Source organism: Nocardioides baekrokdamisoli (assembly GCF_003945325.1).
Classification (GTDB): Bacteria; Actinomycetota; Actinomycetes; order Propionibacteriales; family Nocardioidaceae; genus Nocardioides; species Nocardioides baekrokdamisoli.
Map to the genome: position 1 here is coordinate 173015 of NZ_AP019307.1, position 55977 is coordinate 228991.

At 67.1% G+C, this 55977-nt stretch carries 57 protein-coding genes and 1 pseudogene (2 of these 58 only partly in view); 35 read left to right on the forward strand and 23 right to left on the reverse strand.

Annotated features, from left to right (window positions below; translation table 11 throughout):
• From uvrA to KCTC_RS00755, 11 genes are all read left to right on the forward strand, one after another.
• Positions 1 to 262, forward strand: partial view of an excinuclease ABC subunit UvrA gene (gene uvrA, locus KCTC_RS00705; RefSeq protein ID WP_125565823.1) — the final stretch only. The gene continues 2582 nt to the left of window position 1, outside the view; only the last 262 of its 2844 coding nucleotides appear in the window; its start codon lies beyond the left edge, outside the window; the stop codon is at positions 260 to 262.
• A 63-nt stretch (positions 263 to 325) separates the two neighbouring features.
• Positions 326 to 781, forward strand: coding sequence for a Rieske (2Fe-2S) protein (locus KCTC_RS00710; RefSeq protein WP_125565825.1), 456 nt, complete (start codon positions 326 to 328; stop codon positions 779 to 781).
• A 57-nt stretch (positions 782 to 838) separates the two neighbouring features.
• Positions 839 to 2791, forward strand: coding sequence for an excinuclease ABC subunit UvrC (gene uvrC, locus KCTC_RS00715; RefSeq protein ID WP_125565827.1), 1953 nt, complete (start codon positions 839 to 841; stop codon positions 2789 to 2791).
• Positions 2791 to 3675: an RNase adapter RapZ gene (gene rapZ, locus KCTC_RS00720; RefSeq protein ID WP_125565829.1), complete on the forward strand. Its 885-nt coding sequence runs from the start codon at positions 2791 to 2793 to the stop codon at positions 3673 to 3675. Before uvrC ends, rapZ begins: the two co-directional genes overlap by 1 nt.
• A 4-nt stretch (positions 3676 to 3679) precedes the next feature.
• Positions 3680 to 4660 (forward strand): gluconeogenesis factor YvcK family protein, encoded by a 981-nt coding sequence (locus KCTC_RS00725; protein ID WP_125565832.1) that lies wholly within the window; start codon positions 3680 to 3682, stop codon positions 4658 to 4660.
• A 32-nt stretch (positions 4661 to 4692) separates the two neighbouring features.
• The gene (gene whiA / locus KCTC_RS00730; protein WP_125565834.1) at positions 4693 to 5676 is read left to right on the forward strand and encodes a DNA-binding protein WhiA; all 984 of its coding nucleotides are present in this window, start codon (positions 4693 to 4695) and stop codon (positions 5674 to 5676) included.
• A 135-nt stretch (positions 5677 to 5811) separates the two neighbouring features.
• On the forward strand, positions 5812 to 6810 hold the full coding sequence (gene gap, locus KCTC_RS00735) for a type I glyceraldehyde-3-phosphate dehydrogenase (protein WP_125565837.1): 999 nt from the start codon (positions 5812 to 5814) through the stop codon (positions 6808 to 6810).
• A 3-nt stretch (positions 6811 to 6813) separates the two neighbouring features.
• Positions 6814 to 8019 carry a phosphoglycerate kinase gene (locus KCTC_RS00740; protein ID WP_125565839.1) on the forward strand — a complete coding sequence of 402 codons (1206 nt, stop codon included), beginning with the start codon at positions 6814 to 6816 and terminating at the stop codon, positions 8017 to 8019.
• Between the two features lie 2 nt (positions 8020 to 8021).
• Positions 8022 to 8831, forward strand: coding sequence for a triose-phosphate isomerase (gene tpiA, locus KCTC_RS00745; protein WP_125565841.1), 810 nt, complete (start codon positions 8022 to 8024; stop codon positions 8829 to 8831).
• Positions 8832 to 8869: 38 nt separating this feature from the next.
• Complete coding sequence (gene secG, locus KCTC_RS00750; RefSeq protein ID WP_125565843.1) at positions 8870 to 9103, forward strand: preprotein translocase subunit SecG; 234 nt, start codon at positions 8870 to 8872, stop codon at positions 9101 to 9103.
• Between the two features lie 87 nt (positions 9104 to 9190).
• A complete protein-coding gene (locus KCTC_RS00755; RefSeq protein ID WP_125565845.1) occupies positions 9191 to 9550 on the forward strand; it encodes an RNA polymerase-binding protein RbpA in 360 nt (119 codons plus the stop codon).
• A 63-nt stretch (positions 9551 to 9613) separates the two neighbouring features.
• Here the strand turns inward: KCTC_RS00755 and KCTC_RS00760 are convergent, their stop codons facing one another.
• Both KCTC_RS00760 and KCTC_RS00765 read right to left on the reverse strand, forming a co-directional pair.
• The gene (locus tag KCTC_RS00760) at positions 9614 to 13372 is read right to left on the reverse strand and encodes a DUF11 domain-containing protein (protein ID WP_125565847.1); all 3759 of its coding nucleotides are present in this window, start codon (positions 13370 to 13372) and stop codon (positions 9614 to 9616) included.
• A gap of 11 nt (positions 13373 to 13383) precedes the next feature.
• On the reverse strand, positions 13384 to 14130 hold the full coding sequence (locus tag KCTC_RS00765; protein ID WP_125565849.1) for a sortase: 747 nt from the start codon (positions 14128 to 14130) through the stop codon (positions 13384 to 13386).
• A gap of 179 nt (positions 14131 to 14309) precedes the next feature.
• Here KCTC_RS00765 and KCTC_RS00770 point away from each other — a divergent pair, with 179 nt between their 5' ends.
• Positions 14310 to 14657 (forward strand): hypothetical protein, encoded by a 348-nt coding sequence (locus tag KCTC_RS00770; RefSeq protein WP_164512420.1) that lies wholly within the window; start codon positions 14310 to 14312, stop codon positions 14655 to 14657.
• On the opposite strand, the gene pgl is transcribed toward KCTC_RS00770, so the two are convergent.
• The 4 genes from pgl to tkt are packed head-to-tail and all read right to left on the reverse strand — an operon-like array spanning position 14654 to position 20139.
• Complete coding sequence (pgl, locus tag KCTC_RS00775) at positions 14654 to 15361, reverse strand: 6-phosphogluconolactonase (RefSeq protein ID WP_125565853.1); 708 nt, start codon at positions 15359 to 15361, stop codon at positions 14654 to 14656. The genes KCTC_RS00770 and pgl overlap by 4 nt on opposite strands.
• A gap of 5 nt (positions 15362 to 15366) precedes the next feature.
• A complete protein-coding gene (locus tag KCTC_RS00780; RefSeq protein WP_125565855.1) occupies positions 15367 to 16989 on the reverse strand; it encodes a glucose-6-phosphate isomerase in 1623 nt (540 codons plus the stop codon).
• Complete coding sequence (gene tal, locus KCTC_RS00785; RefSeq protein WP_125565862.1) at positions 16986 to 18083, reverse strand: transaldolase; 1098 nt, start codon at positions 18081 to 18083, stop codon at positions 16986 to 16988. The genes KCTC_RS00780 and tal overlap by 4 nt, the downstream gene beginning before the upstream one ends.
• A gap of 28 nt (positions 18084 to 18111) precedes the next feature.
• On the reverse strand, positions 18112 to 20139 hold the full coding sequence (gene tkt, locus KCTC_RS00790; RefSeq protein ID WP_408636121.1) for a transketolase: 2028 nt from the start codon (positions 20137 to 20139) through the stop codon (positions 18112 to 18114).
• A 232-nt stretch (positions 20140 to 20371) separates the two neighbouring features.
• Between tkt and KCTC_RS00795 the strand changes: the two genes are divergently transcribed.
• Positions 20372 to 21310 (forward strand): heme o synthase, encoded by a 939-nt coding sequence (locus KCTC_RS00795; protein ID WP_125565867.1) that lies wholly within the window; start codon positions 20372 to 20374, stop codon positions 21308 to 21310.
• An 86-nt stretch (positions 21311 to 21396) separates the two neighbouring features.
• Here the strand turns inward: KCTC_RS00795 and KCTC_RS00800 are convergent, their stop codons facing one another.
• From KCTC_RS00800 to KCTC_RS00820, 6 genes are all read right to left on the reverse strand, one after another.
• On the reverse strand, positions 21397 to 22074 hold the full coding sequence (locus tag KCTC_RS00800; protein ID WP_125565869.1) for a hypothetical protein: 678 nt from the start codon (positions 22072 to 22074) through the stop codon (positions 21397 to 21399).
• Positions 22062 to 22223, reverse strand: coding sequence for a hypothetical protein (locus KCTC_RS14590; protein ID WP_164512421.1), 162 nt, complete (start codon positions 22221 to 22223; stop codon positions 22062 to 22064). The genes KCTC_RS00800 and KCTC_RS14590 overlap by 13 nt, the downstream gene beginning before the upstream one ends.
• Before the next feature lie 145 nt (positions 22224 to 22368).
• On the reverse strand, positions 22369 to 23271 hold the full coding sequence (locus KCTC_RS00805) for an EamA family transporter (protein ID WP_125565872.1): 903 nt from the start codon (positions 23269 to 23271) through the stop codon (positions 22369 to 22371).
• Positions 23272 to 23298: 27 nt separating this feature from the next.
• Positions 23299 to 24129 (reverse strand): COX15/CtaA family protein, encoded by an 831-nt coding sequence (locus KCTC_RS00810; RefSeq protein WP_125565874.1) that lies wholly within the window; start codon positions 24127 to 24129, stop codon positions 23299 to 23301.
• The gene (locus KCTC_RS00815) at positions 24120 to 24899 is read right to left on the reverse strand and encodes an ABC transporter permease (RefSeq protein WP_125565876.1); all 780 of its coding nucleotides are present in this window, start codon (positions 24897 to 24899) and stop codon (positions 24120 to 24122) included. Before KCTC_RS00815 ends, KCTC_RS00810 begins: the two co-directional genes overlap by 10 nt.
• Positions 24892 to 25737 carry an ABC transporter ATP-binding protein gene (locus KCTC_RS00820; protein WP_231998774.1) on the reverse strand — a complete coding sequence of 282 codons (846 nt, stop codon included), beginning with the start codon at positions 25735 to 25737 and terminating at the stop codon, positions 24892 to 24894. The genes KCTC_RS00815 and KCTC_RS00820 overlap by 8 nt, the downstream gene beginning before the upstream one ends.
• 100 nt (positions 25738 to 25837) lie before the next feature.
• Here KCTC_RS00820 and KCTC_RS00825 point away from each other — a divergent pair, with 100 nt between their 5' ends.
• From KCTC_RS00825 to KCTC_RS00860, 8 genes are read left to right on the forward strand one after another with little or no spacing between them, the layout of a single operon-like run.
• The gene (locus tag KCTC_RS00825) at positions 25838 to 26575 is read left to right on the forward strand and encodes a helix-turn-helix transcriptional regulator (protein ID WP_231998775.1); all 738 of its coding nucleotides are present in this window, start codon (positions 25838 to 25840) and stop codon (positions 26573 to 26575) included.
• On the forward strand, positions 26572 to 28020 hold the full coding sequence (sufB, locus tag KCTC_RS00830) for a Fe-S cluster assembly protein SufB (RefSeq protein ID WP_125565878.1): 1449 nt from the start codon (positions 26572 to 26574) through the stop codon (positions 28018 to 28020). Before KCTC_RS00825 ends, sufB begins: the two co-directional genes overlap by 4 nt.
• The gene (gene sufD, locus KCTC_RS00835) at positions 28020 to 29192 is read left to right on the forward strand and encodes a Fe-S cluster assembly protein SufD (RefSeq protein ID WP_125565880.1); all 1173 of its coding nucleotides are present in this window, start codon (positions 28020 to 28022) and stop codon (positions 29190 to 29192) included. The genes sufB and sufD overlap by 1 nt, the downstream gene beginning before the upstream one ends.
• Complete coding sequence (locus KCTC_RS00840) at positions 29189 to 29539, forward strand: non-heme iron oxygenase ferredoxin subunit (RefSeq protein WP_125565882.1); 351 nt, start codon at positions 29189 to 29191, stop codon at positions 29537 to 29539. The genes sufD and KCTC_RS00840 overlap by 4 nt, the downstream gene beginning before the upstream one ends.
• Positions 29536 to 30294, forward strand: coding sequence for a Fe-S cluster assembly ATPase SufC (gene sufC / locus KCTC_RS00845; protein ID WP_125565884.1), 759 nt, complete (start codon positions 29536 to 29538; stop codon positions 30292 to 30294). Before KCTC_RS00840 ends, sufC begins: the two co-directional genes overlap by 4 nt.
• 2 nt (positions 30295 to 30296) lie before the next feature.
• A complete protein-coding gene (locus KCTC_RS00850; protein WP_125565886.1) occupies positions 30297 to 31571 on the forward strand; it encodes a cysteine desulfurase in 1275 nt (424 codons plus the stop codon).
• Complete coding sequence (sufU, locus tag KCTC_RS00855) at positions 31571 to 32071, forward strand: Fe-S cluster assembly sulfur transfer protein SufU (protein WP_125565888.1); 501 nt, start codon at positions 31571 to 31573, stop codon at positions 32069 to 32071. The genes KCTC_RS00850 and sufU overlap by 1 nt, the downstream gene beginning before the upstream one ends.
• Positions 32068 to 32376, forward strand: a complete 309-nt coding sequence (locus tag KCTC_RS00860) for a metal-sulfur cluster assembly factor (RefSeq protein ID WP_125565890.1) — start codon at positions 32068 to 32070, stop codon at positions 32374 to 32376. The genes sufU and KCTC_RS00860 overlap by 4 nt, the downstream gene beginning before the upstream one ends.
• Before the next feature lie 15 nt (positions 32377 to 32391).
• Here the strand turns inward: KCTC_RS00860 and KCTC_RS00865 are convergent, their stop codons facing one another.
• The 4 genes from KCTC_RS00865 to KCTC_RS00880 form a co-directional block, all read right to left on the reverse strand.
• Complete coding sequence (locus KCTC_RS00865; protein ID WP_125565892.1) at positions 32392 to 33126, reverse strand: G1 family glutamic endopeptidase; 735 nt, start codon at positions 33124 to 33126, stop codon at positions 32392 to 32394.
• A 59-nt stretch (positions 33127 to 33185) separates the two neighbouring features.
• On the reverse strand, positions 33186 to 33548 hold the full coding sequence (locus tag KCTC_RS00870) for a hypothetical protein (protein WP_125565894.1): 363 nt from the start codon (positions 33546 to 33548) through the stop codon (positions 33186 to 33188).
• Position 33549: 1 nt separating this feature from the next.
• On the reverse strand, positions 33550 to 35040 hold the full coding sequence (locus KCTC_RS00875) for a DEAD/DEAH box helicase (RefSeq protein WP_125565896.1): 1491 nt from the start codon (positions 35038 to 35040) through the stop codon (positions 33550 to 33552).
• A gap of 183 nt (positions 35041 to 35223) precedes the next feature.
• Positions 35224 to 36093: an alpha/beta fold hydrolase gene (locus KCTC_RS00880; protein WP_125565898.1), complete on the reverse strand. Its 870-nt coding sequence runs from the start codon at positions 36091 to 36093 to the stop codon at positions 35224 to 35226.
• A 40-nt stretch (positions 36094 to 36133) separates the two neighbouring features.
• Here KCTC_RS00880 and KCTC_RS00885 point away from each other — a divergent pair.
• The 8 genes and pseudogenes from KCTC_RS00885 to KCTC_RS00920 form a co-directional block, all read left to right on the forward strand.
• Positions 36134 to 36823 (forward strand): annotated as a pseudogene (locus tag KCTC_RS00885) (ABC transporter ATP-binding protein); the annotation flags it as partial.
• A gap of 26 nt (positions 36824 to 36849) precedes the next feature.
• Entirely contained in the window at positions 36850 to 38406 is a 1557-nt protein-coding gene (locus tag KCTC_RS00890) for an ABC transporter permease (RefSeq protein WP_125565902.1), read from the forward strand.
• 10 nt (positions 38407 to 38416) lie between these two features.
• Positions 38417 to 39319 carry a phosphotransferase family protein gene (locus KCTC_RS00895; RefSeq protein ID WP_125565904.1) on the forward strand — a complete coding sequence of 301 codons (903 nt, stop codon included), beginning with the start codon at positions 38417 to 38419 and terminating at the stop codon, positions 39317 to 39319.
• 32 nt (positions 39320 to 39351) lie between these two features.
• Positions 39352 to 40950, forward strand: a complete 1599-nt coding sequence (locus KCTC_RS00900; RefSeq protein ID WP_125565907.1) for an ABC-F family ATP-binding cassette domain-containing protein — start codon at positions 39352 to 39354, stop codon at positions 40948 to 40950.
• A 19-nt stretch (positions 40951 to 40969) separates the two neighbouring features.
• On the forward strand, positions 40970 to 42835 hold the full coding sequence (locus KCTC_RS00905) for an ABC transporter ATP-binding protein (RefSeq protein WP_125569934.1): 1866 nt from the start codon (positions 40970 to 40972) through the stop codon (positions 42833 to 42835).
• Positions 42836 to 42887: 52 nt separating this feature from the next.
• A complete protein-coding gene (locus KCTC_RS00910; RefSeq protein ID WP_125565910.1) occupies positions 42888 to 43811 on the forward strand; it encodes a hypothetical protein in 924 nt (307 codons plus the stop codon).
• 85 nt (positions 43812 to 43896) lie between these two features.
• Positions 43897 to 45054 (forward strand): M15 family metallopeptidase, encoded by a 1158-nt coding sequence (locus KCTC_RS15115; protein WP_125565912.1) that lies wholly within the window; start codon positions 43897 to 43899, stop codon positions 45052 to 45054.
• Between the two features lie 18 nt (positions 45055 to 45072).
• Entirely contained in the window at positions 45073 to 45537 is a 465-nt protein-coding gene (locus KCTC_RS00920; protein WP_125565914.1) for a hypothetical protein, read from the forward strand.
• Positions 45538 to 45553: 16 nt separating this feature from the next.
• On the opposite strand, the gene KCTC_RS00925 is transcribed toward KCTC_RS00920, so the two are convergent.
• Positions 45554 to 46459, reverse strand: a complete 906-nt coding sequence (locus tag KCTC_RS00925) for an SURF1 family cytochrome oxidase biogenesis protein (RefSeq protein WP_125565916.1) — start codon at positions 46457 to 46459, stop codon at positions 45554 to 45556.
• 60 nt (positions 46460 to 46519) lie between these two features.
• Here KCTC_RS00925 and moaA point away from each other — a divergent pair, with 60 nt between their 5' ends.
• Positions 46520 to 47512 (forward strand): GTP 3',8-cyclase MoaA, encoded by a 993-nt coding sequence (gene moaA, locus KCTC_RS00930; protein ID WP_125565918.1) that lies wholly within the window; start codon positions 46520 to 46522, stop codon positions 47510 to 47512.
• Positions 47513 to 47519: 7 nt separating this feature from the next.
• Here moaA and KCTC_RS00935 read toward each other — a convergent pair whose 3' ends face one another.
• Positions 47520 to 47825: a DUF3099 domain-containing protein gene (locus KCTC_RS00935; RefSeq protein WP_231998776.1), complete on the reverse strand. Its 306-nt coding sequence runs from the start codon at positions 47823 to 47825 to the stop codon at positions 47520 to 47522.
• Between the two features lie 55 nt (positions 47826 to 47880).
• Between KCTC_RS00935 and KCTC_RS00940 the strand changes: the two genes are divergently transcribed.
• Together KCTC_RS00940 and KCTC_RS00945 are read left to right on the forward strand one after the other, a co-directional pair.
• The gene (locus KCTC_RS00940) at positions 47881 to 48093 is read left to right on the forward strand and encodes a dodecin (RefSeq protein WP_125565922.1); all 213 of its coding nucleotides are present in this window, start codon (positions 47881 to 47883) and stop codon (positions 48091 to 48093) included.
• Positions 48090 to 48602 (forward strand): SixA phosphatase family protein, encoded by a 513-nt coding sequence (locus KCTC_RS00945; protein ID WP_125565924.1) that lies wholly within the window; start codon positions 48090 to 48092, stop codon positions 48600 to 48602. Before KCTC_RS00940 ends, KCTC_RS00945 begins: the two co-directional genes overlap by 4 nt.
• A gap of 112 nt (positions 48603 to 48714) precedes the next feature.
• Here KCTC_RS00945 and KCTC_RS00950 read toward each other — a convergent pair whose 3' ends face one another.
• Entirely contained in the window at positions 48715 to 49128 is a 414-nt protein-coding gene (locus tag KCTC_RS00950; protein WP_125565926.1) for a nuclear transport factor 2 family protein, read from the reverse strand.
• A gap of 64 nt (positions 49129 to 49192) precedes the next feature.
• Between KCTC_RS00950 and KCTC_RS00955 the strand changes: the two genes are divergently transcribed.
• Positions 49193 to 50236: an acyltransferase family protein gene (locus tag KCTC_RS00955; RefSeq protein WP_164512422.1), complete on the forward strand. Its 1044-nt coding sequence runs from the start codon at positions 49193 to 49195 to the stop codon at positions 50234 to 50236.
• A gap of 14 nt (positions 50237 to 50250) precedes the next feature.
• Here KCTC_RS00955 and serB read toward each other — a convergent pair whose 3' ends face one another.
• Positions 50251 to 51462: a phosphoserine phosphatase SerB gene (serB, locus tag KCTC_RS00960; protein ID WP_125565930.1), complete on the reverse strand. Its 1212-nt coding sequence runs from the start codon at positions 51460 to 51462 to the stop codon at positions 50251 to 50253.
• A gap of 76 nt (positions 51463 to 51538) precedes the next feature.
• Here serB and KCTC_RS00965 point away from each other — a divergent pair, with 76 nt between their 5' ends.
• Both KCTC_RS00965 and KCTC_RS00970 read left to right on the forward strand, forming a co-directional pair.
• Positions 51539 to 52336, forward strand: coding sequence for an ABC transporter ATP-binding protein (locus KCTC_RS00965; RefSeq protein WP_125565932.1), 798 nt, complete (start codon positions 51539 to 51541; stop codon positions 52334 to 52336).
• A gap of 80 nt (positions 52337 to 52416) precedes the next feature.
• Complete coding sequence (locus tag KCTC_RS00970; protein WP_197715219.1) at positions 52417 to 53364, forward strand: SPFH domain-containing protein; 948 nt, start codon at positions 52417 to 52419, stop codon at positions 53362 to 53364.
• Here the strand turns inward: KCTC_RS00970 and KCTC_RS00975 are convergent.
• The 3 genes from KCTC_RS00975 to KCTC_RS00985 all read right to left on the reverse strand — a co-directional run.
• Positions 53361 to 54302: an alpha/beta hydrolase gene (locus KCTC_RS00975; protein WP_125565934.1), complete on the reverse strand. Its 942-nt coding sequence runs from the start codon at positions 54300 to 54302 to the stop codon at positions 53361 to 53363. The genes KCTC_RS00970 and KCTC_RS00975 overlap by 4 nt on opposite strands.
• A gap of 12 nt (positions 54303 to 54314) precedes the next feature.
• A complete protein-coding gene (locus KCTC_RS00980; protein ID WP_231998912.1) occupies positions 54315 to 55076 on the reverse strand; it encodes a glycerophosphodiester phosphodiesterase in 762 nt (253 codons plus the stop codon).
• 78 nt (positions 55077 to 55154) lie between these two features.
• Positions 55155 to 55977 carry the 3' portion of a glycosyltransferase family 2 protein gene (locus KCTC_RS00985; RefSeq protein ID WP_125565938.1) on the reverse strand. It continues 146 nt past the right edge of the window, so only the last 823 of its 969 coding nucleotides appear in the window; its start codon lies off the right edge, out of view — the gene reads right to left on this strand; the stop codon is at positions 55155 to 55157.

Sequence of the window (55977 nt, forward strand, 5' to 3'; positions counted from 1 at the left end):
CGACGAGCCGACCACCGGCCTGCATTTCGAGGACATCCGCAAGCTGCTGCTGGTGCTCGGCAAGCTCGTGGACCAGGGCAACAGCGTGCTCGTGATCGAGCACAACCTCGACGTGATCAAGACCGCGGACTGGTTGATCGACATGGGTCCGGAGGGTGGCTCCGGCGGAGGCATTGTGGTGGCCGAGGGGACCCCGGAGCAGGTGGCGAAACATCCGGACAGCCACACGGGACGCTTCCTGCAGCCTTTGCTCGGGGCCTGATTCAGGGCGGATTCACAGCGGGTGACAGAGGGTGGCTCGAGTCGACGCCCGTAGGGTGACCGCATGGATGCGAACACTCCGATCAGCCGCCGGATCGTCTTCACGGGACTGGGATCCCTGGGGATCGCCGCAGCTCTCGCCGGATGCGGCACGACGCCGACGTCGGGGACCCAGCCGAGCACGCCCGCCACCAGCGGGTCACCAAGCGGTGGTTCGAGCAGCGGCGCCGCGCCGACGCCGCTGGCGACCACGTCCGAGATCCCAGTCGGGGGCGGAATCATCCTGAGCGACCAGCGCCTGGTCATCACGCAACCCACGGCGGGCACATTCGACGCCTTCAGCGCGGTCTGCACCCACCAGGGTTTCAACGTGACATCGGTCGCTGACGGAACGATCAGTTGTGCTCACCATGGATCGACCTACAGTGCTTCCACCGGTCAGGTCACCGGTGGCCCGGCGCCGAGCGCGCTCACCCCGGTCGCGATCAAGGTCAAGGGCGGCAGCATCTTCGCCGCCTGAGCGAGGCCGTCGGCCGGGCCCGACGGGAATGTCGGCGCCGGCCCATAGGCTTGTCGAATGGCCCACCCGCAGTCGTACCGTCCCGCGCCGGGAGAGATCCCGACGCAGCCGGGGGTCTATCGATTCCGGGACTCGACGGGCCGGGTGATCTATGTCGGCAAGGCGAAGTCCCTGCGACCGCGCCTCTCGTCATACTTCCAGGACATCGGCAACCTGCACCCGCGTACGGCCACGATGGTGACGACGGCGGCGAGCGTCGACTGGACCGTCGTCGGCACCGAGGTCGAGGCGCTCGCGCTGGAGTACTCGTGGATCAAGGAGTACGAACCGCGCTTCAACGTGAAGTATCGGGACGACAAGTCGTACCCGTGGCTCGCGGTCACCCTGAGTGATGAGTACCCGCGGGTGATGGTCGGGCGGGGCGCGAAGCGCAAGGGCACCCGCTATTTCGGCCCGTACGGCCACGCCTGGGCTATCCGCGAGACCGTTGACGTGCTCCTGCGGGTCTTCCCGATGCGGTCGTGCTCGAACGGTGTGTTCAAGCGTGCCGAGCAGATCGACCGACCCTGCCTGCTGGGCTACATCGGCAAGTGCAGCGCGCCGTGCGTCGGCCGGGTGACGCCGGAGGAGCACCGCGCGATTGTGGACGATTTCTGTTCGTTCATGGCCGGACAGACGCAGGGCTTCGTCCGCCGCATCGAGAAGGACATGTACGCCGCCTCGGACAGCCTGGACTTCGAGCGTGCAGCCCGTCTGCGAGATGACCTCGGAGCGCTCAACCGAGCGCTGGAGAAGCAGTCGATCGTGCTCGGTGACGGAGCCGACGTCGACGTGATCGGCCTGGTTGAGGATCCACTCGAGGTTGCGGTGCAGGTTTTCCACGTGCGCGGTGGGCGCGTGAAGGGTCAGCGAGGCTGGGTGGCTGATCGGGTCGATGACTCGACGACCGGTGACCTCGTCTCGAATTTCCTGGTGCAGTTGTACGGATCGGAGGAGCCGGACGCGATCCCGAAGGAGATCCTCGTCCCGGCGAAGCCTGCCGAGGCGATCATCGTGGAGGAACTGCTGAGTGAGCTCCGCGGATCGAAGGTGTCGGTACGGGTCCCGCAGCGCGGTGACAAGAAGACGTTGCAGGAGACGGTCACTCGCAACGCCGAGCAGACCCTCGTGATCCACAAGACCAAGCGCGCCTCCGATCTCACAACTCGCAATCAGGCCCTTGAGGAGCTCCGGGACGCTCTGGAGCTTGCCGAGGCCCCGTTGCGGATCGAGTGCTACGACGTCTCTCACCTGCAGGGCACCGAGATCGTCGCCAGCATGGTGGTGTTCGAGGATGGCCTGGCGCGCAAGAGTGCGTACCGGCGCTTCATCATTCGCGATCAGGACGGCTCCGACGACCTGGCCGCGATGCGCGAGGTGATCGGCCGACGGTTCAAGCGTCTCATTGATGAGACCCGCGATGCGGGGGAGGACGGGCCGCTGCTGATCGACCCGGACACCGGGCGACCGCGCGGATTCGCGTACGCCCCGGGGCTGGTCGTGGTTGACGGGGGACAGCCGCAGGTGATCGCTGCGACCGAGGTTCTCGCCGAGCTGGGTCTGTCCGACATTCCGGTAGTGGGGCTGGCCAAGCGACTCGAGGAGGTGTGGCTGCCCGACCAGGAGGATCCGGTGATCCTGCCGAGGTCCTCCGAGGGGCTGTACCTGCTCCAACGTGTCCGGGACGAAGCCCATCGGTTCGCCATCACCCATCACCGCAACCGGCGCTCCAAGTCGATGGTCGAGTCGGTCCTGGACGGCGTGCCCGGACTCGGTGAGATCCGACGCAAGGCCCTCATGGTTCGGTTCGGATCGGTGCGAAAGCTCCGGGCGGCCACGGTCGAGGAGATCGCGCAGGTGCCGGGCATCGGGATGCGTACCGCTGAAGCGATCAGGAATGCGGTCGCGGACGGAACGGGATCTCCTAGGGTGGCGGTCAACACGGCGACAGGTGAGGTGGAGGAAGTCTGATGGCGCAACGTTTGGCCGCGAATGGTGATCTCGGCGAGGTCGTGATCGTCACCGGCATGACCGGCGCCGGTCGCAGCACTGCCGCCAAGGAACTCGAGGACCTCGGCTTCTACGTGGTGGACAACCTCCCGCCCGACCTCCTGGTGAGTGTCATCGAGCTCGTCAACGCGAATGCCGGCCCCGCCCAGAGGATCGCGGTCGTGGTCGACGTACGCAGCGGGTCGTTCTTCGGCAGCCTGCGTGAGCGGTTGGCCGACGGCATCGGTCGGCCGTACACGCTGCTCTTCCTCGACGCCAACGACGAGGTCCTCGTACGCCGCCAGGAGGCGGCGCGTCGTCCGCACCCGCTGCAGGGCATCGATCGCCTGTTGGACGGGCTGGAGCGTGAGCGCGCCGTCCTCGCCGACCTCCGTGCCGAAGCTGATCTGGTCATCGACACGACCAGCCTCAACGTGCATCAACTCACCGAGCGGATCGCGAGCGCCTTCGGTACGCCGGACACCACTCGGCTCAAGGTGAGTGTGATCAGCTTCGGTTTCAAATACGGGCTGCCGGTCGATGCCGACTTCGTAGCCGACATGCGCTTCCTGCCGAACCCGCACTGGATCCCCGAACTCCGCCCCGGCAACGGCCGTGACAATCCCGAGGTCGCCGAGTACGTGAAGAGTCGGCCGGGGGCAGCGGAATTCCTGGGTGGCTATGTTCCGGTCCTCGAAGTCGTCGCCAACGGCTACCTCCGGGAGGGCAAGCGATTCATGCGGATCGCCATCGGCTGCACCGGCGGCAAGCATCGCAGTGTCGCGATGGCCGAGGAGATCGCACAGCGGATGAGCAACGACGGTTTCGACGCCCGGGCGATCCACCGCGATCTGGGCAAGGAGTGATCCGGTGACGACCAGGAACCCCAAGGTCGTCGCGTTCGGTGGTGGACACGGCCTGCACGCATCCCTGTCAGCACTCCGCCTTCTCGAGGAGAGCAAGGAAGTCGCCGACATCACTGCGGTCGTGACGGTCGCCGACAACGGGGGATCGTCCGGCCGGCTCCGCAAGGAGTTCGACGTGCTCCCGCCAGGCGACCTACGGATGGCGCTGGCGGCTCTCTGCGGGCGCAGCAACTGGGGTGAGACCTGGGCGAGCGTGCTCCAGCACCGCTTCGCCGGCAGCGGGGAGTTGAACGGTCACAATCTCGGCAACCTGCTCATCGTCGGGCTCTGGGAGCAATTGGGCGACCACGTCCAGGCACTCGACTGGGTCGGCCGCCTACTCGGCGCTCGCGGCCGGGTGCTCCCGATGGCGCTGGTCCCGATGGACCTCGTCGCGGACGTGCACGGTCTGGCAGAAGATCCCAAGGCCACGACTGAGGTCCGTGGCCAGGTGGCCATTGCCACAACGAGCGGCGTGATCGACTCCATCCGCCTCGTGCCTGAGGACCCGCCTGCAGCCCCTGAAGCGGTTCAGGCGATCGCGGACGCCGATTGGATCGTGCTCGGTCCCGGCTCCTGGTACACCTCGGTGCTGCCCAACTTGATGGTGCCCGCACTGCGTGAGGCGCTCGCGACGACATCGGCCAAGGTCGTCGTCGTGATGAACCTGGACGAGCAGGCGGGGGAGACGCAGGGGCTGGGCCCCGCCGAACACCTCGCGGTGCTGGTCCAGCACGCTCCGGAGATCCCGATTCACACCGTCCTCGTCGATCCGGAGATGGATGGGCTGAGCGACCTGCGGCAGACGGCAGCGGCGTGTGATGCGCGGCTGCTGGAGCATGTGGTCGCGGTGCCGGGAACCGCCCGGCACGACCCCGAGACCTTGTCGAAAGCATTCGCCGCGATCTTCGCCGAGACCGGCGCTCAGCAGGCGGCCCGGGCCTGACGGGTGTTTGACGTACGTGGGAGACTCCGGGCATGGCGATGACGGCACAGGTGAAGGCTGAACTCGCGAACACACCGATCACCAAGATCTGTTGTCGGCGAGCAGAAGTGTCCACGACGTTGAGGTTCGCGGGTGGGCTCCACCTCGCCAACGGACGTGTGGTGGTGGAGGCAGAACTCGACACCGGAGCGGCTGCACGCCGACTCCGCAAGGACATCGCGGAGCTGTACGGCCACCAGGCCGAGGTTGCGGTCGTGCAGGCCAACGGGTTGCGCAAGGGGGCTCGCTACATCGTGCGGGTAGCCCGCGACGGCGAGGCGCTGGCGCGCCAGACTGGCCTCCTCGACGCAGCTGGGCGGCCCGTACGCGGTCTGCCGCCGGCGGTCGTGTCCGGCGGAGTCTGTGACTCGGTCGCGGCGTGGCGTGGCGCGTTCCTGGCTCACGGTTCGCTGACAGAGCCCGGCCGCTCGTCCTCGATGGAAGTGACTGCCCCCGGATCCGAGGCAGCACTTGCGCTGGTCGGTGTCGCGCGGCGTCTGGGCATCCAGGCGAAGGCCCGCGAGGTACGCGGTGTCGACCGGGTGGTGATCCGTGACGGTGACGCCATCGGGCAACTCCTGGCTCGTCTCGGGGCGCACGAGTCGCTGATGGCCTGGGAGGAGCGGCGCATGCGCCGTGAAGTACGCGCCACCGCGAACCGTCTGGCCAACTTCGACGACGCGAACCTCCGCCGGTCGGCCCGCGCAGCGGTTGCTGCTGGCGCGCGTGTCGAGCGCGCTGTCGAGATCCTCGGTGCAGACATCCCGGATCATCTCCAGCTTGCCGGGAAGTTGCGCCTGGAGCACAAGCAGGCTTCCTTGGAGGAGCTCGGTCAGCTGCACGAACCCCCGCTGACGAAGGACGCGATCGCCGGCAGGATCCGACGGTTGCTGGCGATGGCCGACAAGCGCGCCGAGGAGCTCGGCATCCCCGGAACCGAGGCCTCGCTCACGCCGGACATGCTGGTCGACGACTGAGGGTCCGGACGCTCGAACACGCTGCTCCGGATGGGTATGCGCGCAGCGCGCTGATAGTTAGAGTTTCGACTCGGGTCGTCGTTGGGCCCAAACCCAGGCAGGGTCAATGAAGACCCTCACCCCACAGGAGTCGTCATGACTGTCCGCGTAGGTATCAATGGATTCGGCCGGATCGGTCGCAACTTCTTCCGGGCGGTACGCGCCTCGGGTCTGGACATTCAGATCGTCGGCGTCAACGATCTCTCGGACGTCAGGGTGTTGGCTCACCTGCTCAAGTACGACACCATCCTCGGCATCCTCGACGCCGAGGTCACCGCCGCTGAGGGCGAGATCACCATCGGCGACCAGGTCGTCAAGGTGTTCTCCGAGCGGGACCCGGCGAACTTGAAGTGGTCCGAGCTCGATGTCGACATCGTCGTCGAGTCGACCGGCTTCTTCACCGACGCGACCAGGGCACGCGCCCACGTCGACAACGGCGGCGCCAAGAAGGTGATCATCTCCGCCCCGGCGACCAACGAGGACGCGACGATCGTCATGGGCGTCAACGAGGGCACGTACGACCCGGAGCACCATGTCGTGGTCTCGAACGCCTCCTGCACGACGAACTGCCTTGCCCCGGTGGCGAAAGCGCTGCACGAGGGCATCGGCATCGAGAAGGGGCTGATGACGACGATCCACGCGTACACGGCCGACCAGAACCTGCAGGACAACATCCACAGCGACCTCCGCCGTGCCCGCGCCGCGGCCGTCAACATCGTGCCTACTGGCACCGGAGCCGCGAAGGCGATCGGTCTGGTCCTGCCCGACCTGAAGGGCAAGCTCGACGGCTACGCGCTGCGGGTGCCCACGCCGACGGGTTCGCTGACCGACCTGTCGTTCGAGGCGTCCCGGGAGACGACCGTCGAAGAGATCAACGAGATCGTCCGCAAGGCCGCCGACGGCAGGATCCTCGTGTACTCGACGGCCCCGATCGTCTCATCGGATATCGTCACCAACCCGGCGTCGTCGATCTTCGACGCCCCGCTGACCAAGGTCATCGGCAATCAAGTCAAGATCGCGTCCTGGTACGACAACGAGTGGGGCTACTCCAACCGACTCGCGGACCTCGTCGCCTACATCGGAAAGACTCTTTGATTCATGGGCTCTCACGCCGCTCTCGCCCCCGAGTTCCTGGACAGCGTCGCTGGCAAGCGCGTCCTCGTACGCTCCGACCTCAATGTCCCGCTCAAGGACGGTCAGATCACGGACGACGGTCGGATCCGTGCCTCGGTACCCACCATTCAGGCGTTGGCTGCCGCGGGTGCCCGCGTGGTGGTGACCGCGCACCTCGGCCGACCCGACGGCGCTCCGGACCCCGCCTACTCGCTGGCTCCGGTCGCGAAGCGGCTCGGCGAGTTGCTCGGTGCCGATGTCGCATTCGCCACGGACACTGTCGGACCTTCGGCTCAGGCAGTCGTTGCAGGCCTTGCCGACGGCCAGGTTGCCGTCGTCGAGAACGTCCGCTTCAACGCTGGCGAGACGTCCAAGGACGACGCCGTCCGCGGCGCCTTCGCGGCGGAACTCGCCCGGCTGGCCGACGCGTACGTCTCCGACGGCTTCGGCGTCGTACACCGGAAGCAGGCCTCGGTGTACGACATCGCCACGATCCTTCCGCACGCGATGGGCTCGCTCGTCGCTACCGAGGTCGATGTACTCAAGCGGCTCACCGAGAACCCGGCGCGGCCTTACGTCGTGGCGCTTGGCGGCTCGAAGGTCTCGGACAAGTTGGGAGTCATCGACAACCTCCTGGAGAAGGCCGACAAGCTGATCATCGGCGGCGGCATGCTCTTCACCTTCCTCAAGGCGCAGGGGTACGAGATCGGCGCGTCATTGCTCGAGGAGGACCAGATCCCGACCGTGCTCGACTACCTCGACCGTGCGAAGGCGTCGGGCGTCGAGATCCTGTTGCCGACCGACATCGTGGTCGCCGACTCGTTCGGTGACGCCGCCTCGGCGCGTGTCGTGCCTGCGACCGAAATCCCGGCAGGCACGCTCGGTCTCGACATCGGCCCGGAGTCGGGCAAGGCGTTCGCGGCAGCCCTCGCCGATGCGAAGACCGTCTTCTGGAACGGCCCGATGGGTGTGTTCGAGATCGCCGCCTTCGCGGAGGGCACGCGAGCGGTGGCCGAAGCTCTCACCAAGGTCGACGGCTTGTCGGTCGTCGGCGGCGGCGACTCGGCGGCGGCGGTGCGTACGCTCGGCTTCTCCGACGACCAGTTCGGTCACATCTCGACCGGCGGCGGCGCCTCGCTGGAGTACCTCGAGGGCAAGACCCTCCCCGGCATCACGGTCCTGGAGGCCTGATCATGGCCCAGCGCACATCAACGACTCGTACGCCCCTCATGGCCGGCAACTGGAAGATGAACCTCAACCATGCTGAGGCCGTCTCGCTGGTCAACAAGCTTGCGACCGTCCTGCACGACAAGAAGCACGACTTCGCCAAGGCGGAGGTCGTCGTGGTGCCGCCGTTCACCGATCTGCGTTCGGTGCAGACCTTGGTCGACGGCGACCACCTCTCGATCAAGTACGGCGCTCAGGACGTGTCCATCCACCCGAATGGCGCCTACACAGGCGAGATCTCGGCAGCGATGCTGAGCAAGCTGGGATGCGCGTACGTGGTCGTCGGGCACTCCGAGCGTCGTGAGTACCACGGTGAGACAGACGCGCTGGTCGCTGAGAAGGCGGCAGTGGCGTTGGCCGCGGGGATGACGCCCATCGTGTGTGTCGGCGAGGGCATCGAGATCCGTCGCGAGGGTACGCACGTTCCTCATGTGACCGCGCAGGTCGTCGGATCCCTGGCCGGCCTCAGCGCCGATCAGGTCTCAGCGAGCGTCATCGCGTACGAACCGGTGTGGGCGATCGGAACCGGTGAGGTGGCGACGCCTGCCGATGCGCAGGAGGTCTGCAGGGCCATTCGGGCGCAGTTGGCGGAGTCGTACGGGGATGAGGTCGCTGCCAAGACCCGCGTTCTCTATGGCGGTTCGGTCAAGGCAAGCAACGTTGCGGCGTTGATGGCTGAGACGGACGTGGACGGTGCGCTGGTCGGCGGTGCGAGCCTCGTGGCCGAGGAGTTCGCGGGCATCGCGCGCTTCTACGACTTGCCGGTGCTGTCCTGATGCCAACTGGCGTCGCTGCCTGACATAGGATCCCCACCGTGGAAATCTTCCTCACCTCGATCCTCGTCCTGACGAGCCTGTTCCTCATCGTCCTGGTGCTCTTGCACAAGGGACGCGGTGGTGGCCTGTCCGACATGTTCGGTGGCGGTGTGTCCAGTTCGCTGGGTGGCTCGTCGGTCGCTGAGCGCAACCTCGACCGTCTCACTGTCGGCATCGGCATCATCTGGTTCGCAACCGTGATCGGGCTGGGTATGTACCTGGCCTACCGCTGACGCGAAGCACCATCGCCGCTCATTGGGCGGCACTTGACCTGCGCCGCAGTGGCGGCATCAATCCTGACTACGTAGAAGAGGACACGCATGGCTGGCGGAGGAAACGCGATCCGTGGAAGCCGAGTCGGCGCTGGGCCGATGGGCGAAGCGGAACGGGGCGAAGCCGCTCCGCGGAAGGCAGTTGTCTACTTCTGCGCCCACGAGCACCGCTCGGTGATCACGTTCGCGGTCGAGGCCACGGCGCCCGACTCGTGGGACTGCCCGAAGTGCGGCCTGCCGGCCGGTCTCGACGCGGAGAATGCTCCGCCGGCACCGAAGATCGAGCCGTACAAGACGCACCTTGCGTACGTGAAGGAGCGTCGCTCGGACGCTGAGGCTGCCGAGATCCTCGATGAGGCAGTGCAGTTGCTTCGGTCCCGCCGCAAGTCGGGCGAAGTCATCTTCTGAGCCTCTGGGTTCATTCACAGTGGGGCGGGTACCGGGATTCCGGCCCGCCCCACTGTGTTTCTGCTATCCGCGGTGGCTGCCCCGGCTGTCCCGGCTGTCCCGGCTGGCTCGAGTACGTCGACCGGTGACGCGAAGTCCGATCGCACCCACCGCACTAGCACCGCCGAGAAGGCCCACCCAGCCGCTCGGGCCACCCGTGTCGGGTAGTCGCTCGGGACTCGGGGGAGTCGGCCGCGGGTTCCCGTCCCGGGGCGGTCCCAGGACCGTCTGCACCTCGTCGCACTGATCGGTGTCGGCGTCCAGCGCTGCATCCACGGTCGGGCCGTCGTTGGCCTGACAGATCGGACCGCCGTCGACCGGCGCCGGCGGGGTGACGTCAGGCGAGTCGACGCTTGCCACGTTGACGATCCGGGTCCCCGGCGCGGCCCTGACTCGGCCTCGGAAGCTCACCGACGCAACAACCCCGGCGCCCAGGTCACCGACGGTCCACGTGTTCCTGGCCAGATCGAAGGTTCCCTGGGTCGGCGGATGGGTCACACGCAGCGTGGAGCGATCCAGGCCGGCCGGATAGGTGTCCTCGACCCGGACGTCTCGTGCTCCGACGGTGCCGTCGACGCGTACGTGGATCGTCCATGTCACCGTTCCGTCCGCGGTTACCCCGTCCGCGTGTTTGTCTATGCGGAGCCGCGGAGACGACACCTCGGCGACGTCGCACTGGTCAGTGTCGGCGCCCACGTCCTGATTGTTGCGCTGACAGTGGGCGCTCGATGTCGGTTGGTAGGGATTGCTCGGGTTCTCGACGTACGCGAGGTTCTGGAACGGCTTGGTGCGGTCGGCACCGACGGTGATCGTGGTTGTCAGGGATGACGTGACGGTCCGGCCGGGGGCGAGATCCCCGATCACCCACGTGCGGGTGCCGGGGTCGAAGGCGCCGGCGGACATGTTGGCGAATCGGACCGATGCCGGATCATTCCCCGGACCACCGAGATCATGGACCCGCACGCCCCGCGCCGTGCTCGCCGACGGGTTTCGCACAGTCACCGTGTAGTGCAGCGTGTCCCCGTCCATCCAGCCGTCAGCGGACTCGAACTTCTTGGCGATCTGGAGCGAAGAGCCGTCAGTGACAGTGCTGGCTGCCGCTGCCTTGATCATCTGCAGACGGGTGTGAGTCGCCTTGGCGTACGCGATGTTCTCGAAGCGATCTCCTCTGCGGCCGCCGACCGGGTGCCACGTGATGGTGTTCGACCTGGTCGCTCCGACCGGCAGCACGCCACCCACGATCCGGATGGCGGTCGCCGAGGAGGGATCCGTCGGAGGGGTGGAGGACCACATCGGCGATGGCGACGCGAAGGATCCGTTGGCTCCCGCGTTCGGATCGGTGCTGATGCTCGCGGGCGCTGCGGTGGCGTAGTAGACCCGGTCGCCCGGAGACGCCGTGACCGAGTCGATCTCGTAGGTCCCGTGGAAGGCCGTTCCGCGGGCGTCACCGTTCCATGGAAGGACGTCGATGGTGTCTGTCTGGGCCTGATCGACCGTGTCAAGGTTCGCGAGGTCGAGCCGCCAGGTGTCCGTACCGCCTGCTGCGAACGTTGGGGAACCAGCGGACTTCGTCAGCAGCGTACGTCCGTCACCGGCATAGGCGACGTCCGCGCTGTCCTCGGCGGTCTCGACCCCGGCGTTGCCGGTTGCCGGCCCGCTCGCGACCGTGGCAATGACCGTGTTGCGGCGTACGCCTTCGGTGAACGAGATCCGGCCACGGTAGCTGATCTCGGTGTCGACGTTGACCGGGCCGCTCTGGGTCCACACCAGTCGGGTGGAGCCGTCTGCGTTGTGTACGACCGAGTCGGGAGCGCGTGAGGCGCTCCCGTCCACGTAGTCGACGCCGGCCGGCATCTCGTCGGTCAGGGTCCAGGTGGCCGATCCTGCGCCGAGGTTGGCGTCGGCCCCGGTGTGGAGCGAATAGGTGACGACGTCGCCGGCGCGTACGTCGGGCTGCGAGACGGTCTTGTGGACGTACGGCCGTGCGCCGAGGATCCGCATGACGTCGCGCAGCGAGTCCGTACCCGGGTAGGAGAGTCCGGGCGTGCGCGTGTTGAGTGTCGTCAGGTCGCTCGACCGCTTCCACACACCGGTCCGATCGGTGGCGGACCCAATCGTCCACACCGCGTCGCTCGGGGTCGCGGTCTGCGCGATCTTCGCGGCAGCGTGCATCCCGACGCGCGTCGGCGTCGTCGAGAGTGGCGAGGCCGCGGCGAGCTTGGCCGGATCGACTGTCAGCTTGATCGCAGTGATCGAGGCAGGGTCGCTCACCGACAGGTGTTGCTCCTCGGTGCAGCGGCAGTCGTCACCCGCGTGATTGAGCACGACGTACGAGACCGGCGTGAAGTTGACGCTGCCGCAGTCGAATGCTGCGCGGGAACCGGCCGCCGGTAGCGGTCCGGTGTACACGGACCAGCTGTACGTGCCAGCCGGCAGCGCGGCGATGTCCGTCGCGCTGGTCGGCTGGAGGTTCGGGATCACGTCGCCGGTGAAACTGGCCGGACCGTCCAGGACCTCGCACGTCGACCACTCCGCGCGTGCCGGGATGGCGGATGCCGGTTGGCCGCCCCAGATCCCGTTCGTCGAGTTGGTGATGAGCTGATCCCCGGGCGTTGCGTAGTAGGACGCAGCCCATGGACCCCCGCCTCCGACGACCCGGGAATCCATCGGTGGGGCGAACCCGTCCGGGTGGGCCCAGTTGTGGGCGTATCCGCCGGGAACCGTGATGGCCACGGCCTCGGTGTTGTTGCTGAGGTCGCTCTCGGTGACGGCTGTGCCGGAGGTCGTGGTGGCGACCGTGCGCTTGACGCTCAGTTCGAAGGACGAGGTGGCGGGGAGCACTCCGTTCGAGCTGGTCATCGGAAGCCCGAAGGCGGCGAAGACGTGACGGTCCGGGGGAAGGTTCGAGCCATCGGCTGCGGTTGTCGGCGGGTTCAGGGCCGCTCCTGAGCGGTATCCGGTCAACTGAACGTGGAAGACACCGGGGGCAGTCTGGCTGATCGTGCACGCGTCCGGCATCGGGGCCTGCGACGAGGTGTACGGCATGGAACTGGGCGCGGTGCTTGACGCAAGGGGTACGCAGGGGCCCTGGGTCGGCGTGATCGCCGCGGGGGCATTCGTCGAGGTCTTGTTGGCCACAACCACGTCGAAGGAGATCGGCCCACGCAGATCAGCGGCACCGGCGGGCAGCGCGATGGCCACCGGGAACGTCGAGTGCCACGCCGTGTTGGCCTGGATCCGCTGCGCCTCATTGAAGACGACATCGATGCCCGGCGCCGCGGTGACGGGAACGGGCGGAAGCGAGGTGCTGGTCGTCCCGTCGGTCACCTCGACGCGTACGGCGCCACCGTCCGCTGCATGCGCAGTGACCGTGAAGTCGACTTCGATGGCCGTGCCGAATCGAACCGGTCCGAGATTGCATCGCACCGAGGAACCCCCGGCGGTGACCGCGGATGCCGGATCGCCGTCTGTACGACAAGCGGACGGAAGGCGGGTGAAAACGCCGTCAGCGGCGGTGAAGGTGACCACATGGTTGCTGGCCGCGCCCTCCTCGCCGAGATGGTCGTTCAGGTTCACGTGAGCGACACCGCGAACCGGCTCCCCGTTGCCGACGGATGCCGGCGCGCCGGTCCAGCTGAGGTCGAGCTCGCTGACGGGGAGAGCTGAGGCCGAGCCGCCGAAGACGGCGAAACCTGCCGAGCCGACAGCTGTCGCGGTGAGTGCGGCGGCGACCCTGGAGCGCCAGGGTCGGGCCGGCCTGCGGTGCGGAAGATGGTTGGACATGTGTGCCCCTTCTAGGCCTCGGGATGCGGATGGACGCGGAGATAGGTCCGGACCAGTTCGCCGAAGATGACGAAGCGGTCCGACGTGTGGAAGAGCTCGGCGCAGGTCAGCAGGGTGATCAGACGCGTGCTGTGGGGCGGGCTGATGCCACCTCGGTCAGGGTTGCGCGGAGACGGCGCCAAAACCCAGGACGCGCTGTCGGCGACGCGGAGGCTGCCACCACTGCCGCTCGTGACCCGATAGATGTAGCCGGACGTGAGCGTTTCGATGACGATCTCGTCGCCGATCTGCAGGCGCTGCAGGTCACGGAACGGCTCCCCATGGGTGACCCTGTGGCCCGCCAGGACCACGTTCCCGACCTCTCCCGGGTGGGCGCTTCCGACGACATGGCCCACTCCCAGGGCAAGGCTCGATGAGCCGGTACCCTCGACGAGGGGCACGGCGTACGCCGACCCGAACCGGGGGATTCGGACCAGTCCGTCCACTGCGACCCCGCGACTGATCGCGCTGGGCGCCTGTCTGTGCCACGCGGAGAACAACGCTGCGACGGCCTGGTGCTGGCGCTGGCTGGCCACGAGATTCGTACCGACGAACTGCCAGGCCAGGTGGCCGGCGCAGACGAGCGTGACGCCAGCGAAGGCACTACCCAGGAGCCGGCGCGAGCGGCGTGCCCGTCGGCGTTGAGCGATCCGGCGACCCCGAGGCCGGCGGAGGCGACGGGGTCGGCGGGGCGCGCGGCGGCGCGGTGCGTACGGCATGGGGAGATCCTCAGGCAGCGTCTCGACGCGTCACTGCGCATGCTTGATGCCCTGTGGAGGAACGCCGCGGTGTGCCTGCCTGTGGAGAAGGCGTGGCCGACCTACGATGTCGGCAGGGCTACTCGGGGCCTGTGTCGTCGCTCGGCAGTCGTCGTGGCGACGCCTTCGCTTCCCCGAGCATGAACGGCCTCATCATCGCGACCCAGCACCGCCCCACGCCTCCACGGAAACAGTCACCCTCGGCTGTGCGGCGTACGCCGGCGTCCTCGGGGAGGGCGGCACACGTGCGCAGGCCGACGGTGCCACAGAAGTCGCCGGTGCGTATGCGAAGGCCGGCTCCGCCCTACCGCCCGAACTACTGGTTGGTCGGGGCTCTGGCGATGGCGTTCGTCCTGCTTGCGGTGGCCTTTCTGGTCACCATCGCGATCCTCTGGAGCCTCGTCGGACCGCCCACGACCGCGGTCATGGTGCTGGTCTACGTGACGACGATGTACGGGCTGTGGCGGGTGGGCGTCAGCCGGCTCTAGAGCCCACTCGCGGCGGCGCGGTCGAGGAACCAGACCGTCTCCGCGAGGCCACGCACCCGCCTGGCCGGCAGATCCGCGCTGGTCGTGGCGTCAGCGACCGCAGCTGCCTTGTCGGGTCCGGTGACCAACAGCCATACGGACTCGGAGTTGTTCAGCGCCGGGACGGTCAAGCTGATGCGCTGGGGCGGTGGCTTGGGGGAGCCTGTGACCGCGATCGCGGTTGCTTCGTCGGCGCCGAGCCCAGGTGCGCCCGGGAACAGGGATGCGACGTGACCGTCCGGTCCCATCCCGAGCATCGTCACGAGGAAGGGCTCCTGCCGCCGGGCGAGTTCGGCAGCGTAGGCTCGCGCGCCCTCCTCGACCGAGCACGCGGAGCCCGTGCTCGGCATGGCATGGATGCGCCCCGCCGGCACGCCCAGGACGTCCAGGAAGGCCGTGTGGGCGTGCAGCGCGTTGCGATCGGGCGACGTTGTTTCGACGTACCGTTCGTCGCCCCACCAGAAGTCCACGGCCGTCCAGTCGACTGCCGAGTCGGCGCCGACCCGTGCCACCTCGCGGTGTACGAGGTCCGCGACAGTCCCGCCGGTCAGGCAGACAGCAGGCACCAAGCCCGCTGCCTGGGCCCGCGCCAACGCATCCACCAGCGCCAGAGCAGCCGCTGCCGCGAGCTCCTGGGGAGTCTCGTAGACGCGGATGGAGACCATCGTTGCTACGCGTCCAGCAGTTTGATCAGGTCGTCGATCGCCGCCGGCGCGGCGAGGTGCAGGCGAAGGATCGGACGACCGTGAGCTGCCAACACCGATCCGTCACCGACCGCTTGCGAGATGTGGAACTGCTGGAAGGTGAACGGGCGACCGGGAATCTGCAGATCCGCAGCAGGCTCCGAGGTGACCTGCAGGTAGACCCCGTTGGCCGGGCCGCCCTTGTGGTACTGCCCGGTCGAGTGCAGGAAGCGTGGGCCCCAACCGAACGTGATCGGTCGTCCGGTGCGCTCAGCCAAGGTGTCGCGTACGCCCTCGAGCGCGACGTCCCGCGAGCGATCCAGGTACGCCTGGACGGCAAGGTAACCGTGCCCGCCGTCGATCATCCCGACCAACGCCGCCACTGCGTCCGCGGCGGTCGTGAAGGAGCCCGGAATGTTGTGCGCGAAGACGTCGTACACACCGTCGGTGAACGCCGGAGCCGGAGTGCCCGCGCCGCCGTCCAGAAGGTCGCGAGCGGCAGCCTTCGCCGCCTCGACATCGGGTTGGTCGAAGGGGTTGATGCCGATGATGCGCCCGGCAATGGCAGTCGCGTACTCCCAGAGCAGCATCTGGCCGCCGAGCGTGCCGTCGACGTGCACCGCCCAACCCGACACCGGCGTCATGGGGACGTCGGTGGGACCGAAGGTCGCGAGGACCTCGTCGGCGCTGGAGGGTACGAAGTCCGGCGCCGTCGTGGACCCGACGACGACCGGCAGGATGCCCTTGCCGTCCTTGCCGGTCGATTCGGCGATCAGCTGTTCGGCCCAGTCGCCGAACCCGGCGTAGGAGGCCCCGGCGTCGGCCAGGACGAGTTTGTCGACGCCGGCGTTCGCAGCAACGCCCATCAGCGCCCCGAGTTGCAGCGCCGGGTTGTCCGGCGAGTCCGATTCGAGGGCTTCTCGTACGGCCTCAGCCTCGTCGAGCAAGGCGTGCGGGTCGACGCCTGCCAAGGCGGTCGGGACCAGACCGAAGGCTGTGAGGGCCGAGTAGCGGCCCCCGACGTCCGGGTTGGCGACGAACGTCCGGTAGCCGGCGTCTCGCGCAATCTGCTCGAGCGATGAGCCGGGGTCGGTGACCACGACGATCCGCTCGACAGGATCGATGCCGGCAGCGATGAAGGCTGCCTCGAAAGCGCGTCGCTGACTGTCGGTCTCGACGGTGCCGCCGGACTTCGACGAGACCACCAGGATCGCCCGCTCAAGGCTGCCGGAGAGCGCGGACCGGACGAAGTCGGGGTTGCTGGAGTCAAGGACGACCAGCGGTACGCCGGCTGCCTCGGCGATGACCTCGGGGGCCAACGACGATCCGCCCATGCCGGCGAGGATGACGTGGTCGAGCCCCCGGGATGCAAGGTCAGCGGCGAGAGCCGAGACCTCATCGGCCAATGATCGAGAGGTCCGGGAGAGGTGCGCCCACGCAAGGCGCTTGGCGGCCTCCGACTCAGCCGCAGGGCCCCACAGAGTGGCGTCGCCGGCGCCGATCGCGCTGGCAACACCGGCCTCGACCAATGCCGTCAGCGCGGAGGCGTACGCCGTCTCGTCAGCGACTGTGACGCGAACACTCGCGCCGTACCCGAGGTCCGCCGTCATGCCGACATCTGGCCCTTCACGGTCTCTTGCAGTTCCGCCCAGGACTTCTCGAACTTGTCGACGCCATCGGTCTCGAGATGCGTGAACACCTCGGCAAGATCGATCCCTAGAGCCCGGAGCCGGTCGAAGACCTCGCGGGCCTCAGCCGCCTTCCCGGTGACCTCGTCACCGGTGACCTCGCCGTGATCGGCGAACGCCTGCATGGTCTTCTCCGGCATGGTGTTCACGGTGCCAGCGACGACCAGGTCGGCCACGTACAGGGTGTCCGCGTACGCGGGATTCTTCACACCGGTCGAGGCCCAGAGTGGACGCTGGGCGTTCGCGCCGGCGGCCGCGAGGGTACGCCAGCGGTCGCTGATCAGGACCTGCTCGAAGGCGGCGTACGCGAGCCTCGCGTTGGCCACCGCGGCCTTGCCGCACAGTCCGAGCGCCTCCGGCGAGCCGATCGCCTCCAGGCGGGCATCGATCTCTGTGTCGACGCGGGACACGAAGAACGACGCAACGCTGCGGATGCTCGACAGGTCGTGCCCGTTCTCCCGAGCCTGCTCCAGGCCGGTGATGTAGGCGTCCATCACCTCCATGTAGCGCAGCGGAGAGAAGATCAGCGTGACGTTGACCGAGATCCCGGCTGCGGTCACGGCGGTGATCGCCGGCAGGCCGGCAGGCGTCGCCGGGATCTTGATCAGAACGTTGTCGCGGTCCACGGCAGCCCACAGGGCCTTCGCGGAGGCGATCGTGCCGGCGGTGTCGTTCGCCAGAGTCGGTTCGACCTCGATCGAGACTCGGCCGTCGTCGTGGGTTGAGGCGGCGACTGGCGTGAGGATGTCGCAGGCGTTGCGGACGTCGGTGGTGGTGAGGTCGAAAATGACGGCGTCGACCTCGGCGCCACCAGCGACGAGCTCGCGCACCTGGGCGTCGTACCGGCTGCCGTTGCTGATCGCGCCGGCGAAGATCGTCGGGTTCGTCGTCACACCGACGACGTGCGACGTCGCCACGAGGTCGGCGAGGTTGCCGGACTCGATCCGGTCGCGTGACAGATCATCGAGCCAGATGGAGACTCCGGCGTCGCTGAGTTCCTTCAGTCGGTCAGTCATCTCGCGATCCTTTCCCGTCGGTCCGGTGTCAGCCGCGCGCAGCGGCGATGGATTCCCTGGCGGCAGCGGTGACCGCCTCAGGAGTGAAGCCGAAGTTGCGGAACAGTGTCGCGGCGTCAGCCGAGGCGCCGTAGTGCTCGATGCTGATGATCCGCCCGGCGTCCCCGACGTACTCACGCCAGCCCTGCTTGATCCCGGCCTCGACGGACACACGTGCCTTGATGGCGGGCGGGATGACGGAGTCGCGGTACGCCTGGTCCTGTGCCTCGAACCACTCCACGCACGGCAGCGAGACCACCCGAGCCCGGATGCCCTCCCCGGCGAGTGCCTCGCGGGCTGCCACCGCGTACTGGACCTCGGAGCCAGTCGCGATCAGGACGACATCCGGGGTGCCGTCGGTGTCGAGGAGTACGTACCCGCCGCGCGCGACGTCTTCGGTGGTTGCGTAGCCGCCCTCTCCGCGAGGGAACGTGGGCACGTTCTGGCGGGTGAGGATCAGTGCCGACGGGCGGTCGGTGTGCTTGAGGATCTGCAGCCAGACGGCCGCGGTCTCGTTCGCGTCCGCGGGGCGGATCACGTCGAGCCCCGGGATCGCACGCAGCGCCGCAACGTGCTCGATCGGCTGGTGGGTGGGTCCGTCCTCCCCGAGACCGACGGAGTCATGCGTCCAGACATGGATGACCGGGGCGCCCATGAGCGCGCCGACGCGTACGGCCCCGCGCATGTAGTCGGAGAACTGCAGGAAGGTACCGCCGAACGGGCGCGTGGGGCTGTGCAGCGCGATGCCGTTCATGATCGCGCCCATGGCGTGTTCACGGATGCCGAAGTGCAGGATCCGGCCGTTGTTCGGGTCGCCGGTCCACTCGTGGTTGCTGCGGTTGGCCGGGACGAACGAGGACGCGCCCTCGATGGTGGTGTTGTTGGAACCGGCGAGGTCGGAGGAACCACCCCACAACTCCGGGAGCACCTTGGCGAGCGCATTGATCGTCTTGCCGGACGCGGAGCGCGTTGCGACCCCCTTGGCATCAGCCGGGAACGAGGGTAGGACCGACTCGAGGTCGGCAGGCAACGCGCGGGACTTCATCCGGTGCAGCTGTGCCGCCAACTCCGGGTGGGCGGCCGACCATCCGGCGTACTGCTCATCCCACTCCTTGCCCCAGATCGCGCCGCGATCGAGCAATCCGCGGGTGTGGTTGAGGACTTCCGGGTCCACATCGAAGGATTTGTCCGGGTCGAAGCCGAGGACCTTCTTGGTGGCGGCGACCTCATCGGCGCCGAGAGCCGAGCCGTGGGCAGCCTCGGTGTTCTGCGCGTTCGGAGCTGGCCAGGCAATGATCGTGTCGAGCACGATCAGGCTCGGCTTGTCCGTGACCGCCTCAGCGGCCCGGATCGCGTCGTAGAGCGCCGGGACGTCCTCGGCGTACGAACTGCCGCCGTTGGTCCAGTCGACGACCTGGGTGTGCCAGCCGTACGCGGCGTAGCGCGCAGCAACGTCCTCGGTGAAGGCGATGTCGGTGTGACCCTCGATCGAGATCTTGTTGCGGTCGTAGATGACGGTGAGGTTGCCGAGCTCCTGCGTACCGGCGATGGAACTCGCCTCGCCGGAGACGCCTTCCTGGAGGTCTCCGTCGGAGCAGATGACGTACACGTGGTGGTCGAACGGGCTCGTGCCCGGCGCCGCGGTGGCGTCGAACATCCCGCGCAGTTTGCGCTGGGCCATCGCCATGCCGACCGCGTTCGCCACGCCCTGCCCGAGCGGCCCAGTGGTGACCTCGACGCCCTTGGTGTGGCCGTACTCGGGGTGGCCCGGCGTGAGGCTGCCCCACGTACGCAATGCCTCGATGTCGGCGAGTTCAAGTCCGAAGCCGCCGAGGAAGAGCTGGGTGTAGAGCGTGATGCTCGAGTGGCCGCAGGACAGGACGAACCGGTCGCGGTTGATCCAGTCGGTGTCCGCCGGGTCGTGCCGCATGACCTTCTGGAAGAGCAGGTACGCAGCAGGTGCCAGACTCATCGCGGTGCCGGGGTGGCCGTTGCCGACCTTCTGCACCGCGTCCATGGCCAGCACGCGGCATGTGTCGACCGCCTTCGAGTCGATCGCGGACCAGTCAAGCTTCTCCGGGAGTGCCACGGACATGTCCTTTCGACGAGAGCGGTCTCTCGATGCGTGCAAGCCAAGGCGTCTCCGTGTACGCGCGGGCGCAGGGAGACGGCGAATCCGAGCCTACCTATCCTGAGGGATAGACTCGCCACCGCATCCAGCATCCAGCGCGATCCGTGAGGACCTACCCGTGACGCATGTCAGCGACCCGATCCCGGACGTGGTGTCCGTGGACCGCGTTCGGCTGGTCGACGTCATCGCGGCGTACGTGGGCCTCACCAAACCGCGCGTGATCGAACTGTTGTTGCTCACCACCGTCCCCGTGATGTTCTTCGCCACCGGGGGAGTGCCCAAGCTCGGTCTCGTGATCGCCACCGTGATCGGTGGCACATTGTCGGCTGGCTCGGCGTCGGTCTTCAACTGTGTCTATGACCGCGACATCGACGAGCAGATGCGGCGTACGCGCCGTCGCGCACTGCCGCGACACATCGTCTCGCCGACCGCGGCGCTGATCTTCGGCGTCGTGCTTGCGGTGGTCTCCACTGCGGTGCTCTGGGCCTGGGTGAACCCTCTCTCGGCTGCGCTCTCACTGGGTGCCAACGCGTTCTACGTGTTCATCTACACGATGCTGCTCAAGCGCCGTACCACCCAGAACATCGTCTGGGGTGGCATCGCCGGCTGCTTCCCGGCGCTGATCGGCTGGACCGCGGTCCGCGACACGGTCTCCTGGGAACCGTTCGTGCTGTTCCTCGTCGTCTTCTTCTGGACGCCACCGCACACCTGGGCCCTGGCTATGCGCTACCGCGAGGACTACGCCCAGGTCGATGTGCCGATGCTGCCGGTCGTGAGGTCCGCTCGCGCAGTCGCTGCGCAGATCGTGGCGTACTCGTGGGTGATGGTGGCGACCTCACTCGCGATCGTCGGTTCTGACCGGATCGGCTGGTTCTACCCGGTCGCGGCGCTGATCCTCGGTGGAGCGTTCCTCGTCCAGGCACACCGGTTCCACACGCGTACCAAGACCTCCGACGACCTCTCCGTGCTCCAGCCGATGGAGTTGTTCCACAGCAGCAACCTCTACCTGTCGCTGCTCTTTGTGGCCGTGGCCATCGACCCCCTGATCACTCGTTGACCCGCCGAAAGGTGAGGGAATCCGCGGTGAAAGGTGAGGACTTCTGCGGTGAGATGTGAAGAAGTGCGGGCCGAGATGACCGCGCGTCACCAGCGGTACGGGTCGTACTTCGTGTTCAGCAGGTACTTCAACTCAGCGAGCCAGCGTTCCAACTCGACGGCGATGAAGTCTCCGCGGCGGACCACCACGTACCGCCACCCGCGCTTGATCAGGCGGCGCCGCCGTTCGTGGTCGGCCGCGTCGTACTCGCCGCCGTGGAACTCCTCACCGTCGTACTCCACCGCGACCATCTGGTTCTCGTAGGCGAAGTCCAACCGGTACCTTTCGCCGTCGTACGCATCGACCCAGACCTGCGGCGTGGGGGTGGGCAGTCCGGCGTCGCGGATGGCAAGCCACACCCACGCCTCGCGTGGAGACTCGTACCGTGGGTCGATCAGCCGGGCGAGTTCCCGGAGCTGTACGACGCCGCGCCGGCCCTCGAAGCGAGGGATCTCGCTCTCGAAGTCTGCAGGCATCAGGCCGTGCCGTCGGGTGAGCTCGCAGAGCGCGGCGTACGCCTCGCGCCGGCGCAGGCGACATCCGAGGTCCAGAGCCGTACGCAGGGGAGCCGTGACTTCGAGGGTGCCGAGACGGACGATCTCCTCGTCGGTGAGGTCGCGTCTGCCTCCGGCGATTCCGTCTCTGCGTACGGGTTCTCGGCCGTCGATGCTGCAGACGTCGACCGGCGGCGGGTCGCCGTGCTCAGCCCACGTCATGGTGTCCACGCCGTGCAGCCAAGCCGCGCGTCGACGTAGATCTCGTGGAGTACGGGTCGAATCCTGCCGCGGTTGACGAGGGTGAAGAACTCGTGTCGCTTGAGGCCTGTGCCTTCGAGGTCGCTTCGGGTGAAGGGTGTTTGAGGCAGATCGATCATGCATAGATCGTGGTGGCGGCAGGATGACTGCGACATCGACGCTGCGCGGTCTGTGCACGACCTACGTGCCCCGGGGTGCTGTGGAAACGAAGGGGACCGTCAGGTGGCCGTCGCGGCATTCCTTCACCTCTCGGCGCTGAAAACCTCACCGTTCGGCGCTGTAAACCTCACCGTTCGGCGCTGTAAACCTCACCTTTCGGCGCGGTGGGGAGAGGGCGAGCCAGGCGCCTGCGATGAGCACGACCCCGCCGATGATCTCGGCTGCATTCGGTCGCTCGCCCAGGAAGATGGCCGAGGCCACCATCCCGACCGGCGGAACGACCAGGACCCACGGGACGACGCTGGCCGACGAGTAGCGAGCCAGCAACCCGTTGAAGATCGTGAATCCGGCGACGGTCGACAGGATCACGGTGTACGCCGTGGAGGCCAGCGCGGCCCATCCGAAGGTGCCCAGTCCGTGGGCGACTCCGCTCGGTCCGCTGACGGCCAGGGCCAGGACTGCGAGTGGGACCGGCGGTACGAGTGAGGCCCAGACCGTGAGCGGGAGCCCCGACGGTGCGCCGGAGCCGCGAGCGATCACATTGCCGATCGCCCACGTGATCGCAGCGAAGCCGACGAGGACCACGGCTCCCAGTGAGATCGCTCCACCCCGGCCGATCCCGACGACGACGAGTCCTGCCGCAGCGACCGCTACGCCGAGAAGAGTGCGCACTCCCGGACGTTCGCGCAGCGCGATGGCTGCGAAGGCGATCGTCAGGGGCACCTGGGCCTGCAGCATCAGAGCGGCAAGTCCGGCGGGGAGGCCGGCCGCCATCGACAGGTAGAGGAAGCCGTACTGACCAGCGAACATGAACAATCCGACGCCGATCACTGCCCGGGCGCTGGCTCGGGGCCGTGGGATGAAGAGCGCGAGCGGCGCGACACCGAGGAAGCGGATCGCCGCGAAGACCAGCGGTGGGACATCGCCCATGCCGGCATCGATGACGACGAAGTTCACGCCCCAGATTACCGCCATCAACGCGGCCAGCAGGCGGTGGCGGGGACTCATGCCCTGAGCATGCCGGGGCTCCGGCACTCAGGCGAGTGAATTACGCCGCTCCAACAGCACCCAGGTGGAGGCTGCGGCGACCAGTGAGGCGCCGAACATGTGCGCGGCCACAAGGGGGATCGGCAGGTGCGTGAAGTACTGGACGAACCCGATGACCGCGTTGACCACGACCGCAGCGAGGAGCGCGTACGCCGCCGGGGAACGACGGAGGACGACGAGGGCGATCGTGAGGCCGGTGAGGAGCATCACGGCATCGGTGTGCAGCTGCGCGGTCTGAAGCGCCGACAGTCCGTTGCGGTGCGCCTTCTCGTCACCAGCGTGTGGGCCGGCGCCTGTCACCACGGTGCCGAGGTAGAGCACCGCAGCGGCGGCGAGACCCTGTGCCACGCCGAGGACATCCGGCGCGCTGCATCGGCCGAGCACGGTGAGGAGCAGGCGTACCGACAAGGCGATGATGGCCATCGAGAGCATCAGGTGGAGCGAGACGACCCATGGGTTGAGGTCGGTGAGCACGGTGATGCCACCGAGTACGGCCTGCGCGGGGATGCCGAGGGCGATCCACACGGCCTGTTTGCGGTGCGGCGTGGTCCATGCGGCTACCACCGTGACGATGGCGATCACGACCAGGACGTCAGTCAGTGACCGGTTGGAGAACTCAATGATCTTGTGGTGGTTGACCGCACCGTGGGGCACGAGCGAGTTGCCCTGGCACTGCGGCCAGGTCGGACATCCCAGACCGGAGCCGGTGAGGCGTACGACGCCGCCGGTGACGACGATCAGGATGTTGGCAATCAGGGTCGTCCAGGCCAGCGGCTGCAGGTACGGCGCCATTCGGTTCGTGATGTCTTTCACTCCCATCTGAAGGTCCTGGCTGTCCCCACCGCCGCCACCGCGGCCCACACGGCCAGGACCAGCAGCGACGCCCACGCGATCCGGCCATCGAGCAAGCCGGTACGCATTGCGTCCCCGAGCGCGCCCGACGGGAGGAACTTGGTGATGTGTCCGAACTCGCCGTACGAGGTGCGCGGGAGCACGACCGCCCCACCGGCCATCAGCAGCAGATAGAGCAGATTCGCGGCCGCGAGAGTCGCCTCGGCGCGGAGGACGCCAGCGATGAGCAGACCCAGCGAGGCAAAGGCGGCGGTCCCGAGGAGGGCGGCCATCAGCGCGCCGGCGAGCCCGGCAAGACACAGCTGCGGCGACCAGCCGAAGAGGAGCGCCACCACGGACAGCACCACGATTTGCAGCACCTCGACCGTGAGCAGTCCGAGGATCTTGCCGACCAGAAGACCACCGCGAGACAGGGGAGAGGCCCCCAGACGTTTGATCACGCCGTACCGACGCTCGAATCCGGTGGCGATTGCCAGCGAGGCGAACGACGTCGACATGACCGCCAAGGCGAGTACGCCGGGGGCGATCGTGTCGATCAGTTCCTGGGGTGTCTTCGCGAAGGACAGGCTGAGGTGCTTGCCGCCCTCGTAGCCACCGATGAGGACCATCACGGGGATGACGATCGCGATCAGCAACTGCTCGCCGTTGCGCAGCATCAGGCGTGATTCCATGCCGGCGTGCGCGAGCACCATGCGCCAGAACGGTGCGGCGCCGGGGTGAGGGGTCAGCTCAGTCATGCTGGATCCCCCTGCCGGTGAGTTCGAGGAAGACGTCCTCCAGCGACCGCTGACCGAAGGTCACGGACTGGATCCCGATCCCGTTGTCCGTGGCCCAGGTGTCGACGGCGCCGCGCAGGGCGGCTTCCTGGGCAGGAGTGAGATCCCGGTCGATGACCAGGCGCACCGTGGCTGAGGATCCGCGGGTGAGTTCATCGGGCGTACCGGAGGCGATCAGGCGACCACGATCGATGATGTGCACCTGGTCGGCCAACTGCTCGGCCTCTTCGAGGTAATGCGTCGTCAGAACAACTGTCACACCCGAGGTGCGCAGCTCGCGCAGCAGCTCCCACGTCGTGCGACGCGCGGCAGGGTCCATGCCTGCCGTCGGTTCGTCGACGAATACGAGCTCAGGGCGGCCGACGAGAGCCAGAGCGAGCCCGAGGCGCTGCTGCTGGCCACCGGAAAGACGGCGGTACGGCGTACGTCCGCACTCCTCAAGAGCCAAGCGATCGACGAGGTAGTCCAGCGGGAGGGGGTTGGCGTGCAGCCGCGACACGTGCCGCAGCATCTCGAGTGCCTTGACGCCTGACCACGCGCCCTGCCCCTGCAGCATGACGCCGATGCGCGGCATCAGGGCCTTGTGGTCGCGTACCGGATCGAGACCCAGGACCCGAACTGAACCCGCATGGGGTCGGCGGTATCCCTCGCAGGTCTCCAGCGTCGTGGTCTTGCCGGCACCGTTCGGGCCCAGGACTGCCGTGATCGTGCCTTGCTCGACCGTCAGGGACAGGCCGTCAACGGCGGTTTTGGAGCCGTACGACATCCGCAGATCGCGGACTTCCACAGCGGCAGGCACGGCGGCGAGTCTAGGTGACGGAGTGGGGGCCGACGCCTTGCGGGGCTACTTAGGGTTACCTTCTTTGAAACCCGGCCACCATTAACGTCACAATGGTGTTGTGAAATTCGACGAGGCGGCTGAGTTGGTGCGTGAGGCTGATGCCTCGCTCGCGCCTCAGCACGGCGAGGAGCGTGGCACCCGCCGTCGCATCGCCCGCTCGATCCTGGTCGACGGGGCCAGCACCGCGGCCGACCTGGCACAGCGGCTGGACCTCACACCTGCGGCCGTACGCCGACACCTGGATCTGCTCCTCGAAGAAGGTGTGATCGAGGTCCGTACCCACCGTGGCCCGGTGAGCCGCGGTCGTGGTCGACCGGCGCGCGCCTACGCATTGACGGAGAAGGGCCGCGAGGCTTTCGAGAAGAAGTACGACGACCTGGCGGTGCAGGCTCTTCGCTTCATGCAGGAGCAGTCCGGTGACGAGGCCGTACGCGCCTTTGCGCGCAAGCGCGCGGGCTTCATCGGCGACCGGTTCGCGGCCGGACGCGCCGACAATCCTGAGCTGAGCAACGCCCAGGTCCTCGCGCAGCTCTTCACCGATGAGGGCTACGCCGCCGGCGTACGCGACCTGCCTACGGCCGAGCAGCTCTGTCAGGGCCATTGCCCGGTCGCGCACGTGGCGGCCGAGTTCCCCCAACTGTGCGAGGAGGAGACGAACGCGATCTCCGACGTCCTCGGCACTCACGTCCAACGCCTCGCCACCATCGCCCACGGCGACGGTGTCTGCACAACAGTCATCCCGCATGGGATGGCCCAGAGAGCGCAGCATCCATCACAAGAAGGAGTACGTCGATGACGTCCACCGAAATTGAGCAGGTTGCTTCGAACAAGATCGAAGACCTCAACCCCGAGCTCAAGGGCATCGGCAACTACGAGTTCGGCTGGGCCGACAAGGATGTTGCCGGCGCCAACGCCAAGCGCGGTCTGAACGAGGATGTCGTCAAGGACATCTCCTCGAAGAAGTCGGAGCCGCAGTGGATGCTCGACCTGCGACTGAAGGGTCTCGACCTCTTCGGACGCAAGCCGATGCCGAACTGGGGTTCCGATCTCAGTGGGATCGACTTCGACAACATCAAGTACTTCGTGCGTTCGTCGGAGAAGCAGGCGGCGACGTGGGAGGACCTCCCGGAGGACATCAAGAACACGTACGACAAGCTCGGCATCCCGGAGGCGGAGAAGCAGCGCCTGGTGTCCGGTGTCGCGGCTCAGTACGAGTCCGAGGTCGTCTACCACTCGATCCGTGAGGACCTCGAGGCTCAGGGCGTGCTCTTCCTGGACACCGACACCGCGTTGCGCGAGCAGCCGGAGCTCTTCCAGGAGTACTTCGGCACGATCATCCCGGTCGGCGACAACAAGTTCGCCGCGCTCAACACCGCGGTGTGGTCGGGTGGCTCGTTCGTGTACGTCCCGCCGGGTGTCCACGTGGACATCCCGCTGCAGGCGTACTTCCGGATCAACACCGAGAACATGGGCCAGTTCGAGCGGACGCTGATCATCGTCGACGAGGGTGCGTACGTGCACTACGTCGAGGGTTGTACGGCGCCGGTCTACAGCTCGGACTCGCTGCACTCGGCCGTCGTCGAGATCATCGTGAAGAAGGGCGGCCGCTGCCGCTACACGACCATCCAGAACTGGTCGAACAACGTCTACAACCTCGTGACCAAGCGTGCCGTCTGCGAGGCCGGCGCCACCATGGAGTGGGTCGACGGCAACATCGGCTCCAAGGTCACCATGAAGTACCCGGCCGTCTACCTGATGGGTGAGCACGCCAAGGGCGAGACGCTGTCGATCGCGTTCGCCGGCCCGGGTCAGCATCAGGACGCTGGCGCCAAGATGGTGCACGCCGCGCCGAACACCTCATCGTCGATCCTCTCGAAGTCGGTCGCCCGCGGCGGCGGCCGTACGTCCTACCGTGGTCTGATCCAGATCAACGAGGGCGCTCACGGCTCGAAGTCGAACGTGCTCTGTGACGCCCTTCTCGTGGACCAGATCTCGCGGTCGGACACCTACCCGTACGTCGACATCCGCGAGGACGACGTCTCGATGGGCCACGAGGCCTCGGTCTCGAAGGTCTCCGACGACCAGCTCTTCTACCTGATGCAGCGAGGTCTGCAGCAGGACGAGGCGATGGCGATGATCGTGCGCGGCTTCGTCGAGCCGATCGCCAAGGAGCTCCCGATGGAGTACGCCCTCGAACTCAACCGCCTCATTGAACTGCAGATGGAAGGAGCCGTCGGCTGATGTCGGTAGCCCTCGACTCAATCAACAACATCCTCGAGCTCGACAAGGTCGAATCGCACCTCCACCCGGCGGGCTCGTTCGACGTGGCGGACCACCCGGTCCCCACCGGTCGCGAGGAGATCTGGCGGTTCACGCCGCTCAAGCGCCTGCGCGGTCTGCACAAGGACGCTCCGCTCGGTGGCGTCAGTTATGTGCCGACGTTCGACGCGCCGGAGAGCGTACGCATCGAGCTCGATCACAGTGGCCGTTTGAAGGGCATCAGCGGCCTGGTGCCGTGGGACCGGATCTCGGCGCGCGCCCTGGCCGCGGCGGGCCGGACGCTCGAGGTCACGATCCCCGCTGAGACGGTGGTCGACCGCCCGGTGTTCATCACCATCACTGGTACGGACATGCTCGAGGCCACGGCGACGCACGCGGTCATCCGCGCCGAGAAGTTCTCCAAGGCGATTGTCGTGATCCGCTTCGAGGGTTCGATGACACTGGCGGACAACGTCGAGGTCATCGTCGAGGACGGCGCCCAGTTGACCGTCGTCAGCATCGACGACTGGGCTGATGACGCGGTCCACGTCGGTCACCGGCACATCCGCGTCGGCCGCGATGCGCACTTCAAGCACGTCGACATCACCTTCGGTGGCGACGTCGTACGCCACGACACGACGACTGACTACGCCGCTCCGGGCGGTTCGGTGGAGATGCTCGGTCTCTACTTCGCGGATGCCGGTCAGCACATCGAGCACCGGTTGTTCGTCGACCACACAGCCCCGAAGACCAAGTCGCACGTGGTCTACAAGGGCGCGCTGCAGGGCGAGGGCGCCCACACCGTCTGGATCGGCAACGTCCTGATCCGCAAGATCGCCGAGGGCATTGAGACGTACGAGGAGAACCGCAACCTGGTTCTCACCGATGGTGCCCACGCCGACTCGGTGCCGAACCTCGAGATCGAGACCGGCGAGATCGAGGGTGCCGGCCACGCGTCCGCGACGGGTCGCTTCGACGACGAGCAGCTGTTCTACCTGCGCTCGCGCGGCGTCTCCGAGGCTGAGGCCCGCCGCCTGGTCGTGCACGGCTTCTTCAACGACCTGATCAAGCAGATCGGTGTCCCGGAGCTCGAGGAGCAGCTGGCCTCGACTGTGGAGGCTGAGCTCGCCAAGAACGTCGGGGAGAGCGCATGAGTGCGGCTGAAGGGCACTGGGTACGCGCCTGCGCGCTCGATGATCTGGCGGAGGGCAAGGCCCTCGGTCTGACCATCGATGACCAGGATGTCGCGATGGCCCGCGAGGGCGACGAGGTGTTCGCCATCGAGGACCAGTGCTCGCACGCCCTGTACGCCCTCTCTGAGGGCGCGGTGAAGAACTGCGAGATCGAGTGCTTCCTGCACGGCTCGACGTTCAACCTCCGCACCGGCCAGCCCGACGGGCTGCCCGCCACCATTCCAGTCGCCACCTTCCCGGTCGAAGTCCGGAACGGCGACGTCTACGTCGATGTGACCACCACCCTGAACGGAGTGACCCCGCAGTGAGCAAGCTCGAAATCAAGGACCTCAAGGTGACCGTTGAGACCGAGGACGGTCCGAAGGACATCCTCAAGGGCGTCACCCTGACGATCAACAGCAACGAGACGCACGCGATCATGGGCCCGAACGGGTCTGGCAAGTCGACCCTCGCGTACTCGATCGCCGGTCACCCGAAGTACACGATCACCGGCGGCGAGGTGCTCCTCGACGGCGAGAACCTGCTCGACATGAGCGTGGACGAGCGCGCCAAGGCGGGTCTCTTCCTGGCCATGCAGTACCCGGTCGAGGTGCCCGGCGTGTCGGTCGCCAACTTCCTGCGTACGGCCAAGACCGCGATCGATGGCGAGGCCCCCAAGCTGCGTACCTGGATCAAGGACGTCAACGGCGCGCTCGAGAAGATGAACCTGGACCCGGCGTTCTCGCAGCGTTCGGTCAACGAGGGCTTCTCCGGCGGTGAGAAGAAGCGGTCGGAGATCGCTCAGCTCGACCTCCTCGACCCGAAGGTCGCGGTCCTGGACGAGATCGATTCCGGGCTCGACATCGACGCGCTCAAGGTGGTCTCGGACGGCATCAACCGCTTCGCCGAGCGCGACGACAAGGGTGTTCTGCTCATCACCCACTACACGCGCATCCTGCGGTACGTGAAGCCGGACTACATCCACGTGTTCGTCAACGGCCGCGTCGCGGAGACCGGTGGTTCGGAGCTCGGTGAGGAGCTCGAGGCGAACGGGTACGACCGCTTCTTGAAGGCATCGGTCTGACCATGTCTGCGCTGCCCGGGTTGCTTCCCGACCTCGAGATCGTCCGCAAGGATTTCCCGATCCTCGAGCGTACGGTCGCGGACGGGCAGCGACTGGTCTACCTCGACTCGGCCAACACCTCGCAGAAGCCGCAGATCGTGATCGACACCATGGTCGATCACCTGGAGCGGCACAACGCCAACGTCGCCCGGGCGATGCACACGCTCGGGTCGGAGTCGACTGAGGCATTCGAGGGCGCGCGCGACGCAGTGGCGTCGTTCCTCGGGGCACCGGAGCGCGATGAGATCATCTTCACCAAGAACGCCTCCGAGGCGATCAACCTCGTCGCGAACACCCTCGCGTGGGGCGACCGGGCGTTGAAGCCGGGCGATGTGGTGGTCACCACTGAGATGGAGCACCACTCCAACATCGTGCCGTGGCAGATCCTGACGCAACGAACGGGCGCCACCCTGAAGTGGTTCTCCCTCACCGACGACGGCCAACTCGATCTGTCGAACATCGACGAGCTGATCACTGAGGACACCACGGTCGTCACACTGACCTGGGTCTCGAACATGCTTGGCACGGTCAACCCGATTGCACGGATCACCCGGCGGGCCCACGAGGTCGGTGCCCTCGTCGTCGTCGACGCTGCCCAGGCTGCACCGGTGCTGCCGATCAACCTTGCTGCGATGGCACCGGAGGAGCGCCCCGACTTCGTGGCGTTCACCGGCCACAAGACCGTCGGTCCGACCGGCATCGGCGTCCTCTGGGGCGCCCGGTCCGCGCTCGAATCGCTCCCGCCGTTCCTCGGCGGCGGCGAGATGATTGCCACGGTCACGATGGCGCGGTCCACGTACGCGGGGATTCCGCACAAGTTCGAGGCTGGGACGCCGCCGATCGTCGAGGCCGTAGGCCTCGGTGCCGCGCTGACGTACCTGAGCCATCTCGGCATGGAGAACGTGCACCGGCACGAGCAGGCGATCACCGCGTACGCCCTCGAGGGCCTGCGCACTGTGAGGGGCCTGACGATCATGGGCCCGGCAGACGCGGCGGTCCGCGGGGGAGCGATCTCGTTCGAACTGGCCGGCGTGCACCCCCACGATGTTGCCCAACTGCTCGACTCCCGTGGCATCGCGATCCGCGCCGGCCACCACTGTGCCAAGCCGGCCCACGCCCGTTTCGGAGTCCAGGCATCGACCCGGATGTCGTCGTACCTGTACACGACGCCGGCCGAGATCGACGCGCTGGTCGAGGGCCTGGAATACACCCGCAGCTACTTCCGTTTGGACGGCTGATGAGTACTCAGGCCAACCTGGACGCGATGTATCAGGAGATCATCCTCGACCATTACAAGAACCCGCATCACAAGGGTTTGCGCGATGAGTACGAGGCCGAGGTCCACCACGTCAACCCGACCTGCGGCGACGAGATCACGCTGCGGGTGCACCTCCATGACGGAGTCGTGGCCGACGTGTCGTACGACTCCCAGGGATGCTCGATCTCGCAGGCCTCCGCCTCCGTCCTGACGGACCTGGTGATCGGCAAGAGCGTCGACGAGGCGTTCGCGATCCAGGAGGAGTTCCTGCACCTGATGCAGGGCAAGGGCGCGGTGGAGCCCAACGAAGACGTGCTCGAGGACGGGATCGCGTTCGCCGGAGTGGCGAAGTTCCCGGCTCGGGTGAAGTGCGCACTGTTGTCGTGGATGGCGTGGAAAGACGCCACGAGCCAGTCGCTTGCGACTGGCGACCTGGCCGCACCCGCGGCCACCACCCAATCTATGGAGGGCCAGTCATGACGCTGACCATTGAAGACGTGTCCGAGGCCATGAAGGACGTCGTCGACCCCGAGCTCGGCGTGAACGTCGTCGACCTCGGCCTCGTCTATGGCGTACACGTCGACGGTGACGAGGTCGTGCTCGACATGACGCTCACCTCGGCGGCATGCCCGCTGACCGATGTCATCACCGATCAGACAAACTCGGCACTCGAGGAACTCGCCTCCAACGTGCACATCAACTGGGTCTGGATGCCGCCGTGGGGTCCCGACAAGATCACCGACGACGGTCGCGAGATGTTGCGGGCCCTCGGTTTCAACCTCTGAGAGCGGGCTCTCAGGTCAGCTGTGCGCCCAGGCCACTCTGAACTGCTGCCCGTCGGGAGACAGCGGGCCGGGTTGGGCCTTGACGATGCCGCTGGCGGCCATGGTGATCTGATTCGGGTTCAGCGATCCGATCGGCGTGCCGTTCACCTGGGCGCCGGTGAAGGTGACCGACCCGAAGTTGGCCAACGGCAGCACGCCGCGGCCACTCGACGGAGCCTCCGCGATCACCTCGGCTGATTGCAACTGCGCAGTTGTCAGTGACCGGGTCACCGTCCGGGTCCACTTCGTACCGTCAGTCAGCAGCAGGGTGAAGTTGCCGGCGCCGTCCGAGGTGACGGTCGCGGTGATCGTGTCGCCGGGGGAGACCGGGTTGGTGAAGTTCACCGGAGCAGCCGGATACATCTCGTACCAGCCGTAGTACGCGGGCCTCCCGCGGGAGCAGTCCGCGTCCGTACCTGTCTGCTCGACGCTGCTGCTGCCGTCGCCATCAAGACCGACCCAGAACGAGGAGTATGCGTTCTTCTTGCCCGAGCAGGTGACACTCGGCTGCACCCAGGACGCGGTCACGCGGGTGTATCCGCCAGCGGTGACGTCGTAGCCGGACCAGTTCGTACTCGTCCCGGCCGTCCCTCGACGAAGGGCGGAGTGATCGGTCGCACCTGTTGCTGCCTGGCTGACCACGGTACTGCCTGCTGCGAGCAGGAGGACTGCCGAGATGTGTGCTGTGCGGCTGACGACGTGCTGCGACATGCTGCGCCTCCAAGGACGACTGCTGCCCCCCGCTTACGCCACGATCGTACGCCGAAGAATCAGTGGCCGTGAGCGTTGTGCGCGACGTACTCGGCCCAGATCTGGTCGCGATCGGACCCGCTCAGCGGCCGGGCGTCAAGTACGCCGTCGTCCACCTCCACGACCCCGCGCTCCAGTTCGGCGACGGTGAGCCAGTCGGGACCGTAGTCCTCCATCTGGCACTCGCGAGTGCCATCGGCCCACATGACGTCGAAGACCATGAATTCGCGCTTCACCCAAAGCGCCGGGAACGTACGAATCCGGAGGATCTCGGACGCGATGTGGCCGACCACGATGCCATCGCGGGACAACTCCCAGGCGGCGTCGCGGAACGGGTCGAGACGAGCGTCCGCGGGCCAGTTGCCCGCAGTCAGGATGCCCACCTCAGCGACCGGAGCTGCGACGTCCGCCGCTGAAGTTCGCGGCGCTGTGGCCGCCACTGGACCGCTGCCCGGTGCGTGCGCCCTGACCGCTGCGGTTGCCCTGGCCTGACGGCTTGGTCCCGCCCGACTTGGGCGCACCGGCGTTCGGCACTCCAGCCTTCGGGCCGCCCTGGCGCTGACCCTGCTTGGGCGCCGCAGCACCGGCGCCGCTGCCCTGGCCCGCCGCACGACGGCGACGCTTGCGCTGTGCGTTGGCACCCTCTGACCGGGTCTCGCCTTCGGCTTTGACGATCTGGCCGTGCATCGGTGCCGGAACGAACGCCCCGCCGCGGAACCGCTCGCCGGGGGCGATCTCGTTCATGATCGGGTGCGATGCGCCGCTCACGCGGGTGGTCGTCGGGTTGATGCCCGCTGCCCGCGTCAGGTCGCGTACGTCCTTGGTCTGGTCTGACGTCATCAACGTCACCACGACGCCCTCGTTGCCGGCGCGAGCCGTACGACCGGAGCGGTGCAGGTATGCCTTGTGCTCGGACGGCGGGTCGGCGTGGATGACCAGGGTGACGTCGTCGACGTGAATGCCGCGCGCGGCGATGTCGGTGGCCACGAGCACGGTCGCGTCGCCGGCGTGGAACGCGTCCATGTTGCGAGTCCGCGCGTTCTGGCCGAGGTTGCCGTGGAGTTCGACAGCCGGGACACCCTCGCGGTTGAGCTGGCGAGCCAGACCCTTGGCGCCGTGCTTGGTGCGGGTGAAGACGACCGTGCGGCCCGGCGCGCTGACCAGATCGGTGAGGATCGCGAGGCGCTGGTCGCGCTCGATGTGCAGGACGTGGTGCACCATCGTCGCGACGGGCGACTGCGCCGAGTCCGCCTCATGAGTGACCGGGTTGGTCAGGAACTGCTTGACCAGCGCGTCGACGGCCTTGTCGAGGGTGGCGGAGAAGAACAGTCGCTGGCCATTGCGCGGGGTGGCCGCGAGCAGGCGGCGTACGCCCGGGAGGAAGCCGAGGTCGGCCATGTGGTCGGCCTCGTCGATGACGGTGATCTCGACGGACCCGAGGGTGCAGTGACCCTGCTTGATCAGGTCTTCGAGGCGGCCCGGGCAGGCGACGACGATGTCGACGCCCTTGCGCAGCGCATCGACCTGCGGGTTCTGGCCGACGCCGCCGAAGATGGTGCGTACGGTCAGGCCGGTGCCGGCAAGGAGCGGCTCGAGGGACTCGACGATCTGGCCGACGAGCTCACGCGTCGGCGCGAGGATCAGGGCACGAGGTGCCTTCGGACGTGCCTTGGAACCGTCCGCGAGGCGCGCGACCATCGGAAGGAGGAACGCGTACGTCTTGCCGGAGCCGGTGCGGCCGCGGCCGAGTACATCGCGGCCGGCGAGCGAGTCGGGCAGGGTCGCCGTCTGGATCGGGGTGGGGTCGGTGATGCCCTGCGGTGCGAGGGCGTCGATGAGGCGTGCGGGCACGCCGAGGTCAGCAAAAGAAGACATGAAGTCACTCTCAACAAATGCTCGCCGACATCCGGGTCCAGCGGGCGCTGGTCGGAATGACACGGAACACCGGCTGAATCAGCGCGGCACTGCGACGTGGGACAACTCGCGGCAAGACGAAACGAGTCGACAGATTGAGGGTACGGGTACGACGGCCCTGACGGGCAATCCCCGCGCGTGGCTCTATTGCGAATCTGCGGTGAGGAACGGCAGGAGGGCGGCGATGACGGCGCCGGGATTCTCGACCTGCGGGTAGTGCCCGGTCGCTGGACCGTCGTCCAGGTCAACGATGGTGGCGTTGGGCATCCGCTCGCGCAGTCGAGGGATCACATGGCGGCCGCTGATCGGATCGGCTGGCCCCCAGATGAAGAGCGACGGGCCTTCGTAGGACTCCAACGACTGCCGCCAGCGGGCGGCGTACGTCCTGCGCTCGTCGATGTAGCGCAGCACACGGTGCTGGACTGCCTTGCCGTTGTCGTACGCGATGGAGCGCCACATCTCGTGCAGGTCCGCCCTCGCCGGGACGCGCCCCATGATCTGGTGCATCGCCGCGGTGAAGGTGCGCTCGCTGATCACCGGAGCCATCAGTCGGCCGAGGGGGCTGTGCAGAAGTCTCTGCGTCGCGATCGGGCGGTGCAGATCGGGGTAGAGGCCACCGTTGAGCCAGACCATCCGAGTCACTCGCGCCGGGTTGCGGGCTAGGAGTTCCTGGGCGACTGAGACGCCGTAGTCGTGAGCGACCAGCGCCGTGTCACCGATGTCGAGCGCCGTCCACATCGCTTCCACGAGGTCAGACTGCTCGAGCAGCGAGTAGTCGTACCCGCGCGGCTTGTCGCTGGCGCCGAAGCCGAGCAGGTCGAGCGTCGTGACCCGCATCCCGGCCTCGACGAGCGCCGGCACGATTGCGCTCCAGTCGTGCGAGGACGTCGGGAAGCCGTGGATCAGCGTGACCGGGCTGCCACCCGCCGGACCGTCCTGGCGTACGAAGATCTCGTGATCGCCGAGGACGATCCGATCTCCGCCGGCAATCCAGTCGTCGAATGTCGTCAGCATGTCCCGATCGTGCCACCCCCGGACCGGGTACCGTCGCGGTGTGACGGCAGTCGTGGAGACTCGGGGTCTCGTCAAGACGTTCGGATCCGTCCGTGCCCTGGACGGGCTGGACCTCAGCGTCGAGGCCGGGGAGGTACACGGCTTTCTGGGCCCGAACGGCTCCGGCAAGTCGACCACCATCCGGGTCCTGCTGGGACTGTTGCGCTCCAGCGGCGGCGAGGCGCAGCTCTTCGGACGGGATCCGTGGCGCGAGGCGGCGGAGTTGCACCGGAGGCTTGCGTACGTCCCGGGCGACGTCAGCCTGTGGCCGAACCTGTCCGGCGGCGAGGCGATCGACCTGCTCCTGCGGATGCGGGGGATCGACCCTCGCACCAGTCAGAAGGCTGCGTTGTTCGAGCGGTTCCACCTCGACCCGACACTCAAGGGCCGTGCGTACTCCAAGGGCAATCGCCAGAAGGTGGCGTTGGTGGCCGCCTTCGCTGCCGAGACGGACCTGTTGATCCTCGACGAGCCGACGAGCGGTCTCGATCCGCTGATGGAGCGGGTGTTCAACGAGTGCGTCGGAGAGTTCAAGGCCCGTGGAACCGCGGTCCTGTTGTCGAGCCACATCCTGTCCGAGGTCGAGCGACTTGCCGATCGGGTGACGATCATCCGCGAGGGGCGTACGGCCGAGTCCGGGACATTGGCCAGCCTGCGGCTGCTTCGCGGAGGTCGCTTCGACGCGTCGTTGGAGGAGTTGTTCCTGGACGCGTACACGTGAACACCGCTGGCTGGGGCTTGTTGCTCAGGCATGCCGGGCGTCGCGACCGTTGGTTGATCACGAGTTGGGTCTCGGTCCTGGCGACGCTGGCGTACGCCTCCGCGGTCGCGACGCCGGCGCTCTTCTCGTCGCTTCAGCAGCAGATGGCTGCCGCCACCGTGATCAACCGCCAGCCGGCGCTGGTCGCGCTGTACGGCCCGATCCTGGATGTCTCCAGCACCGGCGAGCTCGCGATGTCCAAGATGACCGTGTTGTACGCCGTCTTCGCCGCCGTCGTGTTCGTCGTCCTCGTACGCCGACACACTCGGGTGGAGGAGGAGACCGGACGGGCTGAACTGGTCGGAGCGACCGCCGTCGGGCGCAACGCCGCTGTCGTGGCCGTGCTGACCGAATGCGTGCTGCTCGCGCTGATCATCGGGGGATGCACCTGGACCGCCTGCGTCGTCGGTGGATTGCCCGTGGCCGGTGCAGCCTGGTTTGCGCTCAGCTGGGTCGGGACAGGACTTGTGGCGACAGGCGTGGCGCTGGTCGCCTGCCAACTCTCGGCGAGTGCGCGTACGTGCGCTGCCGTCGCAGCGTCCGTCATCGGCGCGGCGTACGCCGCTCGTGCCGTCGGCGACACCAACGCCGCCCTGCACTGGCTCAGCTGGGCCTCGCCGCTCGGTTGGAACACCCAGCTACGCGCCTGGTACTCACCGAGGGAGTGGGTGATCGCTCTCTACCCGGTGGCGTCAGCAGCGCTCGCCGCAACAGCCCTGGCGATCAGGAGCCGACGCGACCTCGGAGCAGGTGTGATCCCGCAGCGCCCGGGTCGGGCCCAGGGACGGCTCCGCTCGCCCTGGGGGTTGGCCATACGCCTCCATCGGCTGTCACTGGCTCTCTGGGCGGTCACGCTGCTGGTCATCGGATACCTGTTCGGGTACGTCGCTCCCGGCCTGGACTCCCTGCTGCGCGATGCCATCGGCCAGCAGATGGTCGATCGGCTCGGCGGGGCGTTGATGTCGGCCGTCCTGTCCCTGACTGCTGTGACGGTCACCGGCCACGGCATCTCGCTCATCGGGGCCGCAGCGGCTGACGAGGAGTCGGGTCGCGCGGAGATGGTCCTCGCCACCGCGATCTCTCGCAGAGGTTGGGCGGGGCCGACCGCAGCGTTGGTACTGCTTGCGTCGACGGTGTTGATGAGTGTCACGGGGATCGGCCTGGCCCTGGGGTACGGCGCCGGGCGAGGAGCCGATCCGTGGCGATCACTCGCCGCGGCATGGTCCTGGTTGCCCGCGATCTGGTGTGTCCTCGGTGTCTTTGGTGTCATGTACGGACGTCGACGTCGTGCTGCCCCCTTGGGTTGGGCGGTACTCGGTGGCTGTGTTGCGGTCACCCTCATCGGGCATCTGCTGAAGCTCCCCACGTGGATCGTGGGCATCTCGCCGTACTCCGACATCTCCGGCTACCCGGCCCAGAGTTGGAACTGGACGCCGATCGTGGCGCTCCTGGCCCTCGCGTTCGCTACAAGCGCTGTGGCGTGGTGGCAACTCAGGGCCCGAGACATCGGTTAGCGTCACAAGCGTGTGGGAGCCCGACCCCGAATGGCACCCGCTTCCGGGCGGGCTCGGCCCCGCCACGCTCGGAGTCTGGCGTGCGTCGGTCGGCGACCAGCCCGTCGTCATCAAGCGTCTCGTACGCCCGGGTGCGGATGCATCGGTGGCACTGTCGGATCCCGATCACTTCGCGTACTGGCGCCGTGAGGCCGAGGTGCTCGCTTCAGGCGTTGTTGCTTCGACCGCTGGCATCCGCAGCGGCCCGGCCGCCGTCGACGAGGACCCCGACGGCATCACGATCACCACGGAATACGTGGAGGACGCCGCGAACAACGGATTGTTCGTCGCGCATGCGCTCGGTCGGTTCACCCACAATGACCTGAGTGGCGTACGCCATCTTGCCCGCGGCCAACTCGGTGCGCGGCTGGCGCAGAGCGAGCAGCACGGCGGCTGGCCGACCCTGGGGCGTACGCAGGCGGGTGCCGTCACCGACAGGTTGTGGGCGCGACGAGCGGATCTGGTCCGGGCGCTGGCCGACGTACGCCAGGTGCCGGCTCATGGCGATCCGACACCCGCGAACATGCGCGGCCGCGACGGCGACGACGTGGTCGCAGTCGATTGGTCGACGGTGGGCTTCGGGCCGCTCGGCGCGGACCTCGGCCAGTACGCCCTGAGCGCCCGCGAAGCACTCGAGCCGCTGTTGGAGGCGTACGCCCTCGGCGCCGACGTCGATGTTGAGGACGCTCGCCTCGGGGCGTACACGACGGCCGCCTTCACGGCCCTGACGCGAGCTGAGTGGTCGCTCTCCCGAGCGATCCGGTACGACGCCCCGATCGAGGCGGTGTTCCGTCATCCGGCCGTCGCTCCGCACCTGCGGGTGATGACGAAGGTCGCCGCGGAGATCGACTGGCTGCTCTCGCGGAATCTCTGAGAAGGGGGCTCCCGACTTAGAATTCAGGCCTCATGATCACCGTCAATCAGGTCGAAGTACGCGTCGGCGCTCGGCTTCTGATGGAAGACGTGACCTTCCGGGTGGGCCCGGGCGACAAGGTCGGCCTGGTGGGCCGCAACGGAGCCGGGAAGACCACCCTCACCAGGATCCTCGCCGGCGACAACCCGCCGGCCGCGGGCACGGTCACCCGGACGGGCGAGATCGGCTACCTGCCGCAGGACCCGCGGGTGGGTGACCCGGAGGTGCTCGTACGCGACCGGATCCTCTCGGCGCGCGGCCTGGACGACGCCGTCCGGCGGATGCGGCAGGCCGAGGAGCAGATGGCGTCGGAGGATCCGAAGATCCACGACAAGGGCATGCGACGTTTCGGCCGGGCGCTCGATGACTTCGAGGCCGGTGGCGGGTATGCCGCCGAGGCGGAGTCGCAGCAGATCGCGCACAACCTCGGACTCGCACAGCGCCTGTGGGAGCAGCCGCTGAAGACCCTCTCGGGCGGACAGCGGCGCCGTGTGGAGCTCGTACGCATCCTGTTCTCCCAGGCCGAGGTGCTCATCCTCGACGAGCCGACCAACCACCTCGACGCAGACTCGATCATCTGGCTGCGCGAGTGGATGAAGACCTTCCGCGGAGGGTTCATCGTGATCTCGCACGACAACGACTTGCTCGAGGAGACCGTCAACAAGGTCTTCCACCTCGACGCGAACCGTGCTGCGATCGACGTCTACAACATGGGCTGGAAGCACTACCTGACCCAGCGCGAGACCGACGAGGCCCGCCGCAAGCGCGAGTCGATGAACGCGCAGAACAAGGCCAAGACCCTCACCGATCAGGCCAACAAGATGAAGGCGCGTGCCTCGGGCGCGAGCGCGGCCCAATCGATGCTCAAGCGTGCTGAGAAGCTGATGGTCGGCATCGAGGGACAGCGCCAGAGCGACAAGGTCGCCGCGATCAAGTTCCCCTCGCCTGCTCCGTGTGGCAAGACGCCGCTCATGGCCGAGGGGCTCTCGAAGTCGTACGGCGCCCTGGAGGTGTTCAGTTCGGTCGACCTCGCGATCGACAAGGGTTCGCGAGTGGTCATCCTCGGGCTCAACGGTGCCGGCAAGACGACGATGCTGCGCATCCTCGCCGGCGTCGACAAGCCGGACACCGGTCAGCTGATCCCGGGCCATGGCCTCAAGTCCGGCTACTACGCCCAGGAGCACGAGACGCTCGACGTGAAGCGCACGGTGCTGGAGAACATGCAGTACGCCGCTCCGCAGCTCACCGACTCCGAAGCACGCTCCGTCCTTGGCTCGTTCCTCTTCATCGGCGACGACGTGCACAAGCCGGCCGGCGTACTCAGTGGTGGCGAGAAGACCCGCCTCGCCCTGGCAGCCCTGGTCGTTTCGGCGGCGAACGTGTTGTTGCTCGACGAGCCGACCAACAACCTCGACCCGGCCTCCCGTGAGGAGGTCCTCAACGCGATCCGTGCGTACCAGGGGGCGATCATCCTGGTCACCCACGACGAGGGTGCGGTCCACGCACTCGAGCCTGATCGGGTGCTGATCCTGCCCGATGGTGTCGAGGACCTCTGGAATGCCGAGTACGCGGAACTGGTTTCGCTAGCGTGAGTGGGACGACGCCGTGAGCATGATGGGTCCGCCGGGCGGGATGAACCTCTGGCGCAACCTGCGTGCCGACAAATCTGTCGTCAACAGTGAGCTCCCCAAGGGGATCCTGTGGCGGATCCTGCAGTTCGCGCGACCGCACCGCCGGCTGATCCTGGCGTTCCTTGTCGTGACGATCTTCGACTCGATGATCGTCGTAGTGAACCCGCTGCTGACCCGGCACCTGATCGACGGCGGGATCCTCGGCCATCGCTTGTCGCTGGTGTGGCAGCTCGCGGGCGCCATGGCTGCTGTCGCTGTGCTCGACACCCTCGTACTCGGACTGGCTGCGCGCTATCTGTCGGCACGTATCGGCGAGGGTCTGATCTTCGACCTGCGTACGGCCGTGTTCGCGCACGTCCAGCGTCAGTCCCTGGCGTTCTTCACCCGCACGCAGACCGGTGCGTTGGTGTCGCGGCTCAATACCGACGTGATCGGCGCCCAGCGAGCGTTCACCTCGACTCTCACCAACACTCTCGGCAACCTGATCTCGGTCGTCGTGGTCGGTATCGCCCTGTTCGCCCTGTCCTGGCAGGTGACTCTGGCGTGTCTGATGCTGTTCCCGGTCCTGTGGTTGACCTCGCGCTGGGTCGGTGGCCAGATGGCGGATCTGTCCCGCCGACAGATGGACGGCAACGCGGCCATGGGTGCCGTGATGACCGAGCGCTTCAACGTCGGTGGCGCGATGTTGCTCAAGCTGTTCGGCCGTCGCGCCGACGAAGATGCGCTGTACGCCGCGAAGGCCGACGTGATGCGGGTGCTCGGAGTGAAGGTCGCCACTCTCACGGGGGTGTTCGTCGCCGTCATGTCGTTGGTCCCGGCGCTTGCGACGGCGGTCGCGTACGGCGTCGGTGGCTGGCTGGTCCTCGACGGCCACGCTTCGATCGGGACCCTGACCGCGCTTGCCGCGCTGATGCTGCGGCTGCTGACTCCGTTGCAGTCGTTGTCGAACGTACGCGTCGACGTGATGACCGCGCTGGTGTCCTTCGACCGCGTCTTCGAGATCCTCGACCTGCCGTCGCTGGTGCAGGAGAAGGCCGACGCGGTGGCCATCCCGGCCGGGGATTCCTCGGTCCGTTTCCGGCACGTCGCCTTCACCTATCCGTCGGCTGACGAGGTCTCCCTTGCATCGTTGCAATCGGTCGCGCGGACCGAGGCCCACGACGGCCGCTCGGTCCTGGTCGACATCGACTTCCACGCCGCTCCTGGGGAGTTGGTGGCACTGGTCGGTCCCTCCGGTGCCGGCAAGACCACGATCACGCACCTGCTCGCCCGCCTCTACGACGCGTCCGAGGGCGCGGTCGTCGTCGGAGGCGTCGACGTACGCGATGCGTCGCTGGAGTCGCTCGAGGCTGCCGTCGGATACGTCACGCAGGACGCATACATGTTCCACGACACGATCCGCGTCAACCTGGCGTACGCCCGCCCGGACGCGACCGACGACGAACTCTGGGCCTCGCTCAAGGCGGCCCAGGTCGCCGAGCTCGTGGAGCGGCTGCCGGACGGTCTGGACACGGTCATCGGTGACCGCGGATACCGCCTCTCGGGCGGGGAACGCCAGCGTCTTGCGATTGCCCGACTGCTCCTCAAGGCTCCCCGAATCGTCGTTCTCGATGAGGCGACTGCGCATCTGGATTCGGAGTCGGAGGCAGCGGTCCAGCGTGCGCTGGAGGCCGCTCTCGTCGGGCGTACGTCGTTGGTGATCGCCCACCGGCTGTCCACCATCCGCAACGCCGACCAGATCCTGGTGGTCGACGACGGACGCATCGTGCAGCGCGGCACACACGAGGAACTGCTCGCGAGCGGCGGGTTGTACGCGGATCTACATCGCACGCAGTTCCGCGATTGAGCGGTGTTTGACCCCTACACTGCGGACGGATCGATCCACCTCGGGAGGTGACATGTCTGGACGCTTGGTGCCCCGGTTCGTGGCCGTCGGGCTACTCGCGGTGTCGCTGCTCACCGGCCCTTCAGCCGTCGCGGTCGACCCGAGGACGAACTCGTCCACGAATGGCTTGCAGGCATGCGACGAGTACAGCTCGGCGTCCTATGTCAGCAACACCTGCCTGTCCGGGGCGCTGTCCGCCCTCAACGCGGCGCGTGCGAACGAGGGTCTGGGCCGATTCCTGCTACCCAGCAACTTCCGGAGCCTCAGCGTTCCGCAGCAGATGTTCGTCCTGGTGAACATCGAGCGCGTGGACCGGGGTCTCTGGCCGGTCTTCGGCGAGTCGAGCCGGCTCAATCAGGTCGGAGCCGCGAGCGGGGCCTCCGGCATGGACATCCTGCCGTGCAACAGCTGCTGGGCAGCCGCGAACTGGGCTGGCACGCTCAATGCCTTCTGGAGCCACTTCCTCTGGATGTACGACGACGGCCCCGGCGGACCGAACGGCTCAGACCCGTGGGGTCACCGGCACAACATCCTGGTCAACAACTTCCCCGGACCGCTCCTGATGGGCGCCGGTACGGGGAGGAACGGCACCGGCGAGGTGTTCGAGGGTGCGGACACCTCCGATCGCGCCGACGTCCTGACCTGGACGTACGAGAGCGCGTACTTCACCCCGATCCACACTCCGACCCTTCATGTGCCGTTGAGCACCAACGTGATCCAGATCCAGCTCAAAGGGCACAGCCACACCACGGTGAAGCTCCAGGTGTGGAACGGATCGGTGTGGTCGACGCTGGCCAACTACGTCACCCCGGGTACGGCGGCTGCGGCCGCGTTGTGGACCAAGTCCGTCGCCCTTCACCGCGGCCGTTACCGGATCGCGGCGATGGGGAACACGCGCTACACGCGAGTGATCAGCGGCACCGTCACCGTGCTCTGATCCCGACTTCCGGCGCGTTCGCGTCACACGAATGCAGCGAATGGCATGTACTGGGAGAAGTAGCGTCTCGGGAGGATCCATGCCAATGAACCGCATCATCCGATCGGTCGCGCTGCTGCTCGCGGCTGATGTCGTACTTGCCAGCTTCGCGACGTTCGGTTCGCCGTCGCCGGCGACGGCGGCCGTCGCGCCTGTCTGGACTTGTGTCGTCGTCCCCGCGAGCACGCCGACGCCCACGCCTACGGCGACTGACACTGTCTCGCCCACACCGACGGGGACACCGACGCCTCCGCCGGCCTTGACGCCGCTGGTGCAGATCGCCGGCGAGCACAACGAGATCGACGAGACGCGTACGTTGATCCAGGTCCAACTCAAGTCGCCCGGCGGCGACTGCCTCGGCGGCACCGTGGTGCTCTGGGAGTTCATCGGGGGAGTCTGGGTTGAATTCCGCACGCTCACTGTCCCGGACAGTGGTTCGTTGAGCCTGTGGATCTCGGCCCGGACGACCACGGCGTGGAGGGCGTACGCGGCCCCGACCGTCGCCCGCCATGCCGCGTGGTCACCTGTGTTCACGCTCTACAACACTCCGCCGAAGCGCGCGATCACGACGCCGTCCTGGCTTCCTCATCCCAGCCTCAAGCCGGCTCAGGCCCGGGCCGTGGGCCACGGGGCCAACCCGATCATCGCCCCGATCTCGGACACGTTGTGGGCCCGAATGGTGAAGGCCTCCTGGCACCCGGGCTGCCCGGTCGGACGCGCGGCCCTACGGACGTTGTCGGTGAACTACTGGGGCTTCGACGGGTTCCGCCATCGCGGCTTGCTGGTCATCGCTGCCTGGGCCGGACGCGACTTCGTGGGCGCGTTCAATGGGCTCTATGCCAATTCGATCCCTCTCCGCTACGTCTATCCGGTCGACATCTTCGGATGGTCCTCGCAGACCAACGGAGCCAACGACTATGCCTCGATGCGTGCCGACAACACTTCGGCGTTCAACTGCCGGTGGGTCGACGGTTCGCCCGGTGTGATGTCGCCGCACTCCTGGGGTGGCGCGATCGATCTCAACACCTTTGAGAACCCGTACGACTCGGCCACCGGTTGGACACCGACCGCAGCGTGGGCCGGTGTCGAGATCAACCCCTATGCCTGGCGACACACGTGGGACACAGTGGTGTCGATCATGCGTGCGAACCGGTTCTCGTGGACGTACGGGACCAGCGACCCACAGCATTTCGACGCCCACTGATCCGTTGGGAAGATGACGATGAGCACAGGGATCCGAGGCGGTCTGATCGTCCTTGCTACTGCCGCACTGACGGCATGCGGCTCGATGTCGGCCGGTACGCCGACCGTGTCGCCGAGCACGACGCACTCTGCGACCCCTTCTCCCTCAGCAAGCAAGACGGCGACGACCGCGACGGTCCAGCCCGTGCCGGATGCCGACTCGATCGCGCAGATCTTGTTGGAGATCCCGGTGGGTCGGAGACCGGCGTTCCTAGATCCGTACGGCACCGGGATCCACGGCGACCGACTGGGCCTGGGGCCTAGTCTGCGGATCTCGGGCTACCGCGCCGATCCGTTGTTCGTCTGCATCCAGCACGTCGACATGACGGCGGGCACAGCCGGCGGCTGGACCGCGTACGCGGTGACTGCCCACGGCGTACAGCGGTCACATGGCGAGAGTGGACAGTGCCCGCCGGCACCGGGTCGAACCCGGGTGCTGGAGTAGCACGGTGCTGGACTGACTACTTCTCGCCAGCGTCGGCATACGCCTTCTTGTACGCGTCCTTGACGGCCTTCTTCTTGGCGTTGCGTTCCAGATGAGCGCGTCGGCGTGCGTCCATCGTCGCCGCGAACTCCGGGTCGATCTCGGTCCGGCGCTCCTCGTACGCGAGGTACCCGAATCCGAAGAGGGCGAGGATGCCGAAGAAGTACCACTGCAGACCGTAGAAGAAGTGCGGGCCGTCATCGAGAGTCGGATAGTCCGCCGGGGTCATCCCCGGCGCTGCGTGAGGAGCGTTGTCGGCGGCGGTCTTCTCCGACTGGAGCGCGACCCAACCGCCGTAGACCGGCACCGGCCAGTCCTTGCCCATCGCGGCCTGGACCGCCGTGCTCGAGATCGCTCGTGTGTTGGCCCCGCCGTTGACCTGGTTGACGGCGGTCGACGGACCGGTGCCGTCCTGCTGGAGCCACCCGGTCACGGTGACGACGCCCGATGGCACGACGGGGGCGGGCGTGGGCAGGTTGATGGAGTCCTCAGAACCCACCCAGCCGCGGTTGACGAGCACGATCCCGGTGGCGGTCATGAGCGGGACCACCATGTCCACGCCCGACTGCGAACGGTCGTTCGTGAGGTAGCGCCAGATGATCATGTGGCTGGTGTCGTACGTGCCAGTGGCCGTGACGTGACGCCACTGGTTGCTGTTGCTGACCGTGGGGCCGGTGGACGTCGACGTGATCGGCTTCATCACCTCGGCGACGGAGGCGGTCGGAGCGTGTTCGTTGATGCGGACGATTGCGTTGTTGGCCTGACGGGTGTGCAGCCGCCCGAACTGCCACTGACCGAGCAGCCAGCACGCGTACGCGCTCAGGGCGACGGCGACCGCGAAGAGCGCCCAGCGTCGGGACAGCAGGAACCGGAACGAGCGCACGACAGAACAGCGTACGCGGACGCGTGAGGCCATCGCGTGGCACGTCACTAGACTGGCTTGATGCTGGCGTTGGCGGATCGATTCGGGCGGGTGGCGACCGACCTGCGCGTGTCCGTCACGGATCGTTGCAACCTGCGGTGCACGTACTGCATGCCTGCCGAAGGCCTGGCCTGGCTTCCGTCGCCGAGTCTTCTGAGCGACGACGAGATCGTGCGTCTGGTGACGATCGGGGTGCGCGATCTGGGGATCACCTCGGTGCGTTTCACCGGTGGCGAGCCGCTGATCCGCCCGGGGCTGCTGGGGATCGTGGCTGCGGTACGCGCGTTCTCGGCTGATGTCGAGCTCTCGATCACCACCAACGGCCTCGGACTGGCGCGGCTTGCTGTGCCGCTCGCTGACGCCGGCCTCAACCGGGTCAACGTCTCACTGGACACGATCCGGCCGGAGACGTACGTCGATCTCACCCGGCGCGACCGGCTGCACGATGTGATCGAGGGCCTCGAGGCCGCGTCGGCCGCAGGGCTCGGACCGGTCAAGGTGAACGCGGTCCTGATGCGGGGTGTGAATGACGATCAGGCGCCCGAGCTGCTGGCCTGGGCGCTGGAGCGCGGATACGAGCTCCGCTTCATCGAGCACATGCCGCTCGATGCCCAGCACGGGTGGGATCGGTCGACGATGGTGACTGCCGCGCAGATCCGCGAGTCGCTCTCGTCGCGCTTCAGCCTCACCCCGGCAGACGTCCTGCGCGACGGCGCGCCGGCCGAGCTGTTCGACGTGGACGGTGGACCGGGCCGGGTGGGTGTGATCGCGTCGGTCACGCAGCCCTTCTGCAGCGATTGCGACCGCGTACGCCTCACGGCCGACGGTCAGTTGCGGGACTGTCTGTTCGCGACTGAGGAGTCGGACCTGCGTACGGCTCTGCGTCGTGGCGACACCGACGCGGAACTCGCTCAGCGTTGGGTCGACGGGGTGGCCGGCAAGCGCCGCGCGCATGGCATCGATCGGGACGACTTCGTCCAGCCCGACCGCCCGATGTCCGCCATCGGCGGCTGAAGCCGGCTCAGCGTGGCGGTCGACCGCCACGGAGCTCGGGTCGCCCGTACGGGCTGTCGTCGAGGGTGAAGTCCTCGCCCTTGCTGTTGACGGCGTTGGCCATCACCACGGCGACGTACGGCAGGAAGAGCGATGCGGCGAGCAGCGTGATCCAGAGCCAGGTCACATGGTTGTACGCCGCGACGACGCACCCGATGAAGCACAGGGTGCGGATGGTCATCGAGATGGCGTATTTGCGTTGGCGTCCAGCCATTTCGTCCTGACGAGACTGCGGGGCCGTGGTGATCCGGATCGGCGCCGTTCGCTTGCTCACTCTGTCCATCGTACGTGCCCCGCGCCGGCCCGTCGCCTTCGTCTACGCTGCCTCCATGAGCAACCGCACGTACGGCATCAGCGAGGTCGTGGGCACGTCCCCGATCAGCAGCGACGACGCAATCAGGAACGCGGTCGCCCGCGCGTCCAAGACCCTCCGTCACGTCGACTGGTTCGAGGTCATCGGCGTACGCGGTCAGATCAAGGACGGCGGAGTCGAGCACTTCCAGGTCACGATCAAGGTCGGCTTTCGGCTCGAGGACGAATGACCAGTCACACTCTCATCCTGATCCGGCACGCCAAGGCTGAAGCGGCCGCGCCGACCGATCACGCGCGGCGGCTCTCCGAGCGCGGCCACACGGACGCCGGCGAGGCCGGCGAGTGGTTGAGCCACCAGGACGTCGAGCCCGACTCGGCCCTCGTCTCGGACGCGGCGCGTACGAGCGAGACCTGGGAGGACATCGCCGCCGCGGCGGATTGGGACCTTGATGCCGCCGAGTACGTAGGCGACCTGTATGCCGCCGGCCCCCATCGGATGCTCGAACTGGTCCAGGAGACCTCCGAGGACATCCGGGTCCTGGCCGTGGTCGGGCACAACCCGACGATCAGTGCGCTGGCCGAGTTCCTCGATGACGGGAAGCAGGACGAGGCCGCCTCCGCCGATGTCGCTGCGGGCTTCCCCACCTCGGGGCTCGCGATCCTCGAGTTCGAGGGCAAGTGGGAGGACCTCGATGAGGCCGGGGCGTCTGTCATCGGGTTCCACGTCGGGCGCGGCTGATCAGATCTGGGCAGCGACAAGTGGCACGTCGGAGCCGTCGTCCTTCAGAAAGTGGCACGAATTCGTGCCACATTCGAACCTCGCCGCCCCGGCTTGTCGGCGGACGCGTGCCCTACTTCGACCAGACGATCTCATCGATCATGTGGCGCGAGCGCCAGCCATCCGCTGTGCGTACGAGCTGGTGGTGGTAGTAGCCACCGACGAGCCAGACCGATGTCATGTCGTTCGGGCCGGGAGCGGTCATCGGATTGAAGAAGTACGCGGTCGCACGCGCTTTGTCGCCATGGAGTTCGATCGAGACCTGGGCGATGAGGTGCTGCCAGGCACTGAAGCCCTCGAGATTCCTGATGAACGGGATGGCCTCATCGAGTGATCCAACGGGCCCGCCGGGGGAGGAGTAGTCCAGGACTGCATCGTCGGTGAACACATTCCGCAGGTCGTCCCACTTGCTTTGGTCCACTGCACGTGTGTACGCAGTGATCAGGTCCGTGATCTCTTGGCGGTCGCTGAGCTCGGCGAGGTCCATGGGCCTACTGTTCCACGAAACTAGAACGTGTTCCATAGGTGTTGCATCTGCCACGCTGTGCCACGTGGAAACGAGTGCGACGCGCCTTCACAGCCTGACCGGGCTGCGGTTCGTTGCAGCGCTCGTGGTGGTGCTGTTCCACGTCTACGTCCACACGACGGGCTCTGTGCATGCGGCCATCGGGCCGATCAGCCGCGCCGGATTCGTCGGCGTCCTGTTCTTCTTCGTTCTCAGCGGCTACCTGCTGACCTGGGGCGCGAGGCGCGGTGTCTGGGACTTCTACCGTCGTCGCTTCGCGCGGATCTACCCGGCCTTCATCGCATCGCTGATCTTCGGGACTGGTGTCCTCTTCGTCCTCGGCAGGCAGCCCGGCATCACGAGCCTCCTCAACCTGGTGCTTCTGCAGTCGTGGTCGCCACATCAGCTGTCGGTGAACGTGATCAACGAGCCGGGCTGGTCGCTCTCCGCCGAAGCGTTCTTCTACGCGTTGTTCCCGGCCGCGATCGTGTGGGTGCGTCGCGGGAGCCGTCGTACGTTGGTCGCCGCGAGCATGTTGTCGTGGGTGGCGGTTGCAGTGGCTGGATACCTCGGTCACTGGTCGCTTCTGGATGATCAGACACAGGAGTTTCTCGGGCGTCTGCCCCTCCTGCTCGGCGGCGCATTCCTGGTCGGGATGATTGCCGCTCGGGCGCAGCACGAAGGTTGGGCGCCGAAGATCTCGCTGCGTGCTGCGGTGGCCTCTGCCGGTGCGCTCTACCTACTGTGTTGTTGGGAGCCGATGGCGCCGAGTGCCAACCTCATCCTGCTGCCCGCTCTCGTTGCTGTCGTGATCGCCGCCGCACAGGCGGACCTCAACGGTGCTCGGTCGATCTGGCGAACTCCCACGATGCTGAAGCTCGGGGCTGAGTCGTACTGCCTCTATCTGTTCCACTGGCCGGTCCTCGACCTCCTCGCGCGGAGGCCGCTCGCCCTGCCGTCCATCTGGGTCGCCGTACTCGTGTTGCCGATTGCAATGTCGTTGGCACACCTGGTGCACCGAACGGTCGAACAGCCGGCGGAACGATGGCTACGTCCGGGACATGATCTGAGTGCCGCTGACGTGGGTTGACGCTCGAAGCTGCCTCAGACGGCGGGACTAGGGGTCACAAACCCTTCGTCGGCGTCGGCGGCCTCGATCTCCTCGCGGGTGAACCCCAGCAGATACATGATCGTGTCGAGGTACGGCACGTTGATGGCGGTCTCCGCGGCGCTACGTACGGCCGGCTTGGCGTTGTAGGCCACGCCCAGGCCTGCGGCGGCGAGCATGTCGAGGTCGTTCGCGCCGTCGCCGATGGCAATGGTCGAGGTCAACGGGAGACCGAGCTCGGCCGCGTACTCACGCAGCGCCTCCGCCTTGCCGGCCCGGTCGACGACCTTGCCGAGCACGTTGCCGGTGAGCTTCCCGTCGACGATCTCGAGTTCGTTCGCCCTCGCGAAGTGAATCCCCAGCTCCGCAGCGAGTCGGTCGGTGATCTGCGAGAAGCCACCGGACACGATCGCGAACCGGTAGCCGAGGCGGCGCAGCGTACGCACCATCGTGCGGGCACCCGGGTTGAGCGAGATCTGGTCGTAGACGTCATCGAGCGCACTGGCCGGTACGCCGGCGAGAAGCTTGACCCGCTCGCGCAGCGACTGTTCGAAATCGAGCTCGCCACGCATGGCACGTTCCGTGATCTCTGCGACTTCCGGCTCGCAGCCGGCGTGAGCGGCGATCATCTCGATGACTTCGCCGTCGATCAGGGTCGAGTCGACGTCCATCACGATCAGCCGCTGACCACGGGTGTGCAGCGTGGCGGACTGCACCGAGATGTCGACACCGGCGTCCGAGGCGATCAGGGCGAGCGCCTCGCGCAGGGCGGCCTTGTCGGCGCCTGAGACGTGCAGGTCGAACGCAGTGACCGGGTACGCCGCGAGGCGGATGATCCGGTCGATGTTGGCGCCGGCTTCGGCGATGCCGGTGGTGATCTGAGCCATGGCGTCAGCGGTGAGCGGCGTACCGATCACCGTGACACGGCTGCGGTGCCGACGCTGGCTGGGCAGACCGTTGCTGCCCTCCTCGAGCTCGATCGTCATGTCGAGGCGGCGCGCCGTCTCCTCCAGCGCAGCGCGGAGGTGGCTGTCGTCCTCGGGGGCAGTCACCAGCAGGCCCAGCACGAGTCGCCCGCGGAGCACGATCTGTTCCAGATCGACCACGTCGACGCCCGCGGTGGCGAGGGTCGCCAGCGTCGACGACGTCACGCCCGGTCGGTCGCGGCCGGTCAGGGTGATCAGGAGGGTGCTGGTCAGGTCACTCATCGCACCCCGAATCGTAGTGGTGCCAACCGGTGGTGCGACGCAGCCCGTGTCAGCGGGCGTGGATAGGGTTGGCGGCATGGCCGCGGTGCTCGAGTTCAAGGACGTCTCGGTCCGCCGTGACGGCACCGCGTTGCTCGACTCGGTCAACTGGTCCGTCGAGGAGGACGAGCGGTGGGTGATCCTCGGCCGCAACGGAGCGGGCAAGACCACGCTCCTTCAGTTGTCGTCCGGACTGATGCACCCGTCCTCGGGTGCCGTGAGCATCCTGGGCGAGTCGCTCGGGCGTACGGACGTCTCTGAACTGCGTACCCGGATCGGCCTGACGTCAGCTGCCCTGGCTGAGCTGATCCCCGGCAACGAGTGCGTACGCGACGTCGTCGTGACCGCCTCCTACGGGGTCATGGGCCGCTGGCGTGAGGAGTACGACGAGCTCGATCACGAACGGTCGGACTCACTGCTGCAGGAGATCGGCATCCGGCACCTGGGTGATCGACTCTTCGGCACCCTGTCGGAGGGTGAGCGGAAGCGCGTCCAGATCGCGCGAGCGCTGATGACGGACCCTGAGCTGCTCCTCCTGGACGAACCAGCTGCGGGCCTCGACCTCGGCGGCCGGGAGGACCTGGTCTCCACGCTGTCGACGCTGGCGTACGACCCGGACAGCCCGGCGACGGTGCTGGTCAGCCATCACGTCGAGGAAATCCCTCCCGGCTTCACCCACGGGTTGATGCTGCGCGGGGGACAGGCGATCGCCCAAGGGCTGTTGCACGAGGTGATGACCGTGGAGAACCTCAGCGCGACGTTCGGTCTGCCGCTGGTGGTCGAGCGCACCGACGACGGCCGCTACGCGGCTCGCAGGCGTACGCACCGCGCCTGAATCTCCTCGTCACTGTCGGTGTCCCCGGCTAGGCTCGACCCGTCGATGAACTCGATCGTCGACGAACTGAAGGAGACGTCGTGGGTATTGCTCTGATCGTTGTGGCCGCGCTGCTGCTGGCCTTGGTGCTGACGTCGATCCGGCAGGTGCCGCAGGCGAAGGTCGGCGTCGTCACCATGTTCGGCAAGTACCGCCGAGTCATGAATCCCGGCCTCAACTTCAAGGTCCCCGTGATCGAGAAGGTCAACTCGTACGTCCCGGTGCAGAACCAGACCGCGCAGCTCGAGTTCGTGGCGATCACCATTGACCAGGCCAGCGTGAAGTTCGCGACGACGATCATCTTCACCGTCAAGGACCACTCGGCCGAGACGATGCAGAAGGTCGCCTTCCTCTTCATCAACGCGTCCTCGTTCCAGACCGCGATGACTGCCCAGGTCGAAGCTGCGGTCCGATCCTTGGTCGCCACCAAGCAGCAGTCCGAGGTGTTGGGGCTGCGTGGCGAGATCATCAACCACGCCAAGGAGACGCTGGACGAGCAGCTCGAGAGCTGGGGTTACCTACTGGTGGATCTGGCGATCAACGACATCCAGTTCGATGCCGAGGTGATGGCCTCGATGTCCCGCGTGGTCGCTGCGAAGAACTCCGTCATTGCCGCCGAGAACGAGGGTCAGGCGCTCCTGGTCAAGCGGACCAAGGAAGCCGAGGCCAACGGTGCCTTCATCCGGATCGGTGCCGAGAATGAGGCCAAGGCGGCCAAGCTCCGTGGTGAGGGTCTTGCGGCCTTCCGGACCGAGCTGACCAAGGGCATCTCCGAGTCGGCGGCGGATCTGGCGGCAGCCGGGGTGGACCCGTCGTTGGTGGCCTTCGCGATGTGGACCGAGACCGTGGTGCAAGCAGCCAAGGACGGGCAGGGCAATGTCCTGTTCCTCGACGGTTCCGTGTCGGGCATGGAGGAGACGATGAAACGCCTCCAGGGTCTCCAGGCGTTGCAGACGCCGATTGTCCCCAAACCGTCCAAGGACGCCTAGAACTGGTGGGCGTGCAGCCAGTCGTCCGTGGTCGCGTACGCCGCTTCGCGGACGGGCGGCGCTGACAGGACGACATCGTGGAGCGCTCCGGGGACGGCGGCGTACGTCACATCCGGGCCGAGCAAGGTCGACCGGCGCTTGATCTGCGCGACGTCGAGCACGATGTCGTGGTTGTGCACTTCCGGTACGGGGTCGGTTGGCCAGATCGAGGCGTCGGACGACAGCACCAGCACCGGGACCGGGATCGACAAGCCACGGTGCACGCGCGCATGCCCGCGGCGGATGGCGTTCACCCAGCCCAGGGTGACCGGGAACGAACTGACCGGCTTCAGGTCGAGGTCGAAGTCCCATTCGCCGCCGTAGTCCCGATGGAGCGACTGCGTGTAGAGGCCGCTGACCTCACGAGGGATCACCTTCAGCGGTGCGAGCTTGGCCCCGACGCGCGCGACCGCGGTCAGGATCACCCGCTGCGCTGCGCCGCCCTGCAGGTCGAGCCACGGCGAGTTGAGGACCATGCCGAGGAGTTCCTGCGGGCGTCGACGGTCCACCCAGAGAGCGGTCGTCAGGCCGCCGGTCGAGTGGCCCGACAGGATCACGCGGTTGTGGCCGTCCCGTTCGGTGATGCGCTGCCAGGCCGCATCGAGATCCTCGTCGTACTGACTCAGGTCGGACACATACGCCTTGGTCTGGCCCGGACGCATGGAGCGGCCGTACTTGCGCAGGTCGAGGGCGTAGAAGTCGTACCCGCGATCGGTCCACCACTGCGCCAGGTCGCGCTGGAAGAAGTAGTCCGAGAAGCCGTGGACGTACAGGACTGCCCGGTCTGTGGGTTGAGGAGCTGCGAGGCGTACGAGGGTGGCGGCCACGGCCCCCTCGAAGTCCGGCGTGAGTTCGATGGTCTCCGCGGTGAAGGGTTGGCCCAGGACGTCCTCAGTCACGCCGACAGTCTGTCAGGCCGCGCTCGTACGTCGTCGACGAATGCGGTCGCGGGTGTCCAGGGCCAGTGCGGGGTGGTTCGACGTGAGCAACCAGGCCATGCCGTCGCGGAGCCACCAGCGCAGGTGCGGTGCGTCATCGACCGTCCACACCAGCAGCGGCAGGCCCCGGCTGCGAGCCCAACGCTGCACATTGAGGGTCGCGAGACTGTGATGCACGACGACCACGTTGGCGCGGGACTCCTCGATCATCCGGCTGGGGAAGAGCTCGTTGTAGCGAGTCGAGAGCCGTTCGTGCCACGCCATTCCACGAGTGAGCCGACCCAGTGAGAGGCCGACCTTGAGGTCCAGACCTTCGGCATCGGCCCAGTCACGGACCGCGCGTACCGAATGGACGTGGTTGGTGGTGACCAGCACCCGGCCCGGATCCTTGAGGATCTCGATCGCCGTCCTCACCGCATCGATTTCATACGGCAGATTGAAATCGTCGTAGAGGTAGTCCGGGGAGTCGAACTTGAAGTCGATGTGGGCACCGATGCGGTCACCCAGCGCGTGCAGGAGGTCCTCGTACGCGAGGAGCTCGCGCCCCTCATGCGGGATGTCGTGGGAGATGACGAACTCGCCGGTGAGCATCCGTTGCACGTCGAACTCGACGAAGTCCACGCCGAGGTCGACCGAATGCTGGAGCGCCTGAAGGCCGTTCTCGCCGTGGCGGTCGTCTCCGGCGCCACAACGGTGGGCCGAGATCAGCACTTCGGGCGTCGGCGCGGGTTGCATCAACACATGCCGAGCATGTCCCGCAGTCCGCAACCGACAGGGGCCGCTCAGGCAAACGTCGAGCGACGATCCTTCGAATTACTCTGAGCCCTGACGGTGCTCGCCGTGCGCGACCAGGGCGAGGGAGTACAGCGGCCGGTTGAGCACCTCGACGTACGTACGCCCCACGTAGGACCCGATGACGCCGATCATGATCAGCTGGATGCCACCGAGGAAGAACATGCCCACGCCGAGGAACGCCCACCCGGCGACGGCGTGCGCCGGGAAGAACAGGCGGACCGCGATGGCATAGAGCCCGGCCAGGACCGAGAGCACGGAAATCGTGATGCCGACACGGGAGATCGCCTTGAGGGGGAAGGTGGAGAAGCCGAGGATGCCGTCCGCCGCCAACCTGATCATCTTGCTCAGCGGATATTTCGACTCACCGGCGAAGCGTGCGTCCCGGTCGAACAGCAGCGCCTCCTGCCGGAACCCGATGTTGGCGACGATGCCGCGCAGGAAGCGGTTGTGCTCGCGATACTTCACGACCACGTCGAGCGCCCGCTTGTCGATCAGCCGGAAGTCGCCGACGTTCTGCGGGATGTGGGTCTCGGCCATCCGGTCGAGCAGGTAGTAGAACGCGCCAGCGGTGGCCTTCTTGAAGAAGGTGTCCTTCCGGGTACGGCGCTGGGCGTAGACGACGTCCGCGCCAGACTCCCAGCGCTCCACCATCTCCAGACTGACGGCCGGCGGATCCTGCAGGTCGGTGTCCATGATGACCACCGCGTCGGCACCGGCCTCGTGGGCGTGGTCGAGTCCGGCGGTGACGGCGATCTGGTGACCGAAGTTGCGGGCAAAACTCAGCACCGTGACCCGCGGGTCCTGCTCGCGCATGGCCAGCAAGTGCTCGATCGATCCGTCG

What these genes read in the sequence shown, in the direction of transcription:
- KCTC_RS00710 (WP_125565825.1), top strand. Translation starts at nt 326, where the DNA reads ATGGATGCGAACACTCCGATCAGCCGCCGGATCGTCTTCACGGGACTG.
- uvrC (WP_125565827.1), top strand. Translation starts at nt 839, where the DNA reads ATGGCCCACCCGCAGTCGTACCGTCCCGCGCCGGGAGAGATCCCGACG.
- rapZ (WP_125565829.1), top strand. Translation starts at nt 2,791, where the DNA reads ATGGCGCAACGTTTGGCCGCGAATGGTGATCTCGGCGAGGTCGTGATC.
- whiA (WP_125565834.1), top strand. Translation starts at nt 4,693, where the DNA reads ATGGCGATGACGGCACAGGTGAAGGCTGAACTCGCGAACACACCGATC.
- gap (WP_125565837.1), top strand. Translation starts at nt 5,812, where the DNA reads ATGACTGTCCGCGTAGGTATCAATGGATTCGGCCGGATCGGTCGCAAC.
- KCTC_RS00740 (WP_125565839.1), top strand. Translation starts at nt 6,814, where the DNA reads ATGGGCTCTCACGCCGCTCTCGCCCCCGAGTTCCTGGACAGCGTCGCT.
- tpiA (WP_125565841.1), top strand. Translation starts at nt 8,022, where the DNA reads ATGGCCCAGCGCACATCAACGACTCGTACGCCCCTCATGGCCGGCAAC.
- KCTC_RS00755 (WP_125565845.1), top strand. Translation starts at nt 9,191, where the DNA reads ATGGCTGGCGGAGGAAACGCGATCCGTGGAAGCCGAGTCGGCGCTGGG.
- KCTC_RS00760 (WP_125565847.1), bottom strand. Translation starts at nt 13,372, where the DNA reads ATGTCCAACCATCTTCCGCACCGCAGGCCGGCCCGACCCTGGCGCTCC.
- KCTC_RS00765 (WP_125565849.1), bottom strand. Translation starts at nt 14,130, where the DNA reads ATGCCGTACGCACCGCGCCGCCGCGCGCCCCGCCGACCCCGTCGCCTC.
- KCTC_RS00770 (WP_164512420.1), top strand. Translation starts at nt 14,310, where the DNA reads ATGAACGGCCTCATCATCGCGACCCAGCACCGCCCCACGCCTCCACGG.
- pgl (WP_125565853.1), bottom strand. Translation starts at nt 15,361, where the DNA reads ATGGTCTCCATCCGCGTCTACGAGACTCCCCAGGAGCTCGCGGCAGCG.
- KCTC_RS00780 (WP_125565855.1), bottom strand. Translation starts at nt 16,989, where the DNA reads ATGACGGCGGACCTCGGGTACGGCGCGAGTGTTCGCGTCACAGTCGCT.
- tal (WP_125565862.1), bottom strand. Translation starts at nt 18,083, where the DNA reads ATGACTGACCGACTGAAGGAACTCAGCGACGCCGGAGTCTCCATCTGG.
- tkt (WP_408636121.1), bottom strand. Translation starts at nt 20,139, where the DNA reads ATGGACGCGGTGCAGAAGGTCGGCAACGGCCACCCCGGCACCGCGATG.
- KCTC_RS14590 (WP_164512421.1), bottom strand. Translation starts at nt 22,223, where the DNA reads ATGATCGATCTGCCTCAAACACCCTTCACCCGAAGCGACCTCGAAGGC.
- KCTC_RS00805 (WP_125565872.1), bottom strand. Translation starts at nt 23,271, where the DNA reads ATGAGTCCCCGCCACCGCCTGCTGGCCGCGTTGATGGCGGTAATCTGG.
- KCTC_RS00810 (WP_125565874.1), bottom strand. Translation starts at nt 24,129, where the DNA reads ATGGGAGTGAAAGACATCACGAACCGAATGGCGCCGTACCTGCAGCCG.
- KCTC_RS00815 (WP_125565876.1), bottom strand. Translation starts at nt 24,899, where the DNA reads ATGACTGAGCTGACCCCTCACCCCGGCGCCGCACCGTTCTGGCGCATG.
- sufB (WP_125565878.1), top strand. Translation starts at nt 26,572, where the DNA reads ATGACGTCCACCGAAATTGAGCAGGTTGCTTCGAACAAGATCGAAGAC.
- sufD (WP_125565880.1), top strand. Translation starts at nt 28,020, where the DNA reads ATGTCGGTAGCCCTCGACTCAATCAACAACATCCTCGAGCTCGACAAG.
- KCTC_RS00840 (WP_125565882.1), top strand. Translation starts at nt 29,189, where the DNA reads ATGAGTGCGGCTGAAGGGCACTGGGTACGCGCCTGCGCGCTCGATGAT.
- KCTC_RS00850 (WP_125565886.1), top strand. Translation starts at nt 30,297, where the DNA reads ATGTCTGCGCTGCCCGGGTTGCTTCCCGACCTCGAGATCGTCCGCAAG.
- sufU (WP_125565888.1), top strand. Translation starts at nt 31,571, where the DNA reads ATGAGTACTCAGGCCAACCTGGACGCGATGTATCAGGAGATCATCCTC.
- KCTC_RS00860 (WP_125565890.1), top strand. Translation starts at nt 32,068, where the DNA reads ATGACGCTGACCATTGAAGACGTGTCCGAGGCCATGAAGGACGTCGTC.
- KCTC_RS00865 (WP_125565892.1), bottom strand. Translation starts at nt 33,126, where the DNA reads ATGTCGCAGCACGTCGTCAGCCGCACAGCACACATCTCGGCAGTCCTC.
- KCTC_RS00875 (WP_125565896.1), bottom strand. Translation starts at nt 35,040, where the DNA reads ATGTCTTCTTTTGCTGACCTCGGCGTGCCCGCACGCCTCATCGACGCC.
- KCTC_RS00880 (WP_125565898.1), bottom strand. Translation starts at nt 36,093, where the DNA reads ATGCTGACGACATTCGACGACTGGATTGCCGGCGGAGATCGGATCGTC.
- KCTC_RS00900 (WP_125565907.1), top strand. Translation starts at nt 39,352, where the DNA reads ATGATCACCGTCAATCAGGTCGAAGTACGCGTCGGCGCTCGGCTTCTG.
- KCTC_RS00905 (WP_125569934.1), top strand. Translation starts at nt 40,970, where the DNA reads ATGATGGGTCCGCCGGGCGGGATGAACCTCTGGCGCAACCTGCGTGCC.
- KCTC_RS00910 (WP_125565910.1), top strand. Translation starts at nt 42,888, where the DNA reads ATGTCTGGACGCTTGGTGCCCCGGTTCGTGGCCGTCGGGCTACTCGCG.
- KCTC_RS15115 (WP_125565912.1), top strand. Translation starts at nt 43,897, where the DNA reads ATGAACCGCATCATCCGATCGGTCGCGCTGCTGCTCGCGGCTGATGTC.
- KCTC_RS00920 (WP_125565914.1), top strand. Translation starts at nt 45,073, where the DNA reads ATGAGCACAGGGATCCGAGGCGGTCTGATCGTCCTTGCTACTGCCGCA.
- moaA (WP_125565918.1), top strand. Translation starts at nt 46,520, where the DNA reads ATGCTGGCGTTGGCGGATCGATTCGGGCGGGTGGCGACCGACCTGCGC.
- KCTC_RS00940 (WP_125565922.1), top strand. Translation starts at nt 47,881, where the DNA reads ATGAGCAACCGCACGTACGGCATCAGCGAGGTCGTGGGCACGTCCCCG.
- KCTC_RS00945 (WP_125565924.1), top strand. Translation starts at nt 48,090, where the DNA reads ATGACCAGTCACACTCTCATCCTGATCCGGCACGCCAAGGCTGAAGCG.
- KCTC_RS00950 (WP_125565926.1), bottom strand. Translation starts at nt 49,128, where the DNA reads ATGGACCTCGCCGAGCTCAGCGACCGCCAAGAGATCACGGACCTGATC.
- serB (WP_125565930.1), bottom strand. Translation starts at nt 51,462, where the DNA reads ATGAGTGACCTGACCAGCACCCTCCTGATCACCCTGACCGGCCGCGAC.
- KCTC_RS00965 (WP_125565932.1), top strand. Translation starts at nt 51,539, where the DNA reads ATGGCCGCGGTGCTCGAGTTCAAGGACGTCTCGGTCCGCCGTGACGGC.
- KCTC_RS00980 (WP_231998912.1), bottom strand. Translation starts at nt 55,076, where the DNA reads ATGCAACCCGCGCCGACGCCCGAAGTGCTGATCTCGGCCCACCGTTGT.